51 protein-coding genes, 1 tRNA gene and 1 pseudogene (2 of these 53 cut by a window edge) are annotated in these 56,291 nt (G+C 67.3%); 29 read left to right on the top strand and 24 right to left on the bottom strand.

Going from position 1 to position 56,291, the window contains the following annotated elements; all coding sequences use genetic code 11:
• The 5 genes in view from metG to ACYVII_RS10885 are tightly spaced (at most 9 nt apart) and all read left to right on the top strand, a layout consistent with a single transcriptional unit that may run on beyond the window.
• Positions 1-1,506, top strand: partial view of a methionine--tRNA ligase gene (gene metG, locus ACYVII_RS10905; protein ID WP_460534807.1) — the 3' portion only. The gene continues 87 nt to the left of window position 1, outside the view; 1,506 of the gene's 1,593 nt are visible here — the last part of the coding sequence; its start codon lies beyond the left edge, outside the window; its stop codon occupies positions 1,504-1,506.
• A 5-nt stretch (positions 1,507-1,511) separates the two neighbouring features.
• On the top strand, positions 1,512-2,417 hold the full coding sequence (locus ACYVII_RS10900; protein ID WP_460534805.1) for a TatD family hydrolase: 906 nt from the start codon (positions 1,512-1,514) through the stop codon (positions 2,415-2,417).
• Positions 2,418-2,424: 7 nt separating this feature from the next.
• Positions 2,425-3,291: a ribosomal RNA small subunit methyltransferase A gene (gene rsmA, locus ACYVII_RS10895; protein WP_460534803.1), complete on the top strand. Its 867-nt coding sequence runs from the start codon at positions 2,425-2,427 to the stop codon at positions 3,289-3,291.
• Between the two features lie 9 nt (positions 3,292-3,300).
• The gene (locus ACYVII_RS10890) at positions 3,301-4,242 is read left to right on the top strand and encodes a 4-(cytidine 5'-diphospho)-2-C-methyl-D-erythritol kinase (protein WP_460534802.1); all 942 of its coding nucleotides are present in this window, start codon (positions 3,301-3,303) and stop codon (positions 4,240-4,242) included.
• Positions 4,239-5,459: an MFS transporter gene (locus ACYVII_RS10885; protein WP_460534800.1), complete on the top strand. Its 1,221-nt coding sequence runs from the start codon at positions 4,239-4,241 to the stop codon at positions 5,457-5,459. The genes ACYVII_RS10890 and ACYVII_RS10885 overlap by 4 nt, the downstream gene beginning before the upstream one ends.
• Here ACYVII_RS10885 and ACYVII_RS10880 read toward each other — a convergent pair.
• The gene (locus ACYVII_RS10880) at positions 5,449-7,293 is read right to left on the bottom strand and encodes an ABC-F family ATP-binding cassette domain-containing protein (protein ID WP_460534798.1); all 1,845 of its coding nucleotides are present in this window, start codon (positions 7,291-7,293) and stop codon (positions 5,449-5,451) included. The genes ACYVII_RS10885 and ACYVII_RS10880 overlap by 11 nt on opposite strands.
• 54 nt (positions 7,294-7,347) lie before the next feature.
• Positions 7,348-8,226, bottom strand: a complete 879-nt coding sequence (locus ACYVII_RS10875; RefSeq protein ID WP_460534796.1) for an alpha/beta fold hydrolase — start codon at positions 8,224-8,226, stop codon at positions 7,348-7,350.
• A gap of 66 nt (positions 8,227-8,292) precedes the next feature.
• On the opposite strand from ACYVII_RS10875, the gene ACYVII_RS10870 reads away from it, so the two are divergent.
• The gene (locus ACYVII_RS10870; RefSeq protein ID WP_460534794.1) at positions 8,293-9,099 is read left to right on the top strand and encodes an AraC family transcriptional regulator; all 807 of its coding nucleotides are present in this window, start codon (positions 8,293-8,295) and stop codon (positions 9,097-9,099) included.
• A 27-nt stretch (positions 9,100-9,126) separates the two neighbouring features.
• On the opposite strand, the gene ACYVII_RS10865 is transcribed toward ACYVII_RS10870, so the two are convergent.
• The 3 genes from ACYVII_RS10865 to moaA all read right to left on the bottom strand — a co-directional run bounded on the left by ACYVII_RS10865 (position 9,127) and on the right by moaA (position 13,491).
• Positions 9,127-11,463, bottom strand: coding sequence for an FdhF/YdeP family oxidoreductase (locus ACYVII_RS10865; RefSeq protein ID WP_460534792.1), 2,337 nt, complete (start codon positions 11,461-11,463; stop codon positions 9,127-9,129).
• Entirely contained in the window at positions 11,460-12,329 is an 870-nt protein-coding gene (gene fdhD / locus ACYVII_RS10860; protein WP_460534790.1) for a formate dehydrogenase accessory sulfurtransferase FdhD, read from the bottom strand. The genes ACYVII_RS10865 and fdhD overlap by 4 nt, the downstream gene beginning before the upstream one ends.
• Positions 12,330-12,402: 73 nt before the next feature.
• The gene (gene moaA / locus ACYVII_RS10855; RefSeq protein WP_460534788.1) at positions 12,403-13,491 is read right to left on the bottom strand and encodes a GTP 3',8-cyclase MoaA; all 1,089 of its coding nucleotides are present in this window, start codon (positions 13,489-13,491) and stop codon (positions 12,403-12,405) included.
• A 170-nt stretch (positions 13,492-13,661) separates the two neighbouring features.
• Here moaA and ACYVII_RS10850 point away from each other — a divergent pair, with 170 nt between their 5' ends.
• Complete coding sequence (locus ACYVII_RS10850) at positions 13,662-14,240, top strand: hypothetical protein (RefSeq protein ID WP_460534786.1); 579 nt, start codon at positions 13,662-13,664, stop codon at positions 14,238-14,240.
• A 238-nt stretch (positions 14,241-14,478) separates the two neighbouring features.
• Here ACYVII_RS10850 and gdhA read toward each other — a convergent pair whose 3' ends face one another.
• On the bottom strand, positions 14,479-15,828 hold the full coding sequence (gdhA, locus tag ACYVII_RS10845) for a glutamate dehydrogenase (protein ID WP_460534784.1): 1,350 nt from the start codon (positions 15,826-15,828) through the stop codon (positions 14,479-14,481).
• A gap of 132 nt (positions 15,829-15,960) precedes the next feature.
• On the bottom strand, positions 15,961-16,980 hold the full coding sequence (locus ACYVII_RS10840; RefSeq protein ID WP_460534781.1) for a winged helix-turn-helix transcriptional regulator: 1,020 nt from the start codon (positions 16,978-16,980) through the stop codon (positions 15,961-15,963).
• A 246-nt stretch (positions 16,981-17,226) separates the two neighbouring features.
• On the opposite strand from ACYVII_RS10840, the gene ACYVII_RS10835 reads away from it, so the two are divergent.
• Positions 17,227-18,180 (top strand): sigma-70 family RNA polymerase sigma factor, encoded by a 954-nt coding sequence (locus ACYVII_RS10835; protein ID WP_460534779.1) that lies wholly within the window; start codon positions 17,227-17,229, stop codon positions 18,178-18,180.
• Here the strand turns inward: ACYVII_RS10835 and ACYVII_RS10830 are convergent.
• Positions 18,132-18,476 carry a hypothetical protein gene (locus ACYVII_RS10830; protein ID WP_460534777.1) on the bottom strand — a complete coding sequence of 115 codons (345 nt, stop codon included), beginning with the start codon at positions 18,474-18,476 and terminating at the stop codon, positions 18,132-18,134. The genes ACYVII_RS10835 and ACYVII_RS10830 overlap by 49 nt on opposite strands.
• A gap of 394 nt (positions 18,477-18,870) precedes the next feature.
• On the opposite strand from ACYVII_RS10830, the gene ACYVII_RS10825 reads away from it, so the two are divergent.
• The gene (locus tag ACYVII_RS10825; protein ID WP_460534775.1) at positions 18,871-19,653 is read left to right on the top strand and encodes a Rossmann-fold NAD(P)-binding domain-containing protein; all 783 of its coding nucleotides are present in this window, start codon (positions 18,871-18,873) and stop codon (positions 19,651-19,653) included.
• A gap of 16 nt (positions 19,654-19,669) precedes the next feature.
• Here ACYVII_RS10825 and ACYVII_RS10820 read toward each other — a convergent pair whose 3' ends face one another.
• Genes ACYVII_RS10820 through ACYVII_RS10805 form a run of 4 tightly spaced genes read right to left on the bottom strand, consistent with a single transcriptional unit; the run spans position 19,670 to position 22,522 of the window.
• Positions 19,670-20,917, bottom strand: coding sequence for an NAD(P)/FAD-dependent oxidoreductase (locus ACYVII_RS10820; protein ID WP_460534773.1), 1,248 nt, complete (start codon positions 20,915-20,917; stop codon positions 19,670-19,672).
• Positions 20,907-21,389, bottom strand: a complete 483-nt coding sequence (locus ACYVII_RS10815; RefSeq protein ID WP_460534770.1) for a PRC-barrel domain-containing protein — start codon at positions 21,387-21,389, stop codon at positions 20,907-20,909. Before ACYVII_RS10815 ends, ACYVII_RS10820 begins: the two co-directional genes overlap by 11 nt.
• A gap of 48 nt (positions 21,390-21,437) precedes the next feature.
• A complete protein-coding gene (locus ACYVII_RS10810; protein WP_460534767.1) occupies positions 21,438-22,313 on the bottom strand; it encodes a slipin family protein in 876 nt (291 codons plus the stop codon).
• Entirely contained in the window at positions 22,310-22,522 is a 213-nt protein-coding gene (locus tag ACYVII_RS10805) for a hypothetical protein (protein ID WP_460534765.1), read from the bottom strand. Before ACYVII_RS10805 ends, ACYVII_RS10810 begins: the two co-directional genes overlap by 4 nt.
• A gap of 378 nt (positions 22,523-22,900) precedes the next feature.
• Here ACYVII_RS10805 and ACYVII_RS10800 point away from each other — a divergent pair.
• The 6 genes and pseudogenes from ACYVII_RS10800 (at position 22,901) to ACYVII_RS10775 (ending at position 30,054) form a co-directional block, all read left to right on the top strand.
• Positions 22,901-24,056: pseudogene (locus tag ACYVII_RS10800) on the top strand (FAD-binding protein).
• A 20-nt stretch (positions 24,057-24,076) separates the two neighbouring features.
• Positions 24,077-25,918 (top strand): molybdopterin-dependent oxidoreductase, encoded by a 1,842-nt coding sequence (locus ACYVII_RS10795; protein WP_460534763.1) that lies wholly within the window; start codon positions 24,077-24,079, stop codon positions 25,916-25,918.
• Positions 25,919-25,992: 74 nt separating this feature from the next.
• A complete protein-coding gene (locus tag ACYVII_RS10790; RefSeq protein WP_460534761.1) occupies positions 25,993-26,325 on the top strand; it encodes a cupin domain-containing protein in 333 nt (110 codons plus the stop codon).
• A 213-nt stretch (positions 26,326-26,538) separates the two neighbouring features.
• On the top strand, positions 26,539-26,901 hold the full coding sequence (locus ACYVII_RS10785) for a DUF488 domain-containing protein (RefSeq protein ID WP_460534759.1): 363 nt from the start codon (positions 26,539-26,541) through the stop codon (positions 26,899-26,901).
• A 10-nt stretch (positions 26,902-26,911) separates the two neighbouring features.
• On the top strand, positions 26,912-27,697 hold the full coding sequence (locus ACYVII_RS10780) for an HAD family hydrolase (RefSeq protein WP_460534757.1): 786 nt from the start codon (positions 26,912-26,914) through the stop codon (positions 27,695-27,697).
• Positions 27,694-30,054 carry a glycoside hydrolase family 65 protein gene (locus tag ACYVII_RS10775; RefSeq protein WP_460534755.1) on the top strand — a complete coding sequence of 787 codons (2,361 nt, stop codon included), beginning with the start codon at positions 27,694-27,696 and terminating at the stop codon, positions 30,052-30,054. The genes ACYVII_RS10780 and ACYVII_RS10775 overlap by 4 nt, the downstream gene beginning before the upstream one ends.
• Before the next feature lie 64 nt (positions 30,055-30,118).
• Here ACYVII_RS10775 and ACYVII_RS10770 read toward each other — a convergent pair whose 3' ends face one another.
• Both ACYVII_RS10770 and ACYVII_RS10765 read right to left on the bottom strand, forming a co-directional pair.
• Complete coding sequence (locus ACYVII_RS10770) at positions 30,119-30,568, bottom strand: VOC family protein (RefSeq protein ID WP_460534753.1); 450 nt, start codon at positions 30,566-30,568, stop codon at positions 30,119-30,121.
• Positions 30,565-32,463 (bottom strand): transketolase family protein, encoded by a 1,899-nt coding sequence (locus ACYVII_RS10765; protein WP_460534751.1) that lies wholly within the window; start codon positions 32,461-32,463, stop codon positions 30,565-30,567. The genes ACYVII_RS10770 and ACYVII_RS10765 overlap by 4 nt, the downstream gene beginning before the upstream one ends.
• A gap of 236 nt (positions 32,464-32,699) precedes the next feature.
• Here ACYVII_RS10765 and gnd point away from each other — a divergent pair, with 236 nt between their 5' ends.
• Complete coding sequence (gene gnd, locus ACYVII_RS10760; protein ID WP_460534749.1) at positions 32,700-33,722, top strand: phosphogluconate dehydrogenase (NAD(+)-dependent, decarboxylating); 1,023 nt, start codon at positions 32,700-32,702, stop codon at positions 33,720-33,722.
• Positions 33,723-33,767: 45 nt separating this feature from the next.
• Positions 33,768-34,442 carry an HAD family hydrolase gene (locus tag ACYVII_RS10755; RefSeq protein ID WP_460534747.1) on the top strand — a complete coding sequence of 225 codons (675 nt, stop codon included), beginning with the start codon at positions 33,768-33,770 and terminating at the stop codon, positions 34,440-34,442.
• Positions 34,443-34,486: 44 nt separating this feature from the next.
• On the opposite strand, the gene ACYVII_RS10750 is transcribed toward ACYVII_RS10755, so the two are convergent.
• Together ACYVII_RS10750 and ACYVII_RS10745 are read right to left on the bottom strand one after the other, a co-directional pair.
• Positions 34,487-35,791: an MFS transporter gene (locus ACYVII_RS10750; RefSeq protein WP_460534745.1), complete on the bottom strand. Its 1,305-nt coding sequence runs from the start codon at positions 35,789-35,791 to the stop codon at positions 34,487-34,489.
• A gap of 4 nt (positions 35,792-35,795) precedes the next feature.
• A complete protein-coding gene (locus ACYVII_RS10745; RefSeq protein WP_460534743.1) occupies positions 35,796-36,674 on the bottom strand; it encodes a helix-turn-helix transcriptional regulator in 879 nt (292 codons plus the stop codon).
• Between the two features lie 101 nt (positions 36,675-36,775).
• Here ACYVII_RS10745 and ACYVII_RS10740 point away from each other — a divergent pair, with 101 nt between their 5' ends.
• Complete coding sequence (locus ACYVII_RS10740) at positions 36,776-37,567, top strand: SDR family oxidoreductase (protein WP_460534741.1); 792 nt, start codon at positions 36,776-36,778, stop codon at positions 37,565-37,567.
• A gap of 16 nt (positions 37,568-37,583) precedes the next feature.
• Here ACYVII_RS10740 and ACYVII_RS10735 read toward each other — a convergent pair whose 3' ends face one another.
• The gene (locus ACYVII_RS10735; protein ID WP_460534739.1) at positions 37,584-38,429 is read right to left on the bottom strand and encodes a GNAT family N-acetyltransferase; all 846 of its coding nucleotides are present in this window, start codon (positions 38,427-38,429) and stop codon (positions 37,584-37,586) included.
• A 249-nt stretch (positions 38,430-38,678) separates the two neighbouring features.
• Between ACYVII_RS10735 and ACYVII_RS10730 the strand changes: the two genes are divergently transcribed.
• On the top strand, positions 38,679-39,848 hold the full coding sequence (locus ACYVII_RS10730) for a 3-deoxy-7-phosphoheptulonate synthase (RefSeq protein ID WP_460534737.1): 1,170 nt from the start codon (positions 38,679-38,681) through the stop codon (positions 39,846-39,848).
• On the opposite strand, the gene ACYVII_RS10725 is transcribed toward ACYVII_RS10730, so the two are convergent.
• Together ACYVII_RS10725 and ACYVII_RS10720 are read right to left on the bottom strand one after the other, a co-directional pair.
• Complete coding sequence (locus ACYVII_RS10725; RefSeq protein WP_460534735.1) at positions 39,818-40,549, bottom strand: GTP pyrophosphokinase; 732 nt, start codon at positions 40,547-40,549, stop codon at positions 39,818-39,820. The genes ACYVII_RS10730 and ACYVII_RS10725 overlap by 31 nt on opposite strands.
• A 100-nt stretch (positions 40,550-40,649) precedes the next feature.
• On the bottom strand, positions 40,650-41,144 hold the full coding sequence (locus tag ACYVII_RS10720; protein ID WP_460534733.1) for a MarR family winged helix-turn-helix transcriptional regulator: 495 nt from the start codon (positions 41,142-41,144) through the stop codon (positions 40,650-40,652).
• 143 nt (positions 41,145-41,287) lie between these two features.
• On the opposite strand from ACYVII_RS10720, the gene ACYVII_RS10715 reads away from it, so the two are divergent.
• From ACYVII_RS10715 to ACYVII_RS10700, 4 genes are all read left to right on the top strand, one after another.
• Positions 41,288-41,740, top strand: coding sequence for an iron chaperone (locus ACYVII_RS10715; protein WP_460534731.1), 453 nt, complete (start codon positions 41,288-41,290; stop codon positions 41,738-41,740).
• A gap of 51 nt (positions 41,741-41,791) precedes the next feature.
• Positions 41,792-41,863: transfer RNA gene (locus ACYVII_RS10710), tRNA-Gln, on the top strand.
• 202 nt (positions 41,864-42,065) lie between these two features.
• Complete coding sequence (gene glmU / locus ACYVII_RS10705) at positions 42,066-43,529, top strand: bifunctional UDP-N-acetylglucosamine diphosphorylase/glucosamine-1-phosphate N-acetyltransferase GlmU (protein ID WP_460534729.1); 1,464 nt, start codon at positions 42,066-42,068, stop codon at positions 43,527-43,529.
• A complete protein-coding gene (locus tag ACYVII_RS10700; protein ID WP_460534727.1) occupies positions 43,504-44,538 on the top strand; it encodes a ribose-phosphate pyrophosphokinase in 1,035 nt (344 codons plus the stop codon). The genes glmU and ACYVII_RS10700 overlap by 26 nt, the downstream gene beginning before the upstream one ends.
• On the opposite strand, the gene ACYVII_RS10695 is transcribed toward ACYVII_RS10700, so the two are convergent.
• A complete protein-coding gene (locus tag ACYVII_RS10695) occupies positions 44,510-45,289 on the bottom strand; it encodes a TetR/AcrR family transcriptional regulator (protein WP_460534725.1) in 780 nt (259 codons plus the stop codon). The genes ACYVII_RS10700 and ACYVII_RS10695 overlap by 29 nt on opposite strands.
• 93 nt (positions 45,290-45,382) lie before the next feature.
• Between ACYVII_RS10695 and ACYVII_RS10690 the strand changes: the two genes are divergently transcribed.
• Positions 45,383-46,879 carry an MFS transporter gene (locus ACYVII_RS10690; protein WP_460534723.1) on the top strand — a complete coding sequence of 499 codons (1,497 nt, stop codon included), beginning with the start codon at positions 45,383-45,385 and terminating at the stop codon, positions 46,877-46,879.
• Here the strand turns inward: ACYVII_RS10690 and ACYVII_RS10685 are convergent.
• The gene (locus ACYVII_RS10685; RefSeq protein ID WP_460534721.1) at positions 46,866-47,204 is read right to left on the bottom strand and encodes a DUF202 domain-containing protein; all 339 of its coding nucleotides are present in this window, start codon (positions 47,202-47,204) and stop codon (positions 46,866-46,868) included. The two genes, ACYVII_RS10690 and ACYVII_RS10685, sit on opposite strands and share 14 nt — an antisense overlap.
• A 10-nt stretch (positions 47,205-47,214) precedes the next feature.
• A complete protein-coding gene (locus ACYVII_RS10680; RefSeq protein WP_460534719.1) occupies positions 47,215-47,574 on the bottom strand; it encodes a YidH family protein in 360 nt (119 codons plus the stop codon).
• Between the two features lie 74 nt (positions 47,575-47,648).
• Here ACYVII_RS10680 and ACYVII_RS10675 point away from each other — a divergent pair, with 74 nt between their 5' ends.
• Positions 47,649-49,151 (top strand): MFS transporter, encoded by a 1,503-nt coding sequence (locus ACYVII_RS10675; RefSeq protein WP_460534717.1) that lies wholly within the window; start codon positions 47,649-47,651, stop codon positions 49,149-49,151.
• On the opposite strand, the gene ACYVII_RS10670 is transcribed toward ACYVII_RS10675, so the two are convergent.
• Together ACYVII_RS10670 and gndA are read right to left on the bottom strand one after the other, a co-directional pair.
• On the bottom strand, positions 49,146-50,669 hold the full coding sequence (locus ACYVII_RS10670; protein ID WP_460534715.1) for a SulP family inorganic anion transporter: 1,524 nt from the start codon (positions 50,667-50,669) through the stop codon (positions 49,146-49,148). The two genes, ACYVII_RS10675 and ACYVII_RS10670, sit on opposite strands and share 6 nt — an antisense overlap.
• A 271-nt stretch (positions 50,670-50,940) precedes the next feature.
• On the bottom strand, positions 50,941-52,395 hold the full coding sequence (gene gndA, locus ACYVII_RS10665) for an NADP(+)-dependent, decarboxylating phosphogluconate dehydrogenase (RefSeq protein ID WP_460534713.1): 1,455 nt from the start codon (positions 52,393-52,395) through the stop codon (positions 50,941-50,943).
• A 147-nt stretch (positions 52,396-52,542) separates the two neighbouring features.
• Between gndA and ACYVII_RS10660 the strand changes: the two genes are divergently transcribed.
• The 4 genes in view from ACYVII_RS10660 to ACYVII_RS10645 are tightly spaced (at most 51 nt apart) and all read left to right on the top strand, a layout consistent with a single transcriptional unit that may run on beyond the window.
• The gene (locus ACYVII_RS10660; RefSeq protein WP_460534711.1) at positions 52,543-53,613 is read left to right on the top strand and encodes a D-2-hydroxyacid dehydrogenase; all 1,071 of its coding nucleotides are present in this window, start codon (positions 52,543-52,545) and stop codon (positions 53,611-53,613) included.
• 23 nt (positions 53,614-53,636) lie between these two features.
• Entirely contained in the window at positions 53,637-54,449 is an 813-nt protein-coding gene (locus ACYVII_RS10655) for an IclR family transcriptional regulator (RefSeq protein WP_460534709.1), read from the top strand.
• Between the two features lie 51 nt (positions 54,450-54,500).
• Positions 54,501-55,289 carry a Rossmann-fold NAD(P)-binding domain-containing protein gene (locus tag ACYVII_RS10650; RefSeq protein ID WP_460534707.1) on the top strand — a complete coding sequence of 263 codons (789 nt, stop codon included), beginning with the start codon at positions 54,501-54,503 and terminating at the stop codon, positions 55,287-55,289.
• 32 nt (positions 55,290-55,321) lie between these two features.
• Positions 55,322-56,291: the 5' portion of an L-idonate 5-dehydrogenase gene (locus ACYVII_RS10645; protein WP_460534705.1), read on the top strand. It continues 74 nt past the right edge of the window; the window shows 970 of its 1,044 coding nt (coding positions 1-970); the start codon lies at positions 55,322-55,324; its stop codon lies beyond the right edge, outside the window.

Raw genomic sequence — 56,291 nt, 5'->3', positions numbered from 1 at the left:
GCTGCGGATGTTCTGGCCCGCTGGCACCGTCAGGCCGGCGACGACACCTGGCTGCTGACCGGCACCGACGAGCACGGGCAGAAGATCTTGCGCACCGCGACCGCGAACGGGCTCGAGCCGCGGGAGTGGGCCGACCGGCTCGTGGCATCCGCGTGGAAGCCGCTGCTGGAGACCGTGGACATCGCCAACGACGACTTCATCCGCACCACCGACGAGCGGCACGAGGAGGCCGTGACCCGGTTCCTGCAGAAGCTGCACGACGACGGACACATCTACGCCGGCGAATACGAGGGCTACTACTGCGTCGGCTGCGAGGAGTACAAGCAGCGCGACGAGCTCGACGAACCGCTCAGCGGCGAGTACCAGGGTCAGCTGGTGTGCAAGATCCACTCCCGGCCGATCGAGATCCTCAAGGAGAAGAACTACTTCTTCCGCATGAGCGCGTTCGCTCAGCAACTGCTCGACCTCTACGAGTCGCGCCCCGACTTCGTGCAGCCCGAGAGCGTTCGCAACGAGATCGTGCAGTTCGTTCGGCAGGGGCTCAGCGACCTCTCCATCTCGCGCTCCAGCTTCGACTGGGGCATCAAGGTGCCGTGGGATCCGTCGCACGTCGTCTACGTCTGGTTCGACGCACTCCTCAACTACACGACGGCCGTCGGTTACGGCACCGATCAGGAGCTGTTCGACCGGCGCTGGCCGGCCTACCACCTCGTCGGCAAGGACATCGCCCGGTTCCACGCCGTGATCTGGCCGGCCATGCTCATTGCCGCGGGACTCGAGGTGCCGCACAAGGTGTTCGGCCACGGCTGGCTGCTCGTGGGCGGCGAGAAGATGTCGAAGTCCAAGCTGACCGGCATCGCGCCGTCGCAGATCACCGACACGTTCGGGTCGGATGCCTTCCGCTACTACTTCATGCGAGCCATCAGCTTCGGTCAGGACGGCTCGTTCAGCTGGGAAGACCTCTCGGCCCGCTACCAGTCCGAGCTCGCCAATGGTTTCGGCAACCTCGCCTCGCGCGTGATCGCCATGCTGCTGCGCTACTTCGGCGGCGAGGTGCCGGCTGCGGTGGAGAGTGCCACGACGGATGCCGACCGTCTGATCCAGCGCACGGTCGCGGATGCCGCCGCGAACGCGGATGCCGCCATCTCGCGTTTCGCGATCCACGACGCGCTCGCCGCGGTGTGGACGATCGTGGACGAGCTGAACGGTTACATCACCGAGCAGGAGCCGTGGTCGCTGGCGAAGGACGACGCGAACCGCGAGCGCCTGCAGACCGTGCTCTACACGGCGGCGGAGGGGCTGCGCGCGCTCGCCGTGCTGCTGTCGCCCGTGGTGCCGAAGGCGACGGGCACGCTGTGGCGGGCGCTCGGTGCGCAGGATGCGCTCGGCGACGTCACCGCGCAACCGCTTCGCGACGCGGGAAGGTGGGGGCAGCTGCCCGCAGGCATCCGCGTCTCCGCCTTGGAAGCGTTGTTCCCGCGCATCGAGCAGGCAGTGGTCGCGTAGCGGTCATGCCCAGCGATCCGACGTATCCGCCGCTGCCGACACCGCTCGTGGTGCCGGTGTACGACAACCACACGCACATCGATCCGTCGGCCCGGCCAGGCCGCATCGCAGACGGGCACGCGCTGGACTACCGCGAGCACCTGGACCGTGCGTCGTCCGTCGGGGTGCGCGGCGTCGTGCAGGTGGGAACAGATGTCGCGTCGTCGATCTGGGCGGCGGAGACCGCCGCGGTCGAGCCGCGCATGCTGGCGGCGGTGGCCATCCACCCGAACGATGCGCCCGAGCTGGATGCCGCCGGCGAGCTCGACGACGCCCTGGCCGTGATCGACTCGCTTGCCTCGCGTCCACGGGTGCGGGCGATCGGTGAGACGGGTCTCGACTTCTTCCGAACGGATGAGAACGGTCGCGCCGCGCAGTTCCGGTCGTTCGAGGCGCATATCGAGATGGCGAAGCGGCACGACCTGGCCCTGCAGATCCACGACCGGGACGCGCACGACGACGTGATCGCGACTCTGAAGCGGGTCGGGGCGCCAGAACGCGTCGTCTTCCACTGCTTCTCCGGCGACGCCGGGCTGGCCGAGGTCTGCGCCGACAACGGCTGGTATATGTCGTTCGCGGGAACGGTGACCTTCAAGAACGCGCAGAACCTGCGCGACGCGCTGGAGATCGCGCCGCGATCCCTGCTCTTGGTGGAGACGGATGCGCCCTACCTCACGCCGTCGCCGTTCCGCGGCCGTCCGAACGCGCCCTATCTCATTCCGCACACCGTACGCGGAATGGCGGCAGTGACCAGCACCGACGTGTCGCTGCTGGCGGCGCAGCTCGTCTCGAACACGGAACTGGTCTACGGCAAGTGGGACTCGGAACCGGTCGCGGCACCGCCCACGACGCCGATCGGGATCATCGCGTGAACCGGCAATGGCCATGCAACTCCTAGGGCCGGCGGAGATCCGCGACCTCGCCGAGCTGCTCGACGTCACGCCCACGAAGAAGCTCGGGCAGAACTTCGTGATCGACGCCAACACCGTGCGACGCATCGTGCGCGTCGCCGACGTGCAGCCGGACGACGTCGTGATCGAGGTGGGACCGGGGCTCGGGTCGCTGACCCTGGGGCTGCTGGAGGCGCGGGCATCCGTCGTCGCCGTCGAGATCGACGGAAGGCTGGCCCGGCAGCTTCCGGTGACGGTCGAGCAGCTCGCACCTGAGGCATCCGATCGGCTCGACGTCGTGCATCAGGATGCTCTCGCGCTCGACGCAATGGCCGTGAGCGCTCTGCACGCCCCGCCGGTACGACTCGTGGCGAACCTGCCATACAACGTGTCGGTGCCCGTGCTGCTGCATCTTCTGCAGATCGTGCCGACGCTGCAGTCCGGCGTGGTGATGGTGCAGGCCGAGGTGGGACAGAGGCTGGCCGCCCAGCCCGGTTCGAAGGTGTACGGATCACCCAGCGTGAAGGCCGCGTGGTACGGCTCGTGGCGCACGGCAGGGCAGGTTTCCCGGCAGGTGTTCTGGCCGGTGCCCAACGTGGACTCGATCCTCGTCGCGTTCGAACGGCACGAGCACCCGGGAGACGAGGCGTTGAGGCGGCGGATGTTCGCCATCGTGGATGCCGCGTTCGGCCAGCGCCGCAAGATGCTGCGGCAGTCGCTCTCCGGCGTGTTCGGGGACTCGGCGGCAGCATCAGCCGTGTTGGAGGCGGCCGGCCTGGCCCCGACGGCGCGCGGTGAGGAGTTGACGGCCGACCAGTTCGTGGCCCTGGCGCGCGTCGGCGGACCGACACCGTAGGTTGGAACCATGACGTCCGCCAGCCTGGGTCTGCCTGTGCACGCTCGCGCCCCTGGCAAGGTGAACCTCTACCTCGGGGTCGGAGTTGCCGGCGACGACGGGTATCACGAGGTAGCGACCGTCTACCAGGCGGTCTCGCTCTACGAGGATGTGCGGGTCTGGGCGGCCGACGACATCACCCTGAACTTCAGCGGTCCGACCGACTGCTCGGGGTTGCCCACCGACGAACGCAACATCGCCGTGCAGGCCGCGCAGCTCGTGGCCGACGCGGCAGGTGTGCGCACCGGTGTGCGCATCGAGATCGAGAAGAACGTTCCCATCGCCGGCGGCATGGGCGGCGGGTCGGCGGATGCCGCCGCAACGCTGGTCGCGTGCGACACGCTCTGGAACGCCGGGCTTCCGCGCGAGCAGCTGCACGAGCTGGCGGCTCAGCTCGGCGCCGACGTGCCGTTCGCGCTCGCCGGCGGCACGGCGATCGGGTTGGGCCGCGGCGACGAACTGAGCCCCGTGCTCACGCAGGGCCGGTTCGACTGGGTGCTCGTGCTGCCGCGCGGCGAGCTCTCCACTCCCGCCGTCTACCGTGAGCTGGATGCGCATCGCGAACGGCACGCGGGCGAGCTCGGGCCGGTGGCGGAGCATCCGTCGGTGAGCATGGAGCTGTTGCAGGCGCTGCGAGCGGGGGATCCGGCGCTGCTCGCCGAGAACCTTGCCAACGACCTGCAGGCACCGGCGATCCACCTCTCCGATGAGCTCGCCGATGTGCTGGAACTCGGAGAGAACAACGGCGCGCTGGCCGGACTGGTTTCCGGGTCGGGGCCCACGGTCGCGTTCCTCGCCGAGGATCGCGAGTCGGCGATCGATCTGCAGATCGCGCTGAGTGCCGGCCAGCTGCGGGCCGTGCGCGTCTCAGCGCCGGTACACGGTGCCCGAGTGATGCCGCTCGGAGGATGAGCGCGGGCTCTGCTGAGATCGCCTGGCGCGGTCATTATCGTGGCACTCCCGAGTACCGCCGCATCCTGATTGCCCTCGGATTCGCGGGCGTCGCGACCTTCGCCCAGTTGTATTCCCCACAGGGAATACTTCCGCTCGTCGCGCGCGACCTGAACGTCACGGCCGCGCAGTCCGCACTGCTGATCTCCGCAGCGACGATAGGTCTCGCCGTCGGAGTGCTGCCGTGGTCGTGGCTGGCCACCCGGATCGGATGCCTGCCCTCGATGCGCATCGCGCTGATCGCGGCCGTGCTTCTAGGAGCAGGCGGCGCCGTCTTTCCAGGGTTCGGAGGCATCCTGGTGCTCCGCGTATTGCAGGGGCTCGCGCTCGGCGGCGTCCCCGCACTGGCGATCACGTACCTGCACGAGGAGTTGCGGGCGGTACACACAGTGGTCGCCGCCGCGACCTACGTGTCTGGCACGACGGTGGGTGGCCTAGTAGGACGGATCCTCGCCGCTCCGTTCGCCGCGTTGTCCGGCTGGCGGGTCGGTGTCGGTGTGGTCATCCTGCTGTGTTCGGCGGCGACCGTCGGCTTCATGCTGGTCACGCCGCAGCCGCGCGGCGGCCGGCGGTCGAGGGCGACGATCGCGTGGGTGGTCAAGGCTTCGTTTGCGAATCTTCGCTCGCCCGGCATGCTCGTGCTGTTCGCGCAGGCGTTCCTTCTGATGGGCGGCTTCGTCACGGTCTACAACTACCTGGCCTTCCGGCTGGAGCGGCCGCCGTTCGAACTGAATCCGTTCGAGGTCTCGCTGTTGTTCCTCGCCTACCTCGCCGGCACGTATTCCTCGCGGCAGGCCGGTGGGGCGGCACGTCGCTTCGGACGCACCGCTGTGCTGCTGGCATCCGTTACCGTCATGGTGGCGGGTGTGCTTATCACGCTGGCCGGTTCGCTCCCATGGGGGATCGTCGGCCTCGTGATCTTCACCGCCGGATTCTTCGCGGCGCACGCCATCGCCTCCGGATGGGTGGGCAGCCGAGCGACGGTCGGCAGAGCGCAGGCGGCGTCGCTGTACAACCTCTTCTACTACCTCGGGTCGAGCATCGTCGGCTGGTTGGGCGGCTTCGTCTTCGCGGCCGCCGGCTGGGGTGCGACGGTCGGCCTGGTTGCAGGGCTCGCGGTGCTCGCCGCTCTGCTGGCCGGCGCCTACGCACTGCGGAGGCGGTTGCTCAACCGATAGCCTCCGTGAGCTCGAACCAGCGGGTCTCGAGGGCTTCCGCTTCCTGCTCGAGCTCGGCGATGGCATCCGTCTTCGCCGCCAGGCCCGTGTAGTCGGACTGGTCGTGATCGGCGAGCGCGGTGCGTTCGGCGTCGATGCGCTGGGTCAGCTTGCCGAGCCGCCGCTCGATCGACGCCACTTCCTTCTGCGCATCGCGCAGCGCAGCGCCGGTCAGGCTGCTCCCGCCGGTCGAGCTTGCCGAAACCGCGCCGCCCGAACTGGCGGAACCTGCGCCAGCACCGGCATCACGCCGCTCCTCAAGCGACCGCAACCGCAGGTATTCGTCCACTCCACCCGGCAGGTGCCGCAGCCGGTGGTCGAGAATGGCGTACTGCTGGTCGGTCACGCGCTCGATGAAGTACCTGTCGTGCGAGACGACGAGCAGCGTTCCTGGCCATGAGTCGAGCAGGTCCTCGATCGCGGCGAGCATGTCGGTGTCGAGGTCGTTGGTCGGCTCGTCGAGGATGAGCACGTTCGGGGCGTCGAGCAGGATGAGCAGCAGCTGCAACCGCCGCTTCTGGCCACCGGAGAGGTCCTTCACCGGCGTGGACAGCTGAGCGGAGGAGAAGCCCAGCCGCTCGAGCATCTGTCCCGGCGTGAGCTCCTGCGCCTTGGATCCGCTGCCGATCGTGTACGTGGTGCGCAGCCTGCCGAGCACGACGCGCACCGGGTCGTCGAGGTGCTGGTCGAGCTCGTCCATGCGCTGCGTGAGCGAGGCGACCTTGACGGTCTTGCCGCGCTTGACACGGCCGCTCGTCGGCTCGACCGTGCCTGAGATCAGGCCGAGCAGCGTCGACTTGCCCGCACCGTTGACCCCGAGGATGCCGGTGCGCTCGCCGGGTGCGATGCGCCACTCCACGCCGTGCAGCACCTCACGGTCGCCCGCGTCGGCCGCTTCTCGTGCCGGATACGACACCGAGGCATCCACGAGGTCCACGACCTCCTTGCCGAGCCTCGCCACGGCGAGAGCCTTCAGCGAGACCGAGTCGCGGATCGGCGGCACATCCTCGATCAGCGTGTTCGCCGCGTCGATGCGGAACTTCGGCTTCGACGTGCGGGCGGGTGCGCCGCGGCGCAACCAGGCGAGTTCCTTGCGCGCCAGATTCTGCCGCTTCGCCTCGGATGCCGCGGCCATCCGGTCGCGCTCGACCCGCTGCAAGATGTAGGCCGCGTATCCGCCCTCGAACGGCTCGACGAGGCGGTCGTGCACCTCCCACGTCGCCGTGGCGACCTCGTCGAGGAACCAGCGGTCGTGCGTGACGACGAGCAGACCGCCGGCGCTGGCCGGCCACCGCCGCTTCAGGTGCTCGGCGAGCCAGGTGATCGCCTCGACGTCGAGGTGGTTCGTGGGCTCGTCGAGCGCGAGCACATCCCAGTCGCCCGTGAGCAATGCAGCAAGGGCGACGCGTCGACGCTGGCCTCCGCTCAGGGAGCCGATGGCGGCATCCCACTGGATGTCCCGCAGCAGTCCCGCGATCACGTCGCGCACGCGCGCATCGCCTGCCCACTCGTGCTCCGGCGTGTCGCCGACGACGACGCGTGCGACGGTCTGCGCGTCCTCGAGCACGTCGGCCTGATCGAGCACCCCGATGCGGATGCCTCCGCGCACCGTCACCCGCCCGCTGTCGGGCTGCAGACGGCCGGAAAGCATCGCCAGCAGCGACGACTTGCCGTCGCCGTTGCGGCCGACGATGCCGATGCGGTCGCCCTCGTCCACGCCGAGCGAGACGGAGCCGAAGACGACCTTGGTGGGGAACTCGAGATGCAGGGCCTCGGCCCCGAGAAGATGCGCCATGTCGCCTTCAAGGGTAGGCGAGGCATCCGACGGGTGACGCCCGGCGCCTGTGGCTCAGCTGCCCACGCTCGGCAGCTGACCTGTCAGGAACGACGACAGCGATGAGGCGACGCGCTGAGGGTCCTCGAGGTTCGGCGAATGCCCGAGGCCGTTCATCAACTCGATCTGCGCGCCGGGGACGATCCGGTAGTCCTGTGCCGACGCCGGGTCCCATCGAACGTCCTGCTCGCCGAAGATCACCAGCAGTGGCTTGCCGATCGGGACCAGCCGGTCGGGCAGCGATCGCTCGGCGAGATAGCCGCGGATGGAGACGGAGACCGCGCCGAAGACCCCGAAGTCGAGTTCGCGGAACTGGTCGACATAGTCCTTCGGAATCGCGAAGCCGGCATGGAAGCCATCCCGCATCGCCTGCCGGAGCTGGTCGTCGGTCAGTTCGGTCCAGGATGCGCCGCGAAGGTCGACTTCCTCGGCGATGTAGGCACGCATGTGCGGCCCGGTGTCGATCAGCGCGAGGGCCGACACCAGGTCCGGCCGCTGTTCTGCCAGCCCGGTCGCGAAGACACCGCCGCTGGAGTGACCGACGACCGTGGTCGCGCCGGCACCGAGTTGGTCGAGGACGCCGCCTACGCGCCGGGCCACGACCGATACGTCGTAGCTCGCGCCGTGCGGCAGTGTCGAACGCCCGCAGCCGGGAAGGTCGATGCGGATGACTCGATGAGCCGGAACCAGCAGCGGAAGCAACGGCTCCCACGATCGCGCCGATGCGGCGGTGCCATGAAGGAGAAGCAGGGGATCGGCATCGGGCGGGCCGTCCTGATAGACAGCGAAGTCGATTCCGTCGACGGTGAGAACGCGATCGTCTGCCGACAGCGAGTGAAGGCCGGAGCCACCGGCGACGGCGGTCTCGGAGGGATTCGAGGGGTATTCAGTCATGCTGCCAGCGTCGCTGAGCACGTGCGCCCTGGCTTGTACGAATGTTCCGAGCCTACCATGGCGGGCATGGCCGGCGACGGATTGCTGTGGGATGTCAGCTCCCCGTCGCGCCCGATCCGGCTTGCCGGTGTGCAGGCGGCAGGATTCACCGACCGCGGGATCACGCCTCCGCAGTTGCGGCTCATCCCGCATCCGGCCGTGACCCTGATCCTGGTCTTCGGAGGCGCGCTCGCCGTGGACGACCCTGCAGGCGGGCGGCTGCGCGGCAGCTTCGTGCTGGCACCCGGGTACGGCCGGGTGCTCCGGGCACGGCAACTGGAATCGTTCAGTTGCCTGCAGATTCGGTTGTCACCCGCCGTCGCCAGGGCCGTGATCGGCGATGCGGTCGGCGCGCTCGACGGCGCCGTGCAACTCGACGACTTGTGGGGTCGAGACGCCGAGCGGCTCACGTATCGGCTCGGTGATCTCCGTGATTGGGAGTCCCGATTCGCTCTGGTGGAACGTTGGCTCGGGGAACGAGTCTCGACCGGCGTCGCCACGACGCCCGAGGTCGCGTGGGCGTGGGAGCAGATCGCGGAGTCACACGGCTCTGTGCGAGTCGATCGACTCGCGACAGAGCTCGGATGGAGTCGCAGACAGCTGTGGGCCCGCTTCCGATCGCAGGTCGGGCTGACCCCGAAGAGCGCGGCCAAGCTCGTTCGTTTCGACCATGCCGTTCACCGGCTCGCCGTCGGGCAGGCACCGGCGACAGTGGCCGCGGAGGCCGGCTTCAGCGATCAGTCGCACCTTCACCGGGACGTCGCCGCGTTCACCGGCCTGACCCCATCCACGGTCGGCGGCGAGCCGTTCCTGGCCGTGGATGACGTCGCCTAGGGGTGGCCCGGGCGGTAGCGCCCGACGCTACGCCGCCCGCTCGATGCGCACCACCACCGATTTCGACGCGGGAGTGTTGCTCACCTCCGCCGTCGCATCCAGCGGAACGAGCGGGTTCGCCTCCGGGAAGTACGCGGCGGCGCATCCTCTGGCGGTGGGGTACGACACGAGCCGGAACCCGCGGATCACCCGGTCGACGCCGTCGTCGTACTCGCTGTGCACGTCCACCCGCTGCCCGTCCTGCAAGCCCAGCTCGGCGATGTCGAGCGGGTTCACGAACACCACGTCGCGACCCTTCTTCACACCCCGGTACCTGTCGTTCAGGCTGTAGATCGTCGTGTTGAACTGGTCGTGCGCCCTCACCGTCTGCAGCAGCAGGCGCCCCGGCGGGCACTGAACGTACTGCAACTCGTTCAGCGTGAACTTGGCCTTGCCGGTGTCGGTGGGGAACGTGCGCGAGTCGCGCGGACCGTGCGGCAGCACGAATCCGCCCTCCTGCCGGATCTTGACGTTGTAGTCGTCGCATCCGGAGCAGACGTTGGCGATGTGATCGCGGATCCGGTCGTAGTCGGCCTCGAACCCGCCCCAGTCGACCTCCACCTTGTCGCCGAGCGTTGCCCTGGCCAGCCGCGTGATGATCGAGATCTCCGACAGCAGGTTCGGCGACACCGGATCGACCTTGCCCCACGACGGATGCACGGCGCACACGGTGTCCTCGACAGAGACGAACTGCTCGCCGGATGCCTGCATGTCGATCTCGGTTCGCCCCATGGTGGGCAGGATGATCGCCTCGCGTCCCACGACGGCGTGCGACCGGTTGAGCTTCGTCGACACCTGCACGGTCAGCTCCGCCTTCTGCACAGCCGACTCGGCGGCATCCGTGTCGGAGATCGCGGCGACGAGGTTGCCGCCGAGCGCGAACCAGACCTTGATGCGTCCTTCGCCGAGCGCGCGGATGCCGTCGACGCTGTCGACTCCGTTCTCGCGCGGCGGGTCGAAGTGGAACTCGTTCTGCAGCTTGTCGAGGAACGCGGGCGGCATCTTCTCCCAGATGCCCATCGTGCGGTCGCCCTGCACGTTGCTGTGCCCGCGGATCGGGGATGCTCCGGCGCCGGGCTTGCCGATGTTCCCGCGCAGGAACAGCAGGTTCATGATGTCTTTGATCGTCGCGACGGCGCGCTTGTGCTGCGTGAGTCCCATCGCCCAGGTGATGATCACCCGGTCGGCCTTCATGTACCGATCGGCGAGCTTGTCGATCTCTGCGCTCGTGAGACCGGTCGCCTTGAGCACCTCTGCCTCGTCAAGCGACCGCAGGCTCGCGGCGTACTCGTCGTATCCCTGGCAGTAGCGGTCGATGAAGTCGTGGTCGAGCACGGCGCCGGGGGCGGCATCCTCCGCCTCGATCACGCGCTTCGCCACGGCCTGCGCGAGCGCCTGGTCGCCGCTCAGCCTGATCTGCAAGAAGTCGTCCGCCAGCCCGGTGCCCTCGCCGATCCAACCGCTCACCTTCTGCGGGTTCTTGTACCGCATCAGCCCCGCCTCCGGCAGGGGGTTCACGGCGACGATCTTCGCTCCCGCCTCCTTCGCCTCCTCGAGGGCGGTGAGCATCCGGGGATGGTTCGTTCCCGGGTTCTGCCCCATGATCACGATCAGGTCCGCCTTGGCGAAGTCGTCGTACGTCACGGTGCACTTTCCGACGCCGATCACCTCGCCGAGCGCGGCACCGGTGGATTCGTGGCACATGTTCGAGCAGTCGGGGAGGTTGTTGGTGCCGTACGCGCGCGCGAACAACTGGTACGCGAACGCAGCCTCATTCGACGTGCGCCCGCTGGTGTAGAACGCGGCCTGGTCGGGGGAGTCGAGCGAGTTCAGCTTGTCGGCGATGATGCGGAACGCCTCGTCCCAGCCGACGGGCACGTAGCGGTCGCTGTCCGCGGCCTTGTAGACGGGCTCGACCAGTCGCCCCTGCATGCCCAGCCAGTACTCCGACTTCTGCAGCAGCACTGGAATCGGATGCTCGGCCCAGAACGAGGTGGGAACCGTTACCGGCGTCGCCTCCCAGGTGACCGCCTTCGCGCCGTTCTCGCAGAACTCGGCGATCTTGCGGTGCGAGGGGTCGGGCCACGCGCAGCTCATGCAGTCGAAGCCGTCCTTGTGGTTCATCGACGTCAGCAGCTTCGCCGCGCGCGACGGACCCATCTCACGGACGGCCGGCCCGACCGAGTGCATGATGCCGGGGATGCCCGCCGCCCAGTGCTTGGGATGCGAGATCTCCAGGTGCTCCGAGTCGTCGACCTTGCGCTCGCTGAGGTGCTCGTCCTGATGCGCCGTCTTGTGCTCGCTGGGGGCCTCGTGGATCGTCATGCCGCACTTCCTTCCGTCTGCGCCGGCCTTCTCTCCTGCGCCGGCACGACCCGCTGGGTCCCGGCGTACACCACCATGGATTCCCCGCGCAGGAATCCGACAACGCTCATGCCCGTCTCGATCGCGAGCTCGACGGCGAGCGACGACGGAGCCGACACGGCAGCCAGCATCGGGATGCCCGCCATGAGCGCCTTCTGCGTCAACTCGAAGCTCGCCCGGCCAGAGACCATGAGCACAGTTCCGGTCAGCGGCAGTAGGTCGTGTGTGAGCGCCCAGCCGACGACCTTGTCGACGGCGTTGTGCCTGCCCACGTCCTCACGCACCACGAGCAGCTCGTCGTCGGCGACCCGGTACAGCCCTGCGGCGTGCAGGCCGCCGGTCTTCTCGAACACGTCCTGGGCTGCACGAAGCCGGTCAGGCAGCTCCGCGAGCGTCTCCGCTGAGACGCGGAGCGGGTCATCCTGCACCCGGAAGGCGGATGTCGTGCGCACCGCGTCGATGCTCGCCTTGCCGCACAGCCCGCACGAGCTCGTCGTGAAGAACGCTCTAGCCAGCTCGGGTGCCGGCGGCGCGACACCGGGTGCGAGCGTCACGTCGAGCACGTTGTAGGTGTTGTCGACGCCGGCGTCGCCCGCGCAGAACCTCGCGGAGGCGAACTGCTCGCCACCGCTGATGACGCCTTCGGAGACGAGAAACCCTGCGGCGAGTTCCACATCGTGCCCCGGCGTGCGCATCGTCACGGCGAGCGAGCGTCCGCCGACACGGATCTCGAGTGGTTCCTCGACGACGAGGGTGTCCTCGCGCCTCGTGATGCCGGCGCCGAGTGTCAGCCGGGCGACTCTCCGTCGGGTCGTGACTCTGCCCATATTTCAGGAATACGCCGGTGGCCCCGCGATCGCAACACGGCCGGCGGCGCTCACCGGCCGCTCCTGGAGGTCGTCAGCCGCCGATGTACGACATCTCGACCTTGCGGCCGTGCGAGGCGATGTCCGGTGTGGCGGATGACCGCAGTTGCGAGTACCGGTCGTCGCGGTTCGACCAGAGGCCGGTGAGCGCAGACTTCAGTTCGCCGTCGCCCGCGCCGCTTCGCAGCAGGGCTCGCAGATCCGTGCCCTCGCTGGCGAACAGGCAGGTGTAGAGGCGCCCGTCGGCCGAGATGCGTGCCCGGTTGCAGGTGCCGCAGAACGGCTGCGTCACCGACGAGATCACGCCGAATTCTCCCGAACCGTCGAGGTAGCGCCAGCGCGCCGCGGTCTCCCCGGGAGCGGCCGGGGCCACGGGTTCGATCGGATGCACGGCGCCGATGCGTTCGACGATCTCGCGCGAGGGCACCACCTCGTCGAGCCGCCAGCCGTTCGTCGCACCGACGTCCATGTACTCGATGAAGCGCAGCACGTATCCGGTCCCCCGGAAGTGCTCGGCCATCGGCAGCACGTCGTCGTCGTTCTGACCGCGCTTGACGACCATGTTGACCTTGATCGGGCCGAGCCCGACCTCGTGCGCCGCCTCGAGGCCGTGCAGCACGCGCTCGAGCGGGAAGTCCACGTCGTTCATCCGCCGGAACGTGGCGTCGTCGAGCGAGTCGAGCGAGACGGTCACCCGGTGCAGGCCGGCATCCTTGAGCGACTGCGCCTTCACCGCCAATGCGGAGCCGTTCGTCGTCATCGCGATGTCGAGCGGGGAACCCTCCGTCGTGCGCAGCACGGCGAGCATCCCGATGAGTTCCTCGATGCCGCGGCGCAGCAGAGGCTCGCCTCCGGTGAGACGCACCTTGCGCACGCCGAGTTCGGTCCCGATCCGCGCCACCCGCACGATCTCCTCGAACGTGAGCAGCTCCGCCCGGGGCATGAACACGTAGTCGCGGCCGAAGATCTCGCGCGGCATGCAATACACGCAGCGGAAGTTGCACCGATCGGTGACCGAGACGCGCAGATCGGTGAGCGGACGGCCGAGACGATCGGCCGGGAGCCCGGTCGAGGGGAGACGGAGGGCACGCGGTTCGCCGTCGCGATGAAGCGTGTTCGTCACGGCGTGCTCCTTCGACTCGAGTGGTCGTGATGCCGGGTCGGGAACGCCCTGCCATGGGCGATTCCCTCGCTTCGAGGGTAGTCGTGCCGCCGCATGCGGCAGTCCCTTGAAGTTGTCTGGGAACAGGGTCACTATGAGATGGAGGGGAACTGAGTAGAAGAAGGTTCACCATGCATTTCGCAGTGTCGATGTTCCCACCTCTGGCACTCGGATTCTTCGGCCTCGGCACCGGCTACCTGATCTACGGACCACAGGAGCTGTTCGGATGGCCCAAGCGCGACCAGTCGGTCGACGGAGCGACAGGGGTCTGGGGCATCTGGTTGCCCGGGTTCTGTCAGCTGGTCACCGGCATCATCCTGTTCGTCGGGCTGACCTGGTTCCAGGTGTTCAAGGGCCCGCCGCTGTACATGGCCGCGCTCGCGTTCTCCGCATATGGAATCCACTGGTTCGCGATCGGCTTCAACCGCTACCGCGGCGCCGATCCCCGGCCTAACGCCGGCATGTGTGTGGCGTTCTTCATCATCTCGGTCACCGGCCTCATCGTGTTCTTTGCGGCCGGAGACTGGGCGGTGGGTCTGCTGTTCGTCGGACTGGCCCTGATCTACGCGTCGGATTTCTTCGCCGCGCTCGGCCGCAAGTGGGGGGAGAGGGCGCTGGGCTTCTGGCACCTCGTCACGGGGCTGTGGCTGATGTACCTGATGATCTCCGTGGCGCTCGATTTCTCCCTCGGCTGGCACCTCGTCAACTGAATACACGCCCATCCGACTCGGTCACCCGAATCCGGTCAACCCGAACGGGCAGTCCGGCAAGGCCACCGTCCGCCGTCGGCACACATTCCCCTCGTGCCGACGACGGCGGCGTGCCACATTGCGGGCAGATGCCGGATCGGCGACCCGCTCTACGAAGCGGCGGCCACGACGGCGCCGAACGCAACCATCTCGAGTAGCCGACTGCGGCGCGCCGGGCGGGGACCGGCGCGCAATAGGCTCAGATGAGTCCGAGGGCGAGCATCGCGTCGGCCACCTGGGTGAAGCCGGCGATGTTCGCCCCCACCACGTAGTTGCCCGGGGCTCCGTACTCGTCGGCGGTCGCCAGACACCGGTCGTGGATGGATCGCATGATCTCGGCGAGTCGCTCCTCGGTGTATTCGAACGTCCACGAGTCCCGCGAGGCGTTCTGCTGCATCTCGAGCGCGCTCGTGGCGACTCCTCCCGCGTTGGCGGCCTTGCCCGGTGCGAAGGCGACGCCGGCGTCGCGCAGCAAGCGGATGGCATCCGGCGTCGTTGGCATGTTGGCGCCCTCCGCCACGATGCGGCAGCCCCCGACGATCAGGCGCGCCGCGGCGGGCCCATCGAGTTCGTTCTGCGTGGCGCAAGGGAGTGCGATGTCGCAGGCGACGTCCCAGATCGAGCCGCCCTGCACGTGGTGAACGGATGCTCCGCGCCGCTGCGCGTACTCGCTCACCCTGCCCCGGTGGCCGTTCTTGATCTCCTTGAGCAGGTCGAGGTCGATTCCGGCCTCGTCGACGATGTAGCCGTCGGAGTCCGAGCAGGCGATCGCGGTGCCGCCGAGTTCGTGCACCTTCTCGATGGCGTAGATCGCCACGTTGCCGGATCCGGAAACGACGACCCGCTTGCCCTCGAAGGAGTCTCCGGATGCCTTCAACATCTCGTCGACGAAGAACACGGCACCGTAGCCGGTCGCCTCCGTGCGCACCTGGGACCCGCCCCAGGTCAGGCCCTTGCCGGTCAGCGTGCCGGACTCGTACCTGTTCGTGATGCGCTTGTACTGGCCGAACAGGTAGCCGAGCTCACGGCCCCCGACGCCGATGTCGCCGGCCGGAACATCGGTGTGCTCGCCGATGTGGCGGTACAGCTCCGTCATGAACGACTGGCAGAACCGCATCACCTCGGCGTCGGACTTGCCTTTCGGGTCGAAGTCGCTGCCGCCCTTTCCGCCGCCGATCGGCAGACCGGTGAGCGAGTTCTTGAAGATCTGCTCGAAGCCGAGGAATTTCACGATGCCCAGGTACACGCTCGGGTGGAAGCGCAGTCCGCCCTTGTACGGCCCGAGCGCCGAGTTGAACTCGACCCGGAAACCGCGGTTCAGCTGCACGTGCCCGGCGTCGTCGGTCCACGGCACGCGGAAGATGATCTGCCGCTCCGGCTCGCACAGGCGCCGGATGACCTCGGCGTCCGCGTACTCCGAATGCTTCGCCACCACCGGCCCGAGACTCTCGAGCACCTCACGCACCGCCTGGTGGAACTCGCGTTCTCCAGGATTGCGGCGCACGACCTCGTCGAAGACCGTCAGCAGGTTCGGGTCGAGTTCGGGCACGGAGGTCTCCAATCAAGGTGGGAGCGTGGAACGGCCGACGCGGGCGAGCGCGCCCGACGCGGGGACGACGTCGCGGCGACCCCGACAGCCTACCGCCGCCTGAGAGGACGCTCAGGTTGACCGGTGCGCAGACTACGCGGCCCGCTCCGCCCTTGCCCTGGCGACCACGCGCCCTCTGGCCGATTCGGGGAACGTCGACAGCAGGTAGCGCACCTGCTCGGCGTCGACATCCGCTCCGAAGAGCTCGGTGTTCGGCTCCATGCGGATGCCCTCGGCGAGCGGCCCGGCCACGACGGCGTCGAACCCCAGCGCGTCGACGATCCCGACAACAGCGGCGACGTCCTCGTCGCGATCTCCTGCGACCGCGATGGCCTTGCGCCCCTCGGCGCCCTTCGGACGCGTCTCTTCCTCCAGGTCGTGGTAGCCCACGTGGTTGAACGCCTTGACCACTCGTGATTCCGGCAGGAACCGCTGCACGATCTCGCTGGTCGACGTGAGCGGATCGTTGAGGTCGTCGCGGATGCCGTCCACCTCCCACCAGTAGTTCATGGCGTCGATGACGAGCTTGCCGCGCAGCGCGTCGGTCGGCAGCGTCTCGTGCTTGCCCAGCGGCAGGGCGAGGATGACGGCATCCGCTCGTTCCGCCGCCTCCGCCGCGCTCACCGCACCGGCTCCCGGCACGAGAACGTCGACGATGAGGGCGATCTTCGACGCATCGCCGGAGCCGGCGATGAGCACGTCATACCCCGCGGCCACCGCGAGCCTGGCCAGCACCGTGCCGAGTCTTCCGGCACCGAGGATACTGATGCTGCGGATGCCCGCACTCGCCGCCTCCGTGCGCATCGCCGCCCACTCCTCGCCCCAGCGTGCGATCGACTCGAGCACGGGTGCCAGGCGGCATCCCACGCGGTTGAGGGTATAGCGCACCCGAACAGGATGATCCGCCGAGACCTCCCGCACGACGATGCGCGCCGTCTCCAGTTCTTTGAGTCGAAGAGACGGCATGGCGTCGGTGATTTCCGGGATGCCGGTGCGCAACTCCGAGAACCTGCGCGGGCCGTCGAAGAGCTCGTGCAGAATCAGCCCGTTCCACCGTCGTCCGATCAGTTCGACGGCATCGTGGAACGCGGGGCACGCGGGCACGTCTGGCATGTGTGCTCCCGTTGGTGAGACATGAACAGCTATGGAATCCATAGTAGTGGCGTAACCGTCGGTGCGTCGGGCCGATCGGGGTCGTCGTCGTTCCTGTCGCGGCGGGGCTACCACGGGGATTGCACCGACGTGACGACAGGCGGACACTCGGAAGAGTACGTTCAGTGATCGTCCTCCCCAGACCCTGGAGCGCGAATCGTCCGGTGCTTGATGCCCGACGAAGTGTGCCGTGTCTGGAGGACGGAAATGACACCCGTGACAAGGTCATCGCGAATGGTGACGGATGCCGTGCGCGACTATCTCGGGCGGATCGGGCCGATCCCGACCTTGACGGCACACGGCGAGGTCGACCTCGCGATCCGCATCGAGCTCGGACTGATCGCCGCCGATCGGCTCGCCGATCTCAAGGTGAACATCGCCGCGGACCCGGAAAGCGCGAACGGCAGGGCCGTGGCGACCGCGGCGGAGTTCGAGTACTTCGTGAGCGACGGGCGCCTCGCGTATGAGCGTTTCGTGTGCTGCAACCTCAAGCTCGTTGTCAGCATCGCCAAGCGGTACATCGGGCGTGGGTTGGCGCTGATGGACCTCATCCAGAACGGGAACCTCGGCCTGGATCGCGCCGTGAAGATGTTCGACTACACCCGCGGCTACAAGTTCTCGACCTATGCCACCTGGTGGATTCGTCAAGCGATCTGGCAGAGCCTGGCCACAGACGCCCGCACGATCCGCATCCCCGTGCACACCATGGAGAAGGTCAACCGGCTCCGTGCGCTGGCGAGGGAGTTCGCTGTCGAGTTCGGACGAGAACCGGACGATGACGAATTGGCCGAGGCGGCAGCGATGGCCGTCGAGGAGGTGCACCGCCTGACGGCGACGGGTCGAGAGCCGATCTCGCTCGATATCCCGATCGGCACGGACGCGGACACGGAGTTCGGTGATCTGATCGTCGATGACACGACACCTTCCGTTTCAGAGCTCGTCGACGCGGAGATCACACGAGAGGCCGTGCGCGCGCACGTGCGAGCACTGCCGGATCGCGAGGGCGCGATCGTGCGCATGCGTTTCGGGCTCGACGGACGCGACCCGATGACCCACGGCGACATCGGCGCAAAGCTCGGCGTGTCGAAGCAGCGCGCCAGGCAGCTCGAGCTTCAAGCCTTGCAGCGGCTGCGGTCGCCGGACCTCCAGGCGTTCCGCTGAGATCGCGGGCGGCGGTTAAGCCGCTCGCGCTGCCCTGTTTGCCCGACGACACTGCGGAGAGGGGCGGTGATGGTCTCCAACAATTGGCGTTCGGTGTTGACGCCGAAGATCAGTGCGATGATCCCGCCGACGATCATGATGCAGGCACCGAGGTAGTAGCCGGCGGCGAGTGGTCCACGGCCGGTACTGTTGCCGATCATCGCCCCGTACAGGGTCGGGGCGATCGAACCGACGATCGCATCGGCTTCTTCCTCGGCCCATCCGCTTTCCTTGTCGAGCGAGAAGGGGTGGCGCACACTGGCAGCATGCTCAGCCGGGCACCATCCGAACCCCAACGGGAACTCGCGAATCTGCGGGTCGTGCTGCTGGCTGGGCAGGCGTCACACGCGGGGCGGAAATGGTGGAGAGCGGAAATGGTGAAGAGATGAGCACCCCGGATCGAAGCATTATCGTGGCCGTCACCACGCCGTTGGAACCGGACCTCGCGGCGCGCATCGCAGCCGTCGATGACAGGCTTCAGGTGCGCTACGAACCGGAACTTCTGCCTCCCGCCCGGTTTCCGGGGGACCACCGCGGAGTCGAAGGATTCCAGCGCACCACCGAACAGGAGGTCAGCTGGCAGCGACTGCTGGCGGACGCGGAGGTCGTGCTGGGGGTGCCAGGGACTCCGCGCAAGGACTTGTCGAGCTCGTGCGGGCGAACACCGGCTTGCGGTGGGTGCAGGCCACCGGAGGCGACGCGAACGAGCAGGTGCACGGCGCCGGGCTGACCGGGGAGGAGCTCGACCGGGTGCAGATCACCGGCGTGAGCGGTATCCACGCCGGGCCGCTGGCCGAGTTCGCGTTGTTCGGCATCCTCGCCTTCGCCAAGCGGCTTCCCCGGCTGATCGCCGACGCGCGGGACCGACGTTGGGACCCCTTTCCGATGGCCGAACTCTCCGGTAGCACTCTGCTGGTCATCGGATTGGGCGCGATCGGCACCGAGGTCGCCCGGCTGGGCCGCGCGTTCGGGATGCACGTGGCCGGCGTGAACCGCACCGGGCGTGGCACGGTGCCGGGGGTGGAGACGATCCGGCCGCCGCGGTTCCTCGGCGACCTACTTCCGACCGCTCATGCTGTCGTCGTGGCGCTGCCATCGACCGAGGACACCGTCGGCATGATCGGCACCGAACAGATCAGCCGGATGCGCGCCGATACCGTCGTGGTCAATGTCGGTGGCGGGAGCGTCATCGACGAGCAAGCGCTCATCCACGGACTCGAGAACGGTCAGCCGGCAGCGGCGGTCCTGGATGCCTTCACGACCGAACCGCTTCGGTCAGACAGTCCGCTCTGGCAGATGTCGAATGTGCTGATCAGCCCGCACAAGGCAGACCTGTCCTTGCAGGAGAACGAACGGGTCGTCGCGGTTTTCATCGAGAATCTGCGACGCTACCTTCGTGCAGATGAGCTGACAGACCGCATCCAGCAGCCGTAAGAGTCGCCTGCCGAAGCTAAGCGGCCGCCACAGAACTCAGCAGGTCGGTAAGCGCCGTACCGGTGTCTGCCAGCCTGGCGCTGTCGATCGGCTGGCCAGACTCGATGAGGGCCCGGATGTGGTCTGTCTCGTCCCAGACGTTCACGTTCATCCCGGCCAGCACCTTGTGGTCTTTCATCCAGAATGCGATGAATTCCAGGGCGTCCCTGTCTCCGCGGAAGACGACCTCGTCGTACCCGTCCGGTTCGACATAGCCGGAGTATTCCATCCCCAACTCGTACTGGTCGCTGTAGAAGTACGGAAGCGTGTCGTAGACGGCATCGACGCCGAGCATCGACTTGGCGGCGACCGCCGGTTGGTTCAGCGCGTTGGCCCAGTGCTCGACCCGGATGTGTTTGCCCACACGCGGGTTGAATTGGTTGGCGACGTCTCCGGCTGCGTAGATGTCAGGCTCGGAGGTGCGCAGATGTTCATCGACCTGCACGCCGTTGTCCACCGCGAGTCCGGCTGCTTCGGCCAGCTGGCTGTTGGGAGTGGCGCCGACGCCCACGACGACCATGTCAGCGTCGATCCGGGCGCCGTCCGCCAGAAGTACACCGGTGGCACGTGCCGGGTCGTCCCCGGTGATCTCGGACACGTGCACGCCGAAACGCAGGTCAACCCCGTGGCGGGTGTGCAGGTCGGCGAACACTTGAGCGGCCTCTCGACCGAGCACCTTCAGCAGCGGCAGTTCGGCCGTCTCCAGCACGGTGACGTCGATACCGGCCGCCCGTGCCGCTGCGGCTACTTCCAGGCCGATCCATCCGGCCCCGACCATCGCGACCCGCGATACGGACGCGAATGCCGTCTTGAGCTTTTCGCAGTCCTCGAGCCGGCGCAGCATGAACACCCGTTCACGTTCGACCCCTGGCAAGGGCAGCAGCCGCGGTGAGGAGCCGGTGGCCAGAAGCAGTTTCTCGTACCGGATCTGTTCACCGCCCTCGATGCTCACCTGGTGTGCGGACGGATCGATTCCGGTCACGCGGATGCCCTGCCGCAGGTCGACGTCGTGCTCGACGTACCAACCCTCCGGGTGGACGTAGATCTTCTCCTTCTCCGACTTGCCCTGCAGGTAGTCCTTCGACAGCGGCGGCCGCTCGTAAGGACGCTCGGCCTCGTCGCCGATGAGGATCACGCGTCCGTCGAACCCTTCGTCCCTGAGTGCCTCTGCCGTTTTCGCCCCGGCCAACATGGCGCCGACGATCACGAACGTTTCACTTTCCATGGGTCCTGCTTCTTGTACCCCCGGCCGATGCGACGGGCAGACCGCCGCCATCCGGTCGGGGCCTGATGGAATCCACGACGGGCATGGTGCCACCCCAGAAGGGCGGGAACCCGTAATAGCCGTACGTCTCCTCGAAGAAGTGAACTTCATCCACCAGTTCGGGATCGTAGATGGGTGCTCCCGCGAGGTTCTGGGCGGTCTGATCGATATGGACCTCCTCGTCCGTGATCGTCGTGATCGCATCGACGGGGAGGAAGGATCTGGTTCGGCCGAGGCCGAGGAACCCACCGTGGGCAACCTCGAGGAAACGGATCTTCTGCTCCTTCTCGTCGAGCAGGAGTGCGTCGACCTTTCCAGTCGTCTGGTCGTCCTTGTCGATGACGCGTCGGCCCCGGATGTCGGAACCCCGGTCGGCGATCGTTTCGCCGCTATCCCTCAATTTCACGAACTTGACGCGGTCTGTTTCAGTCACGGTCTCTCTCCGTCCCGATAGGAATCGTGTTGAGCACCGCAGAACGGATCATGAGTGCACCGGGCGTCGCGCCCGGCGTGCTGACGGTGAGGTCGGGTGCTCGGCCGGCAGTGGGATGACGGTCAGGTCGGTGGCGTCCTGCGCGATCGCGGCGCCCGCGGCCTCTCGTGCCAGGAACGCGCCGAGTTCGCTGATGGTGGACATCAGGGGGGCGGGGAAGACGACCGTGGTGTTCTTGTCCACGCCGAGTTCGACCAGGGTCTGCAGATTGCGCAACTGCAGCGCCAACGGGTGTGCCATCATCGTGTCCGAGGCGTCGCCGAGAGCGGCGGCAGCGAGAGATTCGCCTTCGGCCGCGATGATCTTCGCCCGCTTCTCCCGCTCTGCTTCGGCCTGTTTCGCCATCGCCCGCTTCATCGAGTCGGGCAGCTGGATGTCTTTCAGCTCAACGAGAGTGACCTCCACTCCCCAGACGAGGGTGGTGACGTCGAGGATCTTCCGGATGTCGGCGTTGATCACGTCGGTTTCAGCCAGCATTTCGTCGAGCGTGTGCTGGCCCACGACCTTTCGCAGCGTGGTCTGGGCGATCTGATTGATGGCCGAGTACACGTTCTCGATCGCGACCACCGATTTGACCGCGTCGACCACCCGGAAATAGGCGACGGCGGAGATGTCGACAGTGACGTTGTCTTTGGTGATGATCCCCTGGGACTGGATCGGCATCGTGATGATCCGCAACGACACTTTCGTCAGCCGGTCGGCGATCGGGATGATCACCGCCAGGCCCGGCTTCTTCACCTGGGAGACCCGTCCGAACCGGAACACGACACCCATCTCGTACTGGGTCACGATATGCAGGGCCAGAACGGCGGTGATGATCAACAGGATGACCACCACCACGATGATCACGATGAGGCCGGTCATGACATGCCGCCTGCCGTCGCGGAAGGACCGGCGGACCCGCCGTCGCAGTACCAGCGCTGAATCTCCTGCGGCATCTCCGCTGGTGTCAGATCAATGATCTCGATCGGTTGCGTGACCGCCGGTTCACCCTCGCGCGAACGGAGGGGCGCACCGTCGGCGTCGCCGAGCACGTCAGCGCTGCGACCCGTCGGGTTGAAAATGTCGCTCATGCGAATGCTCCAGACATCGTCAGGGACGAACCGCCGCCGAGGTCTGGAGCAACACCCCTAATCTACGCCCCGAACCGATCACCGGATAGGCCACGAGGCTGATTCATGGAATCTCCGGCCGAACGCGAATCCCAACCGCCGGTCCTCGTCGATGCCAGTGGCGGGGCGCTCGTGGAAGATCGGGTGCCGCCGTTGTCGGAATCAGACTCCGGGCGCACCATGACGGAGTACGCGTCTGGCCGTGCTGACCGGGGACTGCGACTGCGGAGTCGGTCCGCGCCCGATCTTCGGGCTGCGGGCCGGGATTGAGGTTTCCATGACAATGTCCACGACTCACAAGCGGAACCCGATGCCGCCCATCCACGAGGCCCTCACGAGATGATCGAACGCACCCTGGCCACCTCCGTGCTCGTGATTGGCACCGGAGGTGCCGGGCTTCGTGCCGCCATCGAACTGCGCGAGCAGGGGGTGGACGTTCTGGCGGTCGGCAAGCGGCGCAAGTACGACGCTCACACCACGTTGGCCGCCGGCGGGATCAACGCTGCGTTGGGGACGATGGACCCCGAAGACTCCTGGCAGCAGCATGCCGCCGATACGATCAGGGAATCGTACGATCTGGCCGATCCGCGCATCGTGGAGACGCTGGCAAGAAACGCGCCCGATGGCATCCGAGAACTGGAAGCATGGGGGATGCCGTTCGCCCGCGAAGCGGATGGGCGTCTCTCGCAACGGTTCTTCGGCGCGCACACCTACCGGCGCACCTGCTTCGCGGGTGACTAACCGCAACATGCTGGATCTGCAGATGCTGGACATCACCCGGGACCCGATCGAGATCGCGCCGACCGCGCATTACTCGATGGGCGGGGTGCGGGTGCGGCCGGAGGATCACGGCACCGACATTGCCGGCTTGTATGCGATCGGAGAGGCATCCTCCGGCACGCACGGCGCCAACCGGCTGGGCGGCAACTCGCTCGCGGAGCTGTTGGTCTACGGGCGCATCGTCGGGCAGGCTGCCGCCGAATACTCCCGCCGGCTTCCCGCGGAGCTGCGCAGCACAGGCGCGGTGGTCGAGGCACGGGGCGAGGTCGACACGCTGTTGGCCGGCCGTGGCTACGACAACGTCCGCAGCATGCAGCGAGCCCTCCGCAATCTGATGAGCGAACACGGCGGAGTGATCCGCGACGATGAGGGGCTCCGCACCGGCCTGGTGAAGCTGGACGAGGTCGAGGCGCGGATGCCGAACTTGGCGGTGCATCCGGATATCGCCGGCTTCGACGATCTCGCGCACGCGTTCGACTTGAAAGGGTCCATGCTCGCCGCCCGCGCCACCCTGGAATCCGCATTCGCCCGCACGGAGACCCGGGGCGCCCACAATCGTTGCGACTATCCGGCGCTTGACCCGGCGCTGAAGGTGAACATGGTGTGGTCTCTCACCGGCGGCCTCACGCAGGAGCCTGTTGCCGACACACCCACGGAGATCGCCCGGCTGATCCCGTCAGTCGAGAACACGGTCGTCGGCAAACTCGTCGAATAGATGGATTGAAGGACAGCACAGTGAACGCGGATGAAAGTCTTGCTCCGGAGGACATCCCCGCACGGTCTCGTGCAGAGAATGAACTCATTCCGGCAGCAGACAGAACGGCGACGACAAGCGGTATCCCCCTTCAGGCGACGAACAGCTTCCGGTCCCAGCTCACGGTCAGAGCCCACGAAAGGGTGGGTGCGGAGTGGGCGGGAAGCATCCCAGCGCAATATGGTGTCGCGCCGCGGATTCGGATCGGCCACACGAAGTGGTTCAACCTGCTGTGGTTGATCCCGATCGGTTTCGTACTGTTGGTGGCGGCGATCGCCGTCGCAAGCGGTCTGCGTACCGTCCCCGCAGTGCAGGACTTCATGAAGACCTACCCGGGCATGTCGGAGCTGCCGTCATGGGCTCCGGTCGGGCTTCCTGCCTGGCTGGGTTGGCAGCATTTCCTGAACTTCTTCTTCATGTTCTTCATCATCCGCGCGGGGTGGCAGATTCTCGCCGACCACCCTCGGCTGTACTGGACGCGGCACAGCGGACCGGGCCGCAACTGGTTCCGCATGCAGAACCCGATACCGACCGATGACCCGCTGTACACGGCGAAGGCCGACTCGATCACGCTGCCGGCGGGGGTGGGACTGCCTGGGCGCCGCCACACCATCGGTCTGGCCAGGTGGTGGCATTTCGGCATGGACACGCTGTGGCTTGCCAACGGGCTGGTCTTCTACGTCCTTCTGTTCAGTACGGGTCAGTGGGTGCGCTTGGTACCGCTGCACTGGGATGTGTTCCCGAATGCGATCTCCGTCGCGATCCAGTATCTGTCGATGAACTGGCCGGCCGACACCGGGTGGACGAACTACAACAGTCTGCAACTGATCGCCTACTTCATCACCGTCTTCATCGCGGCGCCGTTGGCGTTGATCACCGGGCTGGGGATGTCCCCGGCACTGTCCACGAAGTTCAGATGGATCAGCAAATACTTCAGCGTGCAGGTTGCCCGGTCTTTGCACTTCCTGATCATGGTGTACTTCCTGGCGTTCATCATCGTCCACGTCACCCTCGTGATGGCCACCGGCGCACTGCAGAACCTGAACCACATGTTCGCCAGCCGCAACAATGAATCGTGGGTCGGTTTCGGCGTCTTCGCCGTGGCGATGCTGGTCACGGTCGTTGCCTGGGTCGCGGCCAGCCCGGCGACGATGCGCTTCCCGCGGACGATCCAAAGAGTGGGTTACCTCTTGATCGGGCCCGCCCAGAGGCTGTTCGAGCACCTTGATTCCAAGCCCGGCGAGTACACGGAGAAAGACATTTCTCCGTACTTCTGGACAAACGGCACCTTCCCGACCTCAGACGAGTACCAGGCATTGCGCGATGGCAACTTCGCCGGCTACCGGTTACGGGTCGACGGGGTCGTCGAGAACCCCGTCGAGCTTGACCTGGCACAGCTGCGGGCGCTGCCCCACCATGAGCAGATCACGCAGCACTATTGCATCCAGGGGTGGTCGGGCGTGGCCAAGTGGGGTGGCGTTTCGATGCAGACGATTCTGGACCTGGTCAAACCCAAGCCGGGGGCGAAGTGGGTCGTCTTCTACTCCTTCGCGGAAGGGTCCGACGGCGGACTCTATTACGACGCGCAACCGATCGAGCAGATGAGCTACGCATTGACGATGCTCGCGTTCGAGATGAACGGTGAAGATCTCAGCTTCGGCCACGGGGCCCCGCTGCGGTTGCGCAACGAAGTGCAGCTCGGTTTCAAGATGGTCAAGTGGATCAAGGGCATCGAGTTCGTCGAGCACTTCTCCGACATCGGCGGCGGGCACGGCAGCTACAACAGCGACCACGAGTTCTTCGGCTACAGCATGTCCATCTGAGTGATGTGTCGTCGATGCTCGATGCAGGCCCGCCCAGGACGGATCTTTGTCGCCGACTTACGAGGGAGCCAATGATGCAAAAGACGTCGCTCACCGCACTGGCGCGCAAGCAGTTGGAGCTCGCTCGTGCCGCGTCCAGCGGCCGGAGCGCAACGACTGTCTACGGCGGCCACGAGCATGTTCTGCGGCAGACCGTGATCGCGTTGCACGGCGGCAGACAACTCGACGAACATCCCAGCCCTGGCGAAGCAACCATCTATGTGCTCGCTGGGCGGGTCGTGCTGGAGAGCGGGGACACGTCCTGGCCTGGTTGGACCGGTGACCTGCTGATCATCCCGAACGCCAGCCATACCCTCAAGGCGTTGGAGGACTCAGTTGTGCTGCTCACGGTTGCCAAACTCATCTGAGCGCTACAGACCGGGTGTCGTCTCGTCGTCGGTCACTGACTCGTCGTCGATCTGTTTCCCCAGACCATCGCTGCAGTTCGCGTGGGGTGTCCCGTTTCGTTCGCCAAGCGCATACTGACAGCAAGGCTGGGGCCGCCTGCCGGCCCACTCCGCTGGTGCTTCGCGGTTCGTGCGGCATCCACTGGTGGCATGAATCGCCGAGGAGGTCTGGCCATGACGAAAAGCCCGGATGTGCGGGTGCGCCGAGTGTACGACGAGCCTGAGGATCAGGACGGTGTCCGGGTTCTCGTCGACCGCATCTGGCCGCGCGGGCTGACGAAGGCCCGGGCGGCCCTGGATGAGTGGTGCAAGGATGTGGCGCCCTCAACCGAGCTGCGCAAATGGTACGGTCACGATCCCGCCAAATTCACCGAGTTCACGCACCGATACCGCACGGAACTGCGCCAGGTCAAGCGGGGCAAGGCTCTCCAACATCTGCGCGACCTGGCCACCGATAAGCGGCTTACCTTGCTGACCGGCACCAAGGAGCCCGAAATCAGCGAAGCCACCGTCCTCGCCGACATCCTGAACCGATGAACACCGGCCGATGAACACCGAGTCGACGAATGCCGGGCGAAGGAACGTTGCCGCTGTCGGCTTGGCCGATGGAGTGCGGGGGTGCCTGTTCGACCTGGACGGTGTGATCACCAAGACGGCGACGGTGCACACGGCGGCGTGGAAGGAGATGTTCGACGCTTACCTTCATCAGGTGGCTGAGCGCAGCGGTGAACGCTTCGTTCCGTTCGACCCCGTCGCCGACTACGACGCGTACGTTGACGGAAAAGCTCGCGAAGACGGCACCCGTTCTTTCCTGGACTCCCGGGGCATAACCCTGCCCGAGGGCGCCGCCGATGACCCGGCTGGCGCGGAAACCGTGTCCGGACTCAGTAATCGCAAGAACGAGATCGTGTTGCGGCGAATCCACGAGGACGGCGTACAGGTGTATCCGGGGTCGGTGCGCTACGTACGCGCGGTGCGCTCTCGGGGCTTGGGCTGCGCGGTCGTCTCCTCCAGCGAGAACTGTCGGGCGGTGTTGACGGCGGCCGGCATCGAGGACCTCTTCGATCGGCGCATCGACGGGTTGACGGCGAAGCGCGATCATCTGAAAGGCAAGCCGGCCCCGGACATGTTCCTGGCCGGGGCGGAAGCACTGGAGCTGAAAGCGGCCGAATGCGCCGTCTTCGAGGACGCACTTGCGGGGGTGGAGGCCGGTCGGGCCGGCGCCTTCGGCCAGGTCATCGGCGTGGACCGGGTGGGGCAGGCTGCGGCGCTGGCCGAGCACGGTGCCGACATCGTGATTTCCGATCTGGCGGAGTTGCTGGACACACGATGATCGATCATCCGAGTTTCGCCGTCGAGCCGTGGTGTCTGCGGGAGACCAGCTTGGATCTGGATGTGCTGGCGCAGACGGAGTCGGTTTTCGCGCTGTCCAACGGGCACATCGGCTGGCGCGGAAACCTGGACGAAGGGGAACCGCATGCACTTCCGGGCTCTTACCTGAACGGGGTGTTCGAGGAGCGGCCGCTGCCCTACGCCGAACGCGGTTACGGGTACCCGGAGTCCGGGCAGACGGTCATCAACGTGACCAACGGGAAGCTGGTGCGGCTCCTGGTCAACGACGAACCGTTCGATGTGCGTTACGGGCAGCTGCGCTCCCATGAGCGCATCCTCGATTTTCGTGCCGGTGTGCTGAACCGGCAGGCAAGCTGGGTTTCCCCGGCCGGCTGCACCGTCAAGGTCACCTCCACCCGGATGGTCTCCTTGGTGCAACGGGCGATCGCGGCGATCTGCTACGAAGTCGAGGCTGTCGACCAGACGACACGGATCGTGGTGCAGTCGGAGGTGGTGGCCAATGAGCAGCTTCCCGATCCCGGTGGGGATCCGCGGGTCGCCGCCACGTTGGAGTCGCCGCTCGTGGAACGGGCCGATTCCGCGCGCGGTGCTCGAGCCGGTCTGGTGCACTCCACACGCACGAGCGGTTTGATCGTGGCCGCGGTGATGGACCATGTCGTGGATGGGCCGCCCGGCACGCAGGTACAGTCGGAGAGTTTCCCCCATTTGGGCCGGACGATGGTCTCGACCACGCTGGAGCCCGGTCAGCGTCTGCGGCTGGTCAAGGTTGTCGCGTACGGCTGGTCCGCCTCCCGGTCCCTGCCGGCGGTCCGTGATCAGGCCGACGCGGCGTTGGCCGGTGCGATGCAGACCGGCTGGGATGGGTTGCTGGCCGAGCAGCGCACGTATCTGGACGGCTTCTGGTCGCGAGCGGATGTACAACTCGACGGTGACACCACCATTCAGCAGGCGGTCCGGTTTTCGCTGTTTCACGTGCTGCAGGCCGCCTCGCGCGCCGAAGGCAGGCCGATCGCTGCCAAGGGACTGACCGGGCCGGGATATGACGGGCATGCGTTCTGGGACACGGAGGTGTTCGTGCTGCCGGTTCTGACGTACACGGCACCGGATGCGACAGCGCACGCGTTGCGATGGCGGCACAGCACGCTGCCGCTGGCAATCGACCGGGCAACCCAACTGGGACTCAAAGGTGCGACCTTTCCCTGGCGCACGATCCGGGGCGAGGAATGTTCCAGCTATTGGCCGGCGGGCACCGCAGCGTTCCACGTCAACGCGGATATCGCGGCCGCCGTGATCGGCTACGTCCGCGCTACCGGGGATGACGACTTCGAACGAACGGTTGGTGTGGAGCTGCTGGTGCACACCGCCCGGTTGTGGCGCTCTCTCGGACACCATGACGAGGAAGGCCGGTTCCGGATCGATGGGGTGACCGGGCCGGATGAATACAGCGCCGTGGCGGACAACAACGTGTTCACCAACCTGATGGCGCAACAGAACCTCGTGGGGGCTGCGGACGCGGCGACCCGGCACCGCGACCGGGCGCAGGAGCTCGGCGTCGACGCGGAGGAATTGGCGAGTTGGCGGGACGCGGCGGCAGGCATGGTCATTCCCTACGATCGGGCGCTGGGCGTACACCCGCAGGCGGAGGGATTCACCGGGCACCAGGTCTGGGACTTCGAGGCCACCACAGCCGAGCAGTATCCGTTGCTGCTGCATTTTCCGTACTTCGATCTGTACCGCAAGCAGGTGATCAAACAGGCCGACCTGGTGCTGGCCATGCAGTTGCGTCCGGACGCGTTCACCGCCGAGCAGAAGTCCCGTAACTTCGCCTATTACGAGGCGTTGACCGTGCGCGATTCATCGCTGTCCGCCTGCGTGCAGGCGGTGATCGCCGCCGAGGTCGGGCAGCTGGATCTGGCCGAGGATTACCTGGCGGAGGCGGCGCTGATGGACCTGGACGACCTCGAGCACAACACCAGGAACGGGCTGCATCTGGCGTCGCTGGCGGGAGTGTGGACCGCCCTGGTGGCCGGGTATGGAGGGATGCGGCATACCGAGGCCGGCCTGCGTTTCGCTCCCCGGCTGCCGCCCGGGCTCACCCGGCTCGCCTTCGGAGTGCAGCTCGCCGGGCGCACGCTGCGTGTCGAGATCGTCGGCACGCAAGCCACGTATGACGTCCAGGATGGCGCGCCGCTGCCACTCGTCCACCACGACCAGCCGGCTACCGTGTCCGCGGGGAGCTCCCTCACGCTCCCGATCCCCGACGCGCTGCCGGCAGGCGACCGGCCGACACAACCTGCCGGGCGCGCCCCGCGCCGCAGCCGAACATCCGGGTCGTAACCGGTTGCGGCGCCGGTTCACCGTGATATTCACTGTCAGTCACTACGGCTTTTCACCGTCAGGGTTACCACTCGTAAATGCGTTGCAGGATCTCGTGTCGCGGTGCCTGGTCGGGCCCTGGGTAGGTGACGACTACCGGAACCCCGTCCGGTCCACGGCCTTCGACCATGATGAACCCGTCGACGCTCGTGCGGGTGACGTGCGGGGACTGGGCTTTCAGGACCTGTTCGCACCGTGCGAGGTCGTCTTCGCTTGGGGCGGTCCACACAACGTATTGGATGCCGATGCCACCGAGTGGGTGCTGTGCCCCCGTCCCCATGCTGCGCAGGTACAACTGGTACCCGTCGGGGCTGACGAGAAGTGCGGCCTGGTCGTTGCGGTTGGTCGCCGCGAGCCCGAGAAGCTCCTGATAGAACACCACCGAACGGTCCAGGTCGGCCACGAACATCACTGCCGATGCGAGCTTCAAGCGGGGCCGCGCCTCGGTGTTGTCGGTTGTCTTGTTCGGGTTCATTCCTTGGCCTCCACGAGCTCTCGCGCGGCGGCGGCGATGTGCCGTGCCGAGATGCCGGGGGCGTCCAGCAGTTCGGCCGGCTGCCCCGACATGGGCAGGCCGCTGACACGCAAGAGCGCGACCCGCAGTTGCGGTAGGTCCGCGTCGGCGAGTGCTTCCATCACGGCTCCGCCGATGCCGCCCTGCGGGTAGTGGTCTTCCGCCACAACCAGCCTGCCGCCTGTGGTGCGGCAGGTGTCGATGAGCGTGTCGCGGTCGAGTGGCTTGATCGAGTACAGGTCGATGACTCGCGCGGCGATGCCGTCCTGGGCCAACTGTTCGGCGGCGGCGAGGCATTCGTGCAGGGTCACCCCGGCTCCGATCAACGCCACCTGGTCATCTGCTGACGTCCGGTGGACCTTGCATCCGCCGATGGGGAATTCTTCCGCCGGGCCGTAGATGACGGGGTAGGCGCCTCGGGTCGCCCGCAGGTAGACGACACCGTTCGTGTCGGCCATGGTCCGCACCAGGGCGGCGGTCGATGGCGCGTCGCTCGGGTAGAGGACGACGGAGGTGTGCACGGCGCGCATGGCCGCGATGTCTTCCAATGCCATCTGGGACGGGCCGTCCTGCCCGATTTCGACGCCGGCGTGGGTGCCGACCAGGCGGATGTTCGCCTCGGACACTCCGGCCATCCGGATGAAGTCGTATGGCCGGGCGATCAGGAACGCGGCGAAGCTGGAGGCGAACGGGATGTAGCCGCGCACCGACAGCCCGACCGCTGAGGCGATCAGTTGCTGCTCCGCGATGTACATCTCGAAGAACCGTTCGGGGCAGACATCCTGGAACTCGCCGGCGTGGGTGGAGTTGCCGACCTCGCCGTCGAGCACGACCACCTCCGGGCGCGCCGCGAGAGCGGAGATCGCGGCGCCGAACGCGGCCCGGGTGGCCACCTTCTCACCGATGTCCCAGGTGGGCATCGTCACCGTCGCCGACGGGTCGGCGTGGATGGCCGGCGTGCCCGCATCCGGGGATTCGGTCGTCACGGTCAGGCTGGTCACCCTGCCGAGGGCGGCGATCGCACGTTCCGCCATCTCCGGCGGTAAGGCTTTGCCGTGCCACCCGTTCTTGTCTTCGATCTCCGGCACGCCCTTGGCCTTGATCGTGCGGGCCAGCACCACCGTCGGCTGGTCCGTTTGGGAACGAGCCTGGGCCAGCGCGGTGTCGATGGCAGCCAGGTCGTGGCCGTCGATGACCAGGGCATGGGCGCCGAACGCTTCGACCCGGCCGGCGTACTTCTCCATCTCCCACTGCAGTTCGGTGGGGCCGTCCTGGCCGAGCCGGTTGACGTCGACGATCGCGGTGAGGTTGCCAAGTTTGTAATACGCGGCCTTGTCGATGGCTTCCCAGATGGACCCCTCAGCCATTTCGCTGTCGCCGCAGAGCACCCACGCGTGGTAGGGCAGCTCGTCCAGGTACTTCCCGGCCAGGCAGACGCCGACGGCATCGGGCAAGCCCTGCCCGAGCGACCCGGTGGCGACATCCACCCACGGCAGCACCGGCATCGGATGCCCTTCGAGTCGGGATCCGAACTGCCGGTAGGTGTTCACCAGTTCGTCCTCGTCCACGACGCCGACAGCCCGGTACATCGAGTAGAGCAACGGGGAGGCGTGCCCCTTGGAGAAGATCAGATGATCGTTTGCGGGCGTCTCGGCGTGCGCCCAGTCATACCGGAAATGGCGCAGGAGCAGAACGGACATGAGGTCCGCCGCGGAGAGCGACGATGTCGGGTGCCCGGAGCCGGCCTGGGTGCTGCAACGGATGGAATCCACTCGCAACTGGGTCGCCAGCCGGTGCGCGAGCTCCTGTTGCTCATCGGTGAATGGCGTCGTATCCGACGCGTCAGTGTGGTTCATGTGCCGTATTCCTTCGCGATGAGAATCGGTGCGCTCCCGCGGCGATCTGAGGTGGGTCGCGTCTGTTTTCAACGTACGCTCGGGGCCGGGAATCGGACAGGGTCAGGGGTAGTCCGGGCTCCAGCAACGCGCACGTTGTCTGTGAACCCGCGCGGCCCGTTAGTCGGACCGCAGCAGCGGGCGCAGGATGAAGAAGTGGCGCGGTGGACGGGTGATGCACGAAGGGGAAAAAGGAAATGCAACTGGGGATGATCGGGCTGGGGCGCATGGGCGCCAATCTGGTACGACGGGCGATGCGCGACGGGCATGACTGCGTCGTCTACGACCCGAACCCCGACGCAGTAGAGGCTCTCGCCGGCGAGGGGGCCACCGGCGTCGCCACGCTCGCCGATCTGGCCGCCGGGCTCACAGCGCCGCGCGCGGTGTGGGTGATGGTGCCGGCCGGAGCGGCCACCGACTCCGTCATCAACGACCTCGCCGAGACGCTGGAGCCCAGGGACACCGTCATCGACGGCGGGAACTCCTACTACCGCGACGACGTCCGACACGCGAAACTGTTGGCCGAGCACGGCATCCGGCTATTGGACTGCGGCACCAGCGGCGGTGTGTGGGGGCTGGATCGCGGCTACAGCCTGATGATCGGCGGCGATGCCGACGCGTTCGCGCAAGTCGAACCCGTCTTCGCCTCACTTGCACCCGGCGTGCAGACCGCCGAACGCACCCCCGGCCGGGACGGAGAGGTCGCCGCGGCCGAGAATGGCTACCTGCGGTGCGGGCCCTCCGGCGCCGGTCATTTCGTGAAAATGGTGCACAACGGCATCGAGTACGGGATGATGGCCGCCATCGCCGAGGGGCTGAACATCCTGCACAAGGCGAACATCGGCGCCGACGCCCAGGCCATCGGCGATGCTGAGACCGCCCCGCTGAGCGACCCGGAGTTCTACCGCTATGACCTCGACCTGCGCGACGTCTCCGAGGTGTGGCGGCGCGGCAGCGTGATCGGCTCATGGCTGGTCGACCTCATGGCTGTCTCCTTGCAGCAGTCGCCTGACCTCGACGACTTCGCCGGGCGCGTCTCCGACTCCGGGGAGGGGCGCTGGACCGCGATCGCGGCCATCGAGGAGGGCGTCCCCGCACCGGTGCTGACCGCTGCGCTGGACTCCCGCTTCACCTCCCGACACTTGGACGAGTTCGCCGACAAGGCGCTATCGGCGATGCGCAAACAGTTCGGCGGCCACGACGAGAAACCCTCTGCCTGACACCCGCGCTCATCGCGCGACCCATGACGCGGAAAGGAATGAAGGATGGCCGCGCCGAAACTCGTCCTGTTCGACATCGACGAGACGCTAGTGCACACCGGCGGGGCCGGTGCCCGCAGTTGGGCGTGGGCCTTCGATCAGTTGCATGGCATCCCTGCCGATATCGGTGCGCACACCTCCGCCGGGGAGACCGACCCACAGGTGGCGCGTGCCACGTTCCGCGCGGTATTGCACCGGGATCCGTCCCACGACGAGTTGGTCCGGTTGTACGCCAAGTACCTGTGGCACCTGTCCGAGGACATCTGGACGTCGAAGGAGTACCGGGTCCTGGACGGGGCGGACGATCTGCTGCGCCGGCTCAGCGCGGCAGGCGTCATGCTCGGGGTGATCTCCGGCGCCATGGAAGGCGCTGCACATCTGAAGATGCAACCGGGCAAACTCAACCGGTACTTCATCTTCGGCGCATACGGGTCGGACTCCCCGGACCGTGCCGAAATCACTCGCCAAGCGATCGCCAAGGGCGCCCGCATGCACGGCCAAGAACTGGGCAAAGACGACGTGTACGTGGTCGGCGACACCCCACGCGATATCGACGGAGCGCACGGCGCGGGCGCAACCGGTATCGGTGTCGCCAGCGGACACTACGACTCCGACCAGTTGCGGACCGCAGGAGCCGACTACGCACTCGCGGCGCTCACCGATCCGTTCCCGGCACTGTGATCCGCCGCGGCCACGGTAACGGTTCAGAGCGTCGTCCGGGCGACCTATCGGGTTGCGGCGGCGTCGGGCAACCGGCGTAGGCGGCTGAGCGGCGAGAACACCACGATGCCGCACGCGAGCAGCCCGCACACGCAGCCGACCCACATGGTCGGCACGACGCCGATCCATCCGCCGAGAGCACCGGTGACGACGCCGCTGATCGGGATGACCCCCCACACCACGAACCGGATCGACGCGTTCATGCGCCCGAGGAGCGGGGGAGGGCAGATGCGCTGGCGGAACGACACCTGGGCGACGTTGTAGACGACGACGGCGAACATCAGGAAGAACTCGCCCACCACGAGCAGCGGCACCACACCGAACGCGACCGCGGATCTCGGAACGAGCGCGGCCAGCGGCACCAGGAACACGGCGACGCCGCTGACCAGCGCGGCCACGACGATGACGCGACCCTCGCCGATCCACCGTGACAGCGCCGGCGAACCGACCGCGCCCAGGATGCCGCCCACGGCACCGACCGCGGCCATCGCACCGTAGACGGCGGGCGAGAGCCCGAGCGTGCGCAGAACGAAGATCGACAGCAGCGTCGTCACGAAGCCCTCGAACAGGTTGAACGACGCGGTCATCATGGTGATGCGTCGCAGCAGCGAATTGCCGAACACGAACTTCAGTCCCTCGGCGATGTCGCGCACAAGGGACGAGTGCTCCGTCTTCTCGTGCCGCGGCTCGGGATCCCTGATCGAGGCGACGAACCCGAACGAGAACAGATAGCCGATCGAGGTGGCCAGCACTACCAGCGGCGGCGGCATGATCGCCAGCAGTCCCCCGGATGCCGCCGGTCCGCCCACACGTGCCACCTGCGCGCTGGTCTCGAGCCCCGAATTCGCAGCCGTCACCTGCCGTGACGGCACGATGCGCGGCACGTAGCTCTGGTACGTGACGTCGAAGAACACCGTCGCACCGCCCACCACGGCGCCGACCACGTAGAGGTACCAGATCTGCAGCAGGCCGAGCCACCACAGCAGCGGAATGGATGCCAGCGCAAGCGCGCGCACGAGGTCGGCCGCCATCATCACGCGGCGCTTGCGCATCCGGTCCACCCACGCGCCGACCGGCAGCCCGATCACGAGGAACGCGAGCGTCTCAGCTGCGCTGAGCAGACCGACCTCCTGCGCCGTGGCATCCAGGACCAGCACGGCGAGCACCGGGATGGCAAAGGTGCCGACCTGCTCGCCGGCCTGGCTGAGCGTCTCGCCCAACCAGAGCCGCAGGTATGTCGGATTGCGCCAGACGGATCGCGAGGCGACTACCTCGTCGGCGGTGTCGCGCGGGTCGGTGGTGTCGCGCACCCGCTCACTCTAACGACACGTTCGTTCGGTCTGAAGCGGCCGAGGAGGGCGAGAACGCCTGGATTCCCAGCACCGAGAGCAGTCGCAGCTTCTCCTCGGCGTCGCCGCCCGAGGCGGTGAGCACGAGCAGTGCCTGGCCCTGGTCCTCGGTGAAGAGCACCTGGCAGTCCAGCTCGATGGGACCGACCTCCGGATGCACCAGCACCTTGTGGTCCTCGAACCGCTTCGCCACCTCGTGCCGGTCCCACAGGTCGGCGAACTCGTCGCTCACCCGCTGAAGTTCGTGCACGAGCTCGCCCGCCCTCGACTGCGCGCCCATCGCTCCGTACGCGGCACGCAGGCTGGCGACCAGAGCGCGACTCTGCCTGTCGCGGTCGTGGGCGGGATACAGCATCCGTTCGGTCTGCGGATGTCTGAACCACCGGTACATATCGCTGCGCTCCCAGCCGGTGAGCGCGCTGCGATCGCCGAAAAGCGCGTCGGCCATGCGGTTCTGCACGAGCGTCTCGCCGAGGGCGGAGATCACAAGCGCGGGGGAGTCGTCGAGTCGATCGAGCACCCTCAGCAGAGCGGGTGCGACGTGTGCTCCGGTGGAGACCTGATCCGGGATGCCGTGGCCCGCCATGCGGTAGAGGTAGTCGCGCTCATCCCGGCTGAGCCGCAGCGCACGGGCGAGGGATGCCAGCATCTGCTCGCTCGGCTGCGGTCCGCGCTGCTGCTCGAGGCGGGTGTAATAGTCCACCGACATCGCCGCCAGTTGCGCGACCTCCTCGCGGCGCAGCCCCGGGGTGCGGCGTCGCGGTCCCTCCGGAAGGCCGACGTCGTGCGGCGTGAGCTGTCCGCGACGGCGGCGGAGGAACTCGGCGAGGGCTGCGGCATCCATGTGTCCATCTTGCTCGACCCCGCAGAGCCGCATCCAGGGATCGGCGATCCCCCGATAACCGCTCTCTGCCGCGCTTGGCAGCCCCGTTCCACGCTGGAGGCATGAACATCACCGGAAACACCGTCTTCATCCCCGGCGCGACCAGCGGAATCGGCCTCGCGCTCGCCATCGCCCTGCAGGAGCGCGGCAACGACGTCATCGTCGGAGGCCGCCGCGCCGAGCTGCTGCAGAGCATCCGTGCAGAGCATCCCGGCATCGACACGGTTCAGCTGGACACGGCTGACCCGCGGAGCATCCAGGATGCGGCTGACCGCGTTCTGACGGCGCATCCCGACCTGAACGTGCTCATCACGATGGCCGGCATCATGCGCATCGAGGACTGGCATTCGGCAGCTGGCTTCATCGAGACGGCGGAGGCGACGGTCACGACGAACCTGCTCGGCCCGATCCGGCTGATCGGCGCCTTCATCGAGCACCTTCAGAAGAGACCGGATGCCGTCATCATGACCGTCTCGTCCGGCCTCGGCTTCGTCCCCCTCGCCGTCACTCCCAGCTACAACGCCACCAAGGCGGCGGTCCACCAGCTCAGTGAAAGCATCAGGCTGCAGCTGGCCGACACCGGTGTGCAGATCATGGAACTCGTGCCGCCGGCTGTGCGTACCGGCCTCGTGCCCGGTCAAGAGGACAGCGAGTTCGCGATGCCGCTGGACGACTACGTGTCCGAGGTGATGGAGCTCATTCAGACGCAGCCGGATGCCCGCGAGATCCAGGTGCAGAACGTCAAGTTCCTGCGCTACGCGGAGGCACGCGGCGAGTACGACTCTGTGGTCGCGACGCTGAACCGGCTCGACCCGCACGCCCGCGGCGCAGCAGCGGAAGAGTCCGCCGCCTGATCCTGCCCGTTCTCGATCAGCCGGCCGGTGCCGACAGGTAGCGGTAGCTCGTCGCCTGCCGGAACCCCAGTCCGTCGTACAACCGTCGCGCGACCGCGTTCGAGGCCATCACCTGAAGCCAGAGCGCGGTCGTGCCCCGGCGTGCGGCGTGCTCCAGCAGCGTCGCGATCACGGCCCGTGCGTGTCCGCGGCCACGGGCATCGGGCCGTGTGGCGAGCGCGTAGAGGCCGCCCCAGTGCACCCCGTTCTGCTCCACGAGTGCGAGCCGGCCGACGGATGCCGCACCGCGCGCATCCCGCACCGTCGCGTAGAGCGCGGGACCGCCGGTGAGGATGCGCCGCGCGACCTCGAGCTCCGGCTCGCCACCGCGCCCGTCGACCTCCCACCACAGAGCAAGCCACTCGGCGTCGGGTTCCGCGCTCATGGTGACATTCGTTCCAGACGCCGGCGCTGCGGCGCTGCTCAGCGCTCCGGCCACGGTGTGCAGTCGCGCGGCGAGCAGTGGCGTCTCGCTGTCGGCGACGTAGCCCCGCGTGAGCAGCCTCGAAGCGAGAGCAGCGTCGGCATCCGTGATCTGGAACGTGGTTGGCAGCCCGCGTTCGCCGTACCAGCTCTCGACCATCGCGATCGCACCGTCTTCGTCCTCGATCTCACGAACGGGATAGACCGAGTTCGCACGCCGGGTCACCCCGTGCGCGAACCGGGCGATCCATCCGATGGATCCGTCCGGGCGGATCGGCGCGCTGCCCGCGACCTCGATCACGCGGCGCTCGACCGCGGGCCAGCCGGCATCCGCGAGCGCGGCCCAGTCCGCGATCAGGGCCGGGTCGGCGAAGGTCGCATCCCGTGCAGAAAAGTCCATCCGAAGACGCTATCGCGGCTCCGGCGACGACCGATTGCTATACCGCGGCCGTCGGTGATACGGTGACCCGCATGAGAACCCGCTGGTATGCGTATTTCGCGTTGGCTCTGGAGGAGCCGACGGTCGGGATGCGCTGACCAGCAGACTTCTCCAGAGCCAACGGGCAGGATCCGCAAGGATCCTGCCTTTCGTCTTAACCGGCGAGTTGGCCTGGCAGAGGCCTCTCGCTGAAAACCGAGAGGACCAGCCATGAATCCGCCAGCACATCCGGCCATCCGAAACACCCACGAGCCGGCCCCGGCAGTCGCGACGCAGTCACGGCATGCCCAGACGGGGCAAACGCCGAGCACCTCGAACACGAGAGTCGTCGCACTGGAACCGCTGCCCACGCCCGCCGAGGTTCGCGCAGAACTGCCGCTGAGCGCGGATGCCGCGACCCTCGTCGCCAGCAGCCGTCGCGAGATCGAGGCCGTGCTGCGCGGCGACGACCCGCGGCTGCTCGCGGTCGTCGGCCCCTGCTCCGTGCACGACCCGGATGCCGCTCTCGACTACGCGCGGCGCCTCGCGGTCCTCGCGCGGGAGCACGGCGACGACCTCCTCGTCGTGATGCGCGTCTACTTCGAGAAGCCGCGCTCGACCGGCGGGTGGAAGGGCCTCATCAACGATCCGCACCTGGACGGCACGCACCGCGTGGCCGAGGGCTTGCGCATGGCGCGGCGGTTGCTGATCGACATCCTCGAGCTCGGGCTGCCGGTCGGATGCGAGTTCCTGGAGCCCACGAGCCCGCAATACATCGCGGATGCCGTCAGCTGGGGAGCGATCGGCGCCCGCACCACCGAGAGCCAGATCCACCGTCAGCTCGCCAGCGGTCTCTCCATGCCGATCGGTTTCAAGAACGCGACGGACGGCGACGTGCAGGTCGCGGTCGACGGCTGCACGGTCGCCGCCCAGCGGCACGTGTTCTTCGGCGTCGACGACGACGGGCGAGCGGCCCTGGTGTCCACGAGCGGGAACGACGCGGGTCACGTCATCCTGCGTGGCGGCCGGGGCGCCCCCAACTACGACACGTCGAGCGTGGAGCACGCCACAGGCCTGCTCGCGCGAGCCGGACACACGCCGCGTGTGGTCGTCGACGCCAGCCACGGCAACAGCGGGAAGAGCCACGTGAGGCAGGCATCCGTGCTGCGCGAGCTCGCCGACCAGGTTCGTGCCGGTGACCCGATCGCGGGTGTCATGGCCGAGAGCTTCCTCGTGCCGGGCAACCAGCCGCTGACGGACGCCGGACGCGAGGGTCTCGTCTACGGCCAGAGCATCACGGATGCCTGCATCGGCTGGCAGGAGACGGCCGAACTGCTCGACGTGCTCGCGTCGGCCTCACACGACAGGCATCAGATGGCGATGGTCGGTGCGGACGGCTGATAGCCGCGCACCTCGTGGTGCAGCCGCTCCATCGTCGCGTCGAGGTGAGCGGCGGTCTCGGCCGCCTCGGTCAGGCCGTCGATCAGATGCTGAGGCACCTGCGCGTCGTATTTGTAATACGTCTTGTGCTCGAGGCTGGCCCAGAAGTCCATCGCGATGGTGCGGAACTGCACCTCAACGCGCACCTGCTCGGGGCCGCCGGAGAGGAACACGGGCACCTCGAGGATGACGTGCAGGCTGCGGTATCCGTTCGGCTTCGGGCGGGCGATGTAGTCCTTCACCTCGAGCACGGTGATGTCGTCCTGCGACGTCAGCAGCTCGACGATGCGGTACACGTCGCTGACGAAGCTGCAGATGACACGTACGCCCGCGATGTCCGACAGGCCTTCCCGAATGGAGTCGAGGTTGAAATCGACGCCCTTGCGGGCAGCCTTCTCCAGCACGCCCTCGATCGTCTTGACCCGGCACGAGATGCTCTCGATCGGGTTGTATCCGGCGGTGAGGTTGAACTCCTCGCGCAGGATGTCGAGCTTGGTCTCCACCTCGGAGACGCCGAACTTGTACCGCATCAGGAAGCGGGTGATCTCGTCGCGCAGCGCCGTCAGGTCGGAGATCGTTCCGCTGTCTGCGCGTTCGAGCAGCTCGAGCGTGCGGGCGCTGAGCAGCGGGCGTGCCACATGCTGTGGTTCCACGGCGGTCATGCCTGCGACGCTATCCGTGCCGACTTGGGGAGTCGTGTGAACTCGGTCTTAGTCCGTCTCGATGCCCGTTCATCGCCCCGTAGAAGCGCGCGGACACTCCTCAGTCGAAGTCGAGGCTGAGCTTGCGCAGCAGGCCGGCGAGCCGCGTCTGCTCGTTCGCGGGAAGGGTGCGGAGCAGTTCCGCTTCCGCGTCGACGAGCCGCGTGATGGCGGCATCCACCCGGGTGAGTCCTTGCGGCGTCATCCGCACCAGGATGCCTCTCCCGTCATGCGGGTCGGTCTGCCGCTCCACCAGCCCGCGCTCCACGAGCCGGTCGATGCGGTTCGTCATGGTGCCGGAGGAGACCAGCGTCTGGGTGAGCAAAGCCTTCGGACTCAGCCGGTACGGGTCTCCGGCGCGCCGGAGCGCGGAGAGCACGTCGAACTCCCACAGCTGCAGATCGGAGCGCCCGAAGGCACCGCGGCGCGCACGATCCAGGTGCTTAGAGAGCCGGTCCACCCGGGAGAGCACCTGCAGCGGGGCGAAGTCGAGGTCGGGGCGCTCGCGCTCCCAGGCGTCGACAATCCGGTCCACCTCGTCAGCGTGCTCCGCCATCCCTCCATTATCCGTAGCCCGGATGCCCGAACCTGCCACGTGAGCATCGCGCAGTTTTTGAGAAGCCCGCCTTCACCGGCGCTGCCTAGCATGAGGGCATCCGGGTCGAGAGGACCGCACCGCGAATCGAGGAGCGCAACGCTATGGCGCAGACCAAGAAGACATCGACGAAGCCGCAGTTCACCGAGGGGGAACGTGCGGCGATGAAGGAGTACGTCGAGGAGCTGAAGACGAACGCCAAGCGCGGCGGGAAGGCGACGAGGGAGGACGGTGAGCGCGATATCCAAGAGAAGATCGCCGCCATGTCGGAGTCCGATCGGGCGATGGCGGAGCGAGTGCACCAGATCATCACCGAAGCGGTCCCCGAGCTCATGCCGAAGACTTGGTACGGCATGCCTGCTTACGCCCTGGAAAAGGACACCATCTGCTTCTTCCAGCCGGCGGGCAAGTTCAAGGCGCGCTATTCGACGCTCGGGTTCAACGACGGGGCACAACTCGATGACGGCCAGATGTGGGCGACGTCCTTCGCGCTCACCGAGCTGACGCCCGCGGTGGCGAAGCGCATCGCCGAATTGGTGCGCAAGGCAGCAGGCTGAGCCGTCGCGCGCCGGAGGGCGCTCGCGTCTCTGGCAGACTGGAGGGCGCGATCCGCCGTGGTGTAATGGCAGCACGACAGCCTTTGGAGCTGTGAAGTCTAGGTTCGAGTCCTGGCGGCGGAGCTCGCGGTATGCAGGCCGGCGGAGCTCGCACATGCCTCCCGCGTTCTATAACAGGCAAGAATGCGCTTACCGCGCGGGAACAGGCAGGATTCGCCTGTTCCCACGTGATCTGCCTGTTTTCGGGGCAGGGCCAGTCGGAATTTCAGGCGTCAGGAGTCAGCCGGGTTCTCGAGGGCGGGATTCGGTCGGGAATACTTGTACGGTGACCGATCCGAACCTCGCCATCATCGTGCTCGCCGCAGGGCAGGGCACCCGCATGAAGTCCGCGACACCGAAGTTGCTGCACGAACTCGCCGGGGTGCCCATCGTCAGTCATGTGCTCGCCACGGCCGGCGCGCTCGACTCCGCAGTGGTGCTCGCCGTCGTACGGTACGAGCGCGACCGCCTCGCGGAGGTGATCTCCGCCGAGCTACCCACCGCGGTCATCGTCGACCAGGACGAGGTGCCTGGCACCGGTCGCGCCGTCGAGCAGGCGATCGCGGCGCTTCCCGCTGATTTCTCCGGTGAGGTGCTGGTGCTGAACGGCGACGTCCCGCTTCTGGATGCCGAGACCCTGCTTGACCTCGTCTCCCGCCACCGCGCGAGTGGAGCAGGCGCCACCGTGCTGAGCAGCATCGTCCAGGATGCCGCGGGTTATGGCCGCATCGTGCGCACGGACGACGGGTCGCTCGACCGCATCGTGGAGCACAAGGATGCCACGCCGGAGGAGCACGCGATCGGCGAGATCAACGCGGGCATCTACGTTTTCGGACTGAACGCGCTGCGTGACCAGCTGGCGAACCTCAGCACGGACAACGCACAGGGCGAGAAGTACCTCACCGACGTGATCGCACTGCTGCGGCGAGCGGGAAGCGAGGTGGAGGCAGTGCCCGTCGACGAGCCGTGGAAAGCCGAGGGCATCAACGACCGCGCTCAGCTCAGCGAGGCCGCCGCACGCTTGAACGCCCTGATCGTGCGCGGGTGGCAGCTGAACGGCGTCACCGTTCAAGACCCGGCGACGACGTGGATCGACCTGAAGGTCAAGCTCGAGAACGACGTCACGATCCTGCCCGGCACCCAGCTCAAGGGTGCCACGACCGTCGCCCGGGGTGCCGTCGTCGGCCCGGACACGACGCTCGTCGACTGCGAGGTCGGCGAAGATGCGACGGTGAAGCGCGCGGACGCGACGCTCGCGGTGATCGGGGCACGGGCATCCGTCGGTCCCTTCGCCTATCTGCGCCCGGGCACCGTGCTCGATGAGAACGGCAAGATCGGCACTTTCGTCGAGACGAAGAATGCGCACATCGGCGAAGGCAGCAAGGTGCCGCACCTGAGCTACGTCGGCGACACCACCGTGGGGCGCGGCGTGAACCTCGGTGCGGGAACCATCACCGCGAACTATGACGACGTCCTCAAGCACCGCACGGAGGTCGGCGATCACGTGCACACCGGTGCTCACAACGTGTTCGTGGCGCCCGTTAGGATCGGAGACGGCGCGAAGACCGGAGCGGGGGCCGTGGTCCGCAAGGATGTCCCGGCAGGAGCACTGGCCTTGAGCGTCGCCCCTCAGCGCAACATCGAGGGATGGGTCGAGAAGAACCGATCGGGCACGGCGGCCGCGGAGGTGGCGGAGCGTGCTCGATCCGCACAGGAAGCGGACGATGGGTCGCAAAGACAAGACGGTTGATCTCGACCGGGAGCGCGGAATAGCACCTGGCATCGTCGCCAAGACGAAGAAGCGACTTGTCGTTGCCGCGGGCATGTCGCACCGCAAGCTTGCTCACGACGTCGCGGTGGCACTCGGAACGGAGCTGGTGCCCACCGAGTACCGCACCTTCGCCTCGGGGGAGATCCTCACCCGGTTCGAGGTGTCGATCCGCGGCTGCGACGTGTTTCTCATCCAGTCGTTCGGGCCGCCGGTCAACGAATGGCTCATGGAGCTTCTGATCATGCTGGATGCTGCCAAGCGGGCATCCGCTAAGCGCATCACGGTGGTCGCTCCCTACTACCCGTATTCGCGGCAGGACAAGAAGGGCCGCGGACGCGAGCCGATCAGCGCCAGGCTCGTCGCCGACCTGCTGAAGACCGCCGGGGCCGACCGGGTGATGAGCGTGGACCTGCACGCTGCGCAGATCCAGGGGTTCTTCGACGGGCCCGTCGACCACCTCTTCGCGAAGCCCGTGCTGCTCGATCACTTCAAGCGGAGCCTGTCGCTCGAGGACCGCGAGAAGCTCACGGTCGTCTCGCCCGACACCGGGCGGGTGCGTGTGGCCGACCAATGGTCGGACAGCCTCGGGGCACCGCTGGCGATCATCCACAAGCGCCGCGACCCGAACGTCGCCAACCAGGTCACCGTGAACGAGATCGTCGGTCGCGTGCGAGGACGGGTGTGCCTGCTGGTCGACGACATGATCGACACCGGCGGAACGATCGTGAAGGCCGCGCAGGCGCTCAAGGAGAACGGTGCGGAGCGCGTCATCGTGGCCGCGACGCATCCGGTGTTCAGCGACCCGGCATCCGAGCGGCTTCAAGATGACTCGATCGACGAAGTCGTCGTCACCGACACGATTCCGGTGCCGGAGGAGAAGCGGTTCCCGAGCCTCACGATCCTGCCGATCGCTCCGCTGCTGGCGCGCGCCATCCACGAGGTCTTCGAGGACGGCTCGGTCACCTCGATGTTCGACGGAGCCGCGTAGCCGCGTCCTGCGACGCGGTTCCGGCGAGACCGTCGAAGAGCACGCGCAAGGTGAAGTCGAAACGCTCGTGCGCGTCCCCGGCGGCAAGCGTCTCCGCGTGCGCCACCGTGTTCGGGAAACGGTTGGCCGGCAGCATACGCAGACGTTCGACGATCTCCGCCTTGTTCAGCGACCGCTCGTCGGGGCCGCCGATGGATGCCTGTCTCAGCGACGCCTCCAGGCTGTAGGCGGCGACGTAGAGGTAGGCGGCATCGATCGCCCAGGCCGCGGACTGCGCAGGGACGCCGCCGGCCAGGAGGATGGCGAGCATGCCCTCGTTGATGCGGAGCGTGTCCACGCTGCTCGGCGTGGCGGCGAGTGCCGCTCGTGAGATGCCCGGGTACCGCAGGAACTGATCGCGAAGCTGCTCGCAGACGTCGATGATCTGCGCCCGCCAACGGGTACGGCTCGGCTTCGGCAGAACGACCTCGGAGCACAGTCGGCCGATCAGCAGGTCGTCGAGATCCGCCTTGTTGCGCACATGGCCGTAGAGCGACGCGGGCCCGGTGTGCAGCGCGGCGGCGAGCCGCCGCATGGTGAGGGCGTCGAACCCCTCCTTCGCCACGAGAGCGAATGCCGTGCTGGCGATCCTGTCGACCGTGATGGGCGTCTTGCGCGATCGCGTGCCGTTGTCCGCTCCGTCGAGGGCAGCGAGTTGGGCAGCCCAGCGGTCGCGGGAATCCGAGCTGATCTGGATGCTCCGGTCTGGCATGGGGTGAGCCTAACAGTTGACGCGAACATTGTTCGCTGATAGAACGGTGTTCGTTAGACGAACACCGTTCGTCATCGTTCGATGGGAGCATCTATGACCGCCTCGGCCCGACCGATCTCTGAGCAGCAGTCGACGTCAAGAGCCGCGTCGCGTGGTCGTTCGCCGCGCTCGCTCCGCGAGGCATGGATCGCCCTCGCGGGGCTCTCGGCGGTGTTCCTGTTCGAGATGCTCGACAACTCGATCCTCAACGTCGCCCTGCCAACGATCGGGCGCGAACTGCACTCCTCGACGACCGGCCTGCAGTGGGTGACGAGCGTCTACGCCGTCGTGTTCGGGGGTCTCATGCTCGTGTTCGGTGCGATCGCCGACCGATTCGGCCGTCGCCGCATCATGCTCATCGGGCTCGCGCTCCTTGCCGTGGCCAGCCTCGCGACGGCGTTCGTCGGCACCACAGCCGAGCTGATCGCGGTGCGCGCGGCGATGGGTGTGGCCGCCGCGATGACGACGCCGGGCTCGATGGCGTTGGCGTTCCGCCTGTTCGGCGACGACAGGCTGCGCGTACGCGCCATCACACTCATCTCGACCGTCGGTCTCGTGGGGCTTGCTGTCGGGCCCACGGCCGGCGGACTCGTACTCGTCATCGCGCCGTGGCAGGTACTGCTCCTGGTGAACGTGCCTATCGCCATCCTTGCCATGATCGGCATCCGCGTCGGCATTGCCGCCGACGACCCTGCGGAGCTTCATCGCGATCCTGTGGATGCCCCGGGTGCCGTGCTGGGCACGCTCACGATCGTGTTCGCCCTCGTCGCCCCGACGCTCTTCGTGGACGACGGTGCTGCGTCCTGGATGCCGTGGGCCGCCACCGCCGGGGCGCTCCTGTTCGCCGTGCTCTTCGTCGGGCGGGAGCGTCGCGCTCGTCACCCGCTCATCGATCTCGGCCTCATCTCCCGTCCATTGGTCTCCAGCGGTCTCGCGTTCAAGGCGGCCGCGGGCCTCGCCACCGCCGGTCTCGGATACCTGGTCACGCTTCAGCTGCAGCTCCAGTGGGGATGGCCGCCCGCCCTTGCCTCGCTCGGCATGCTGCCTCAGGTCGTCGTGCTTCTCGCCGGCGGTGCTTTCGTCGAGCCGTTGGTGCGGTGGGTGGGCCTGCGCCGAGCCGCGTGGCTGAGTGCGACCGCCGTGGTGGCCGGTCTTGCCGTCTATGCGGCGTTGAACCGATTCGGATACGTCTGGATCGCTATCGCCCTTGCGCTGGTCGCGGCAGGACTGCGCGTCGTCGGAGTCGTGGCCGCCACCAATGTGCTGCGCGGCCTGCCAGCGAACCGCACGACGATCGGAGCGGCGCTCGCTGACACCGCCACCGAGGTCGCCAACGGCATCGGCGTCGCGGTCACGGGCACCATCCTGGCTGCGGTGTTCGTAGGAAGCATCACGGCATCCCACTGGGCTGCGGGCCAGGCTGCCGAGTTCCAGACCGGCGTCACCGTCGGCGGCATCGCGTTGACCATCACCGCCGCCGCGCTCACCGCATGGGGAATCGTACGTTCGCGCCGCTCCGGCGACCAGAGGGAGCCAGTCAGCGCTGGATGAGCGTCGAGGCGATGCCGACCGCGCAGGCGACCAGGGTCGCCAGAGCGAGAAGCGCCATGGGCACGGTGGGGGAGGCCTGCGGCAGCCGATCGTGGTGCCTGCCCCGACCTGCCAGCGCCCGCCCGCGCGCATTGCCGTAGACGACGAACGCGGCGGCCGCGAGCAGGAGCAGAACACCCGTCGCGGTGAGCGGCAGGGCGCCGGACTGCCAGCCGTCGCGCACTGCCAGCAGGCCGTTCACAGCCAGCGCGAGGCACGTGCGCGACCATGACAGTGCGGTGCGCTCGCCCTGCAGTCCGGGATCGCGCAGCGAGTCGGCGCTCACAGGACGCCGCTCATCGCTGGTAGAGGGCGATCAGCACCGTGAGCACGGCGCCCACAGCGAGGATGACGGCCGCGATGAGCGGAACGGCGACCGTGAGCGGAAGCCGCTTGCCGTTTCGCATCGCGATCTCGTTCGCGCGCCAGCGAAGGTAGGCGATCACAGCGAGCACGGTGGCGAGTGCACCGAGCACGACCGCGAGGATGACGATCACCCAGTGCGGTCCGATGCGGGTGGAGAACTCTTCGAGCAGCACACCGCCCGCGAGAATGGCCAGCGCCGTGCGAATCCAGGCGAGGAATGTGCGCTCGTTCGCCAGCGAGAACCGGTAGTCCGGATCTTCGCCGCTCTCTCGCCACTTCGGTTCACGCATGCCGCACCTTCCGTTCGCGCCTGCGTCAAGATTAATGACCCGAAGATGTCGCCGGCTCTCGCTACGCTGTCCCGGTGACTGCACAGCCTGCCGCCGTTCCGAGCGACGACACGACTCAGCGTGACGCGCTGCACACCGAGCCCGCCACCGACGGTGCTTCGCAACGCGATTCGAGGGTGCTCTGGCTCCTGCTCGTGGCGACGTTCGTCGTCATCCTCAACGAGACGATCATGTCGGTGGCGATCACCGACATCATGCGCGACTTCCATGTGGATGCGCGTGCTGGTCAGTGGCTGACCACCGCATTCATGCTCACGCTCGCCGTCGTCATCCCGATCACGGGCATCCTGCTGCAGAGATTCAGCACTCGGGCGATGTTCATCGCCGCCATGACACTGTTCAGCACGGGCACACTCATCGCCGCCACGGCTCCCGTGTTCGGCGTGTTGCTGGCTGCACGGGTGGTGCAGGCATCCGGGACCGCAATCATGATGCCGCTCTTGATGACCACGATCATGACGGTCGTCGCGCCGGCCAAGCGAGGCCGCACGATGGGCAATGTGTCGATCGTCATCTCCGTCGCTCCTGCCATCGGGCCGACCATCGCCGGCGTCATCCTGAGCGCACTGGACTGGCGGTGGATCTTCTGGTTCGTGCTGCCCATCGCGGTCGCGATGCTGCTGGTGGGCGCTTGGCGGGTCCGCAACGTCTCCGCGACGGGCCAGGTACCCATCGACGTGCTCTCGGTGGTTCTCTCCGTCTTCGGTTTCGGTGGGGTCGTATACGGGCTGAGCAGGATCGGCGCGACGGATCAGGCGGCCTCCGGCGGCGCGATGCCGATGATCGCCGCGTTCGTGGTCGGTGGGCTGGCGCTGATCGCGTTCGTGCTCAGGCAGCTCTTCCTGCAGAAGCGCGATCGCGCGCTCCTCGACCTGCGCACGTTCGGCTCGTCGATCTTCTCGGTGGCGATCGTGCTGATGGCGGTGAGCATGGCGGCGCTGCTGGGCACCGTCATACTGCTGCCCATCTTCATGCAGCAGGTACTGGGACTCGATCCGCTCTACATCGGCCTGCTGCTGCTTCCCGGCGGCCTCATCATGGGGCTTCTCGCCCCGCTGGTCGGCAGGCTGTACGACCGTTTCGGCACGCGACCGCTACTGGTGCCCGGCGCCGTGCTGATGAGCGCTGCGCTCTGGATGCTCGCCCTCGTCGGCGCGCACACGTCGCCCTGGTATCTGCTTGCCGCACACATCGTGCTCAGCGTCGGGCTGGCATTCCTGTTCACGCCGCTCTTCACTGCGGGGCTCGGCGCCGTGCCCGAGCGGTTCTATTCGCACGGCAGCGCGATCATCGGCACCATCCAGCAGGTGGCGGGAGCGGCGGGCACAGCTCTGTTCGTTGCAGTCATGTCGGTGCGCAGCGCCGCGCTCACGAGCGCGGGAGCGAGCACGACCGATGCCACGGCATCCGGAATCGGACTCGCGTTCCTCGTCGGCGCCGCGATCTCGCTCGGCGCCGTCGTGGCCGCGTTCTTCGTGCGCACGCCGGCCACTGCCGGCGACGCGGTCGCGCTATGACGACCCGTTCAGTTCGCCAGTAAGTCTGCCGTGGAAGACGCGGCTGTGTTCGTTGAGCCCGACCAGCTCAACGGTCGCGCCGTGCGCGAGGTACTTCGTCTCGATGGCATCGAGAGAAGCGACGCTGGAAGCATCCCAGACGTGCGATGAGCTCAGGTCGATGACGACCTGAGCCGGATCGTCGGCGTAGGAGAACTGCTCGACGAGGTCATTGCTCGACGCGAAGAACAACGGACCGAGCACCCGGTACCGCACCGAGGCGCCGTCCGGTGAGACCGCGCGAGAGACGCGTACGACGTGCGCGATCCGGCGGGCGAAGAACACGAGGGCGAGGAGGATGCCGATGCCGACTCCGATCGCCAGGTTGTTCGTCGCCACGACGGTGCCGACCGTGACGAGCATCACGATCGTCTCCGGTATCGGCATCCGGCGCAGCGTCGACGGTCGCACGCTGTGCCAGTCGAGGGTGCGCACCGCCACGACCATCATCACCGCAGCGAGCGCGGCCATCGGGATGCTCGCCATCACGGGCGAGAGCACCGCTACCAGAAGAAGCAGGAACAAGCCGGCGACGAGCGTGGAGACCCGGGTCCTCGCCCGCCCGATCTCCACGTTGACGACCGTCTGGCCGATCATCGCGCATCCCGCGACGCCGCCCCAGAGACCCGCGAGGATGTTCGCCGCGCCGAGTCCCCACGACTCGCGCGCCTTCGCTGATCGGCTGTCGGTGAGCTCGTCCACGAGTTTCGCGGTCAACAGTGTCTCCAACAGCCCGACCAGCGCCGCGGCGACCGCGGTCGGGCCGATGATCTGGAGCGTCTGAAGATCGAGTGGCACCGTCCACGGCGTCAACCCCGGCAGTCCGCCGCTCACCGATCCTTCGTCACCCACTGTCGGCACGTGCAGTCCGAACGCGAAGGTCGCCGCCGTCACGGCCACAATCGCGACCAGCGGTGCCGGAACAGCCCGAGTGATCCGGGGCAGCAGCACAACGATCAGAAGCGTGACGGCGAACAAGGGATACACCTGCCAAGGCACGTTCACGAGGTGCTGTACCTGCGCCACGAAGATCAGCACAGCGAGCGCGTTGATGAAGCCGATCATCACCGACCGCGGGATGTACCGAACGAGCCGCGCCAGGCCCGCCGCTCCGAACCCGATCTGAATCAGGCCGGTCAGCAACACGGTCGGCAGCACGTAGCCCGTGCCGTGCGCCTGCACCATGGGTGCCAGCACGAGCGCGACCGAGCCCGCGGCCGCAGAGACCATCGCCGGGCGACCGCCGAGGAACGACATGACGACGGCGAGCACGACCGACGAGATCAGCGCGACATCGGGGCCGACACCCGAGATGAGCGAGAACGAGATCACCTCGGGAATGAGCGCGAGAGTCGTCACCAGTCCCGCCAGCACCTCGGTCGTCAACAGCCGGGGCCGGCGCAGCACGACGGCCACAGGTACCTGGCCGTTCGGCAGGCGGAAGTGAGTCGATTCAGGCGCGGTGGAAGCAGCAGGCATCTACACGGTGCGCCGCTCGGCCGCGCACGACCGCGCGGCAGTCCTTTCGGCAGCGGGCGAAGGGTTTTTCAGTGAGCTGATGGTGAGAGGGTGAACCGGTCTGATGCTCGGCGTCAGTGATCGCGCTACGCGCTCAACTGACTCAATCGGCAGGGCTGACCATGCGAGCATGCTCAACCCCCGCCTCAATCGTCAGTGATCGCGCTACGCGCTCAACTGACTCAATCGGCAGGGCTGAGCATCCGAGTATGCTCAGCCCTCGCCTGAATCGTCAGTGAGACGAGGGGGCGGTCTCGATCTCGCTGCGGTCGCCTGACCACAGCGTGTGGAACACGCCGTCCTTGTCGACCCGCTTGTACGTGTGCGCCCCGAAGAAGTCGCGCTGTCCCTGTACGAGTGCGGCCGGCAGACGGTCGGCACGAAGGCCGTCGTAGTAGGCCAGGCTCGAGCTGAACGCGGGGGAGGGGATGCCGCCCTGTGCGGCCGCGACGACCACCCGGCGCCATGCCTCCTGCGTGCGCTCGAGCGCGTCGCGGAAGTACGGGGCGGTGAGCAGCGCGACAAGTCCGGGATCGTCGGCGTACGCCTCGGTGATGCGGTTCAGGAACTGGGCGCGGATGATGCACCCGCCCCGCCAGATGGCGGCGATGTCGCCCTTCTTGATGTCCCACCCGTACTGCTCTGCGCCGGCCACGATCTCGTCGAAGCCCTGCGAGTACGCGATGATCTTCGACGCGTAAAGCGCCTTGCGCACGTCTTCGACGAAGCCATCGGCGTCATCGACCTTCCACGCCTCTGAAGGCCCCGGAAGGTCGGAAGCCGCCTGCCGCTGCGCCGGCTTGCTCGACAGCGACCTGGCGAACACCGCCTCGGCGATGCCCGAGACCGGGATGCCGAGGTCGAGCGCCGTCTGCACTGTCCAAGCTCCCGTGCCCTTCGCGCCCGCCTGGTCGAGGATGACGTCGACGAGCGGCTTGCCCGTCGCCGCGTCGACCTGACGCAACACCTCAGCAGTGATCTCGATGAGGTAGCTCTCCAGCTCGCCCTTGTTCCACTCGGCGAAGATGTCCGCGATCTCGGCGGGGGACTTGCCCGTGCCACGTCGGATGAGGTCGTACGCTTCCGCGATCAGCTGCATGTCGGCGTACTCGATGCCGTTGTGCACCATCTTCACGAAGTGACCGGCGCCGTCGTGCCCGACGTGGGTAACGCACGGCTCGCCCTCGGCGACGGCGGCGATCGACCGGAGGATCGGGCCGAGCGTCACCCACGACTCGTCCGAGCCGCCCGGCATGATCGACGGACCGTGCAGCGCACCCTCCTCGCCACCGGAGATGCCGGCGCCGACGAAGTTGATGCCGGTCTCGCGCACCGCCTTCTCACGGCGGATGGTGTCTGTGAAGAGCGCGTTTCCGCCGTCGACGATGATGTCGCCCGGTTCGAAGACCTTGACGAGCTCGTCGATCACGGCATCCGTTCCGCGGCCGGCCTGCACCATGATGATCGCCGTGCGCGGCTTCGAGAGCGTCGCCGCGAACTCCTCGTAGCTGGATGTCGGCAGGAAGCCCGCCTCCGGGTGCTCGTCGAGCAGCGTCTGCGTCTTCTCATAGGTACGGTTGAAGATCGCAACGGTGTTGCCCTCACGGCTGGCGAGGTTGCGGGCGAGGTTGGAGCCCATCACCGCCAGGCCGACGACGCCGATGTTCGCTGCTGCTTCGTGGGACATGGGGCTCCTTCGCGGGATGTGTTCGGGGGATCGGATTCAGCTCAATCAAGCGTAGTCTGCGGAGGCTGGCCAATATATCGAACGCTGTTCAAGTGAGTGAATGCACGGGTAACATGGCCGTCATACACCCGCTCGATGGAGGCCACGATGACCGAAGACCGGCCGATGACCCAGCAACGCCTTAACGCCGCCGTGGCGACACCGCTCAGCGAGGAGTTGTGCGCACTGATCGAGCGGCTCGAACCGCGGGTGCGGCTCGTGCGCGATCAGGACCTGCTTCCCACGATGAGGCATCCGGCCGACTTCTCCGGCGACCCGTCGTTCCGGCGCACCGACGAGCAGCAGGCTCGCTTCGAGGCGATGCTCGATGGCGCCGATGTGCTCTACGGGATTCCCGATGTGGATCCGGCAGCACTACGCCGCGTCGTTCGTGCCAACCCGCGCCTGCGCTGGGTGCAGGTGATGGCCGCCGGCGGGGGCAGCCAGGTGAAGGCGGCGGGACTGACCTCGGCCGAGTTGCAACGCGTGGTCTTCACGACGGGTGCTGGCGTTCACGGCGGGCCGCTCGCCGAGTTCGCGCTGTTCGGCCTGCTAGCCGGCGCCAAGAGACTGCCGCGGCTGAAGGCGCAGCAGGAGTGCCACGAGTGGAGCGGACGCTTCGAGATGGCGCAGCTCGCTGAGCAGACCGTGCTTGTGCTCGGTCTCGGCGGCATCGGCAAGGAGATCGCCCGGCTCCTCAAGGCGTTCGGTTCACGCGTCGTGGGCGTGTCGAGACATGGTGCGCCCGTCCCATCGGTCGATGAGCTCGTGCACCCCGACCGCATCGTCGAGGCGGCGAGCCACATCGACGCCGTCGTGGCCGCCTTGCCGGGCACGGCAGCGACCGAAAGGATGCTCGGCGACGCATTCTTCTCCGCTCTGCGTCCCGGGGCGACAGTCGTGAACGTGGGCCGCGGCACGGTGATCGACGAAGCCGCGCTCATGGCTGCGCTCGATGACGGACGCGTCGGCTTCGCGGCGCTCGACGTCGTCGCGGTCGAGCCGCTGGCCGCCGACAGTTCGCTGTGGGATCATCCGAGGGTCCTGATCAGCCCGCACACCGCCGCGCTGACCGCGGCCGAGGACCGGCGGCTCGCCGAGCTGTTCGCCGGCAATGCGACGCGGCTGCTCGACGGACGACCGCTGCGCAACGTCGTCGACGTCGTCGACTTCTACTGAGCTCGAAACGGGCAGGAGGATGCATGGAACCCGAGACACGAGAGGTTCAGGGGGACAAGGCGCCCGCCGTGGGCCGGGCTGTCCGCATCCTCGACATCCTGGGTGAGGCGGCAGGTGCCGTCACCCTCAGCGAACTCGCCCGGGCGCTCGGTGCGGCGAAGTCGTCGACGCTGAATGTGTGCGGCGCGCTCGAAGAGGGTGGGCTGATCCGGCGTACCGAAGCCGGCTATCAGCTGGGGCGACGGATCGTCGAGCTCGGGGGCGACTACCTGCGTTCGTTCGACCCCGTGCTCGAGTTCTATCGCGCCTGCGCGGAGTCGGAGGTGCTGAGCAACGAGCGCTGCCAGCTCGCTGTGCTCGATGGCACGAATGTGCTCTACCTGGCTACGCACGTGGGGCGTGCGCCCTTCCGGTTCTCCGCGGGCATTGGCTCGAAGTACCCTGCCTCGATCACCGCCGTAGGCGTCGCGTTGTTGTCGCACCTGCCCGACTCCGAGATCGCCACGCGCTTCGCCGACGAAGCGACCCGCCCTTCGTTCACCGATCGCTCCGTTACCGACCTCGGCGCGCTGCGGCGCAAGCTGGCGGAGACGCGCGAGCGCGGCTACAGCATCGACCACGGCGAGGTCTACCCGGGCCTGGCCGGCGTCGCGGTCGTCGTTCCGCCGCAGTCCAGCGGCGAGGTGCCGATCGCGTTGGGTGCCTCCCTGGTCGAGTCCCGCGCTTCGGCTACTGCTCTGCACGTCGTCGTCGATGCGTTGCGCGAGGTCGCCGACCGGATGTCCAACCCGATGAATCTGCAGCCCGAGGCGCTGCGGCAAGCGACCAAGCGGTGAAGAGTTGTTCAGCATAATGAACCACGTTCAGCATGATGGTAGGATCTGTTCATGACCTTCGACGCTCCCTTGGGCCTGTCTGCCTTCGACCTCACCCGAAGGACCGCGCTGGTCACCGGTTCGAGCCAGGGCATCGGACGAGCGCTGGCGGAGGGGCTGGCGGCCGCCGGTGCGACCGTGATCGTGCACGGGCGAGACGCGGCGAAGGCGGCCGGAGCGGCTGACGAGATCGCCGCGGCGAACGGGGTGCAGGCCCACAGCCGCACGTTCGACGTGACGGATGCCTCCGCCGTGGATGCCGGGATCGCGGCGATCGAAGCGGAGTTCGGAACCCCGGACATCCTGGTGAACAACGCCGGTGTGCAACGCCGCGCGCCGATCGCCGAGTTCACCGATCCCGACTGGGACGAGCTGCTGCGCACCAACCTGTCCAGCGTCTTCTACCTCTCGCGCCGCCTCGCGCGCGGAATGATCGAGCGAGGCTCGGGCAAGATCATCCAGATCGGCAGCGTGCAGTCGCAGCTCGCCCGGCCCTCGATCGCGCCGTACTCGGCCACGAAGGGCGCCATCGTGATGTTCACGAAGGGTCTCTGCGCTGACCTCGGGCCGCACGGCATCCAGGCGAACGCCATAGCGCCGGGCTACTTCGCAACCGAACTGACCAAGGCGCTGGTCGACGATCCGGCATTCTCGGGGTGGGTGCGCGGGCGAACGCCCGCCGCCCGGTGGGGAGACGTGCACGACCTGGTGGGCGCCGCCGTGTTCCTCGCGAGTTCCGCGAGCGATTTCGTGAACGGGCAGACGCTGTTCGTCGACGGCGGCATGACTGCCGTCGTGTAGACGCGTCCGATACGAGAGTGAGTGTGAAGACGATGACCGGAACCGACGATCGGTCGCTCGGGGTGGTCGTGCACGGCCAGGGCGACCTGCGGATCGAGCCCATCGAGCAGAGGGCGCCGACCGGCGATGAGGCCGTGGTGCGCATCGCCTACGGCGGAATCTGCGGATCCGACCTGCACTACTGGCTGCACGGGGCCGCCGGGGAGTCGATCCTGCGCGAGCCGCTCCTGCTCGGCCACGAGGTCGTCGGCACCGTCGTGGCGCCGGCAGCCGACGGAACGGGACCGGCAGCCGGTGTCGACGTCGCCGTGCACCCGCTCACCGAGGGCGCCGGCGACGGTTCGCGCTACCCGCGCGACCGGCCCAATCTGTCGCCGGGGTCCACCTATCTGGGCAGCGCAGCACATCTGCCCCACAGGCAGGGCGGCTTCGCCAGGCAGGTGAATCTGCCGGCGAGGATGCTCCGCCCCCTTCCCACGGGCCTCTCACTTCGCGACGCCGCGCTGGCCGAACCCGCGGCCGTCGCCTGGCATGCCGTCGGTCGCGCGGGCGACGTCGCGGGCCGTCGTGCCCTCGTCATCGGAAGCGGGCCGATCGGAGCGCTCGTGGTGGCTGTGCTGCGGCGCGCGGGTGCCGCAGAGATCGTTGTGACCGATCTGCACGAGCACCCACGCGAGATCGCCGCGCAACTCGGCGCCACCAGCACTATCGATGCGCGCGATGCCGAAGCGATCGCGGCGGTCGACGCCGATGTCGTGTTCGAGTCATCCGGGTCCCGTCCGGGACTGGCCTCGGCCGTGCGCGGGGCGACCCGTGGCGGCCGCGTAGTGATGGTCGGTCTTCAGCCCACGGGCGAGCAGCCCGCGCTCCTCTCTCTCGTCATCACGCGCGAGCTCGACCTGCTCGGATCGTTCCGCTTCAACGGCGAGATCGATCAGGTGCTGGCCGCATTGGCCGACGGCTCGCTTTATGTCGAACCCGTGGTCACGCACGAGTACGACG

The sequence above is a fragment of the Humibacter ginsengiterrae genome (assembly GCF_054780115.1).
Note: the sequence above shows the minus strand (reverse complement) of the source record. Positions and strands in the feature narration are given on the sequence as shown.

Excerpts from the sequence above, each read along its gene's own strand:
- ACYVII_RS10900 (WP_460534805.1), top strand. The coding sequence starts at position 1,512 with ATGCCCAGCGATCCGACGTATCCGCCGCTGCCGACACCGCTCGTGGTG.
- rsmA (WP_460534803.1), top strand. The coding sequence starts at position 2,425 with ATGGCCATGCAACTCCTAGGGCCGGCGGAGATCCGCGACCTCGCCGAG.
- ACYVII_RS10890 (WP_460534802.1), top strand. The coding sequence starts at position 3,301 with ATGACGTCCGCCAGCCTGGGTCTGCCTGTGCACGCTCGCGCCCCTGGC.
- ACYVII_RS10885 (WP_460534800.1), top strand. The coding sequence starts at position 4,239 with ATGAGCGCGGGCTCTGCTGAGATCGCCTGGCGCGGTCATTATCGTGGC.
- ACYVII_RS10880 (WP_460534798.1), bottom strand. The coding sequence starts at position 7,293 with ATGGCGCATCTTCTCGGGGCCGAGGCCCTGCATCTCGAGTTCCCCACC.
- ACYVII_RS10875 (WP_460534796.1), bottom strand. The coding sequence starts at position 8,226 with ATGACTGAATACCCCTCGAATCCCTCCGAGACCGCCGTCGCCGGTGGC.
- ACYVII_RS10870 (WP_460534794.1), top strand. The coding sequence starts at position 8,293 with ATGGCCGGCGACGGATTGCTGTGGGATGTCAGCTCCCCGTCGCGCCCG.
- ACYVII_RS10865 (WP_460534792.1), bottom strand. The coding sequence starts at position 11,463 with ATGACGATCCACGAGGCCCCCAGCGAGCACAAGACGGCGCATCAGGAC.
- fdhD (WP_460534790.1), bottom strand. The coding sequence starts at position 12,329 with ATGGGCAGAGTCACGACCCGACGGAGAGTCGCCCGGCTGACACTCGGC.
- ACYVII_RS10850 (WP_460534786.1), top strand. The coding sequence starts at position 13,662 with ATGCATTTCGCAGTGTCGATGTTCCCACCTCTGGCACTCGGATTCTTC.
- ACYVII_RS10840 (WP_460534781.1), bottom strand. The coding sequence starts at position 16,980 with ATGCCAGACGTGCCCGCGTGCCCCGCGTTCCACGATGCCGTCGAACTG.
- ACYVII_RS10835 (WP_460534779.1), top strand. The coding sequence starts at position 17,227 with ATGACACCCGTGACAAGGTCATCGCGAATGGTGACGGATGCCGTGCGC.
- ACYVII_RS10820 (WP_460534773.1), bottom strand. The coding sequence starts at position 20,917 with ATGGAAAGTGAAACGTTCGTGATCGTCGGCGCCATGTTGGCCGGGGCG.
- ACYVII_RS10810 (WP_460534767.1), bottom strand. The coding sequence starts at position 22,313 with ATGACCGGCCTCATCGTGATCATCGTGGTGGTGGTCATCCTGTTGATC.
- ACYVII_RS10805 (WP_460534765.1), bottom strand. The coding sequence starts at position 22,522 with ATGAGCGACATTTTCAACCCGACGGGTCGCAGCGCTGACGTGCTCGGC.
- ACYVII_RS10790 (WP_460534761.1), top strand. The coding sequence starts at position 25,993 with ATGCAAAAGACGTCGCTCACCGCACTGGCGCGCAAGCAGTTGGAGCTC.
- ACYVII_RS10785 (WP_460534759.1), top strand. The coding sequence starts at position 26,539 with ATGACGAAAAGCCCGGATGTGCGGGTGCGCCGAGTGTACGACGAGCCT.
- ACYVII_RS10780 (WP_460534757.1), top strand. The coding sequence starts at position 26,912 with ATGAACACCGAGTCGACGAATGCCGGGCGAAGGAACGTTGCCGCTGTC.
- ACYVII_RS10775 (WP_460534755.1), top strand. The coding sequence starts at position 27,694 with ATGATCGATCATCCGAGTTTCGCCGTCGAGCCGTGGTGTCTGCGGGAG.
- ACYVII_RS10770 (WP_460534753.1), bottom strand. The coding sequence starts at position 30,568 with ATGAACCCGAACAAGACAACCGACAACACCGAGGCGCGGCCCCGCTTG.
- ACYVII_RS10765 (WP_460534751.1), bottom strand. The coding sequence starts at position 32,463 with ATGAACCACACTGACGCGTCGGATACGACGCCATTCACCGATGAGCAA.
- gnd (WP_460534749.1), top strand. The coding sequence starts at position 32,700 with ATGCAACTGGGGATGATCGGGCTGGGGCGCATGGGCGCCAATCTGGTA.
- ACYVII_RS10755 (WP_460534747.1), top strand. The coding sequence starts at position 33,768 with ATGGCCGCGCCGAAACTCGTCCTGTTCGACATCGACGAGACGCTAGTG.
- ACYVII_RS10745 (WP_460534743.1), bottom strand. The coding sequence starts at position 36,674 with ATGGATGCCGCAGCCCTCGCCGAGTTCCTCCGCCGCCGTCGCGGACAG.
- ACYVII_RS10740 (WP_460534741.1), top strand. The coding sequence starts at position 36,776 with ATGAACATCACCGGAAACACCGTCTTCATCCCCGGCGCGACCAGCGGA.
- ACYVII_RS10735 (WP_460534739.1), bottom strand. The coding sequence starts at position 38,429 with ATGGACTTTTCTGCACGGGATGCGACCTTCGCCGACCCGGCCCTGATC.
- ACYVII_RS10730 (WP_460534737.1), top strand. The coding sequence starts at position 38,679 with ATGAATCCGCCAGCACATCCGGCCATCCGAAACACCCACGAGCCGGCC.
- ACYVII_RS10725 (WP_460534735.1), bottom strand. The coding sequence starts at position 40,549 with ATGACCGCCGTGGAACCACAGCATGTGGCACGCCCGCTGCTCAGCGCC.
- ACYVII_RS10720 (WP_460534733.1), bottom strand. The coding sequence starts at position 41,144 with ATGGCGGAGCACGCTGACGAGGTGGACCGGATTGTCGACGCCTGGGAG.
- ACYVII_RS10715 (WP_460534731.1), top strand. The coding sequence starts at position 41,288 with ATGGCGCAGACCAAGAAGACATCGACGAAGCCGCAGTTCACCGAGGGG.
- ACYVII_RS10700 (WP_460534727.1), top strand. The coding sequence starts at position 43,504 with ATGGGTCGCAAAGACAAGACGGTTGATCTCGACCGGGAGCGCGGAATA.
- ACYVII_RS10695 (WP_460534725.1), bottom strand. The coding sequence starts at position 45,289 with ATGCCAGACCGGAGCATCCAGATCAGCTCGGATTCCCGCGACCGCTGG.
- ACYVII_RS10690 (WP_460534723.1), top strand. The coding sequence starts at position 45,383 with ATGACCGCCTCGGCCCGACCGATCTCTGAGCAGCAGTCGACGTCAAGA.
- ACYVII_RS10680 (WP_460534719.1), bottom strand. The coding sequence starts at position 47,574 with ATGCGTGAACCGAAGTGGCGAGAGAGCGGCGAAGATCCGGACTACCGG.
- ACYVII_RS10670 (WP_460534715.1), bottom strand. The coding sequence starts at position 50,669 with ATGCCTGCTGCTTCCACCGCGCCTGAATCGACTCACTTCCGCCTGCCG.
- gndA (WP_460534713.1), bottom strand. The coding sequence starts at position 52,395 with ATGTCCCACGAAGCAGCAGCGAACATCGGCGTCGTCGGCCTGGCGGTG.
- ACYVII_RS10660 (WP_460534711.1), top strand. The coding sequence starts at position 52,543 with ATGACCGAAGACCGGCCGATGACCCAGCAACGCCTTAACGCCGCCGTG.
- ACYVII_RS10655 (WP_460534709.1), top strand. The coding sequence starts at position 53,637 with ATGGAACCCGAGACACGAGAGGTTCAGGGGGACAAGGCGCCCGCCGTG.
- ACYVII_RS10650 (WP_460534707.1), top strand. The coding sequence starts at position 54,501 with ATGACCTTCGACGCTCCCTTGGGCCTGTCTGCCTTCGACCTCACCCGA.